Source organism: uncultured Phascolarctobacterium sp., from assembly GCF_937920985.1.
Lineage (GTDB): Bacteria > Bacillota > Negativicutes > Acidaminococcales > Acidaminococcaceae > Phascolarctobacterium_A.
The window spans coordinates 1-54,381 of record NZ_CALDXR010000015.1 but is presented as its reverse complement, the minus strand read 5'-3'; the positions used below and the strand labels follow the sequence as shown (position 1 = coordinate 54,381).

Here is a 54,381-nt window from a genome sequence, read left to right as displayed (position 1 = left end):
ATTATTTCAAGACGGATGCAGAAAATCATCTTACGGACGAAAAGCTTTATAAGGAGAAGCAGGATGTATCTACCAGCGTAGAAGGAAAGGCTGATGATAAGGCAGCAGCAGGCAAGGACAACCAAACAGGTGATAAAATGATGGATATTTCCAGTCTGCATATCAACAGCAAAATCTTTAAGCTGACGGAAGATGCAAAGGCGAAGTATCTTATTGAAACGAACAAGAAATTTGCTGATTATCATGAGTTCCTTTCCAGTGACTACCTCCTGGAGCGTGTAAAGGCAGATCCGGAGAAGGTTGGTAAACGACTTGGTGATGGTTATTTTGAGCAGCAGTTTGTGCTGCAGCAGATTGGTACGCTGACAGGAAAGAAATATCTTGGTGATTACGGCAGCGATATGGAGCAGTTTGCTGCCCTGATGAACGCAGGTGCAGTAGTTGCGGAAGCAATGGATTTGAAGGTTGGCGTAGCACTGACAGCAGAGCAGATGGCAAGCCTGACCACAGATATTGTCTGGCTGGTGGAAGAAGTAGTCAACGGCGAAAAGGTTCTTGTACCGGAGGTGTTCCTGGCACAGGTGCGCAGCGAAGATTTGCGTCCTGATGGTGCGCTCATCGTAGGCGGTGAGGTAGAGCTGTACTCCAAGCAGGATATCAAGAACATGGGTAACATCAGAAGCGATGGTACTATAGCTTTGCGCGCAGAAAATGTTAGCAATAAAGGTGATATCGCAGGTGAAAACCTGAAGATAAAAGCAGAAAAGAATATTACTAACAGTGGTACAATGCGTGCAAAAGCGGATGTATTGCTACAAGCGGAGAACATTACCAACGAAGTAACTGTTAGCGAAAAACAATATAAGGAGCTGAACCAGAAAAAGATTGAAGCAACTGGTTCTATTAGTGCTGGGCAGAATTTGACGCTGGAGGCAGGCAAGAACATTACGAATAAAGGTGTAAATCTGACTGCAGGCAAGGATTTGACTCTTAATGCTAATGATGTTGATATCGTAACGGTTGCCAATGAAAAGCATGTTGCCGTAGCTTATGGCAGTTCTTCAGCAGAAATCCATGACGTGCAGCACCAGCAAAGTGCGCTGAGCGGCGAGAACATCCGCCTGAATGCGAAAAAGAACATCAGCATTGCTGGTGGTATTTTGAGTGCGAAAAAAGACGTGGAGTTGAATGCTAAAGGCGATGTAAGCCTGACTGCTGTGAAAGATTTGTACAGCGAGGAAAGCGAAGTGGGCAAGCGTGGCAGCAGCTATTACAACCATAACAAGCAGGTAGATGAAGCTGTGAAGGGCAGTACTATTGCGGCGAAGAACGATATCAGCATTGCTAGCGGCAAAGATATCAATATTAAAGGCAGCAACGTAGCCAGTGAAGCAGGAAAAGCAGACCTGACTGCAGAAAATAATATAAATATTGCTAATGAAACAGAATACCATGAGCGCCTGCACGAAGAGCACAACAAGGTCAGTGGGGTGCTTTCGTCCAAAACAACAGATATTTATGATTACAGTAAGCAGAATACTGTTGTTGGCAGCAATGTTTCTGCCGGAGAGCTTGCGATTAGCAGTAAAAAAGATATGAATATTACAGGCAGCAACGTAGTTGCAGATAATGACGTAAGCGTAAAAACCGGCGGCAATATGAATATCGGCAGTGCGGAGCAGACAAGCGAAAGCGAATACAGAAAAGCTGTAAAGAAAAGCGGTGTGTTTGCTGGCGGCGGCTTAGGCTTTACCATTGGCAAGGAAAAGCAGAAGGATCAGTACGCCAACCAGAACGCTGAGCAGGTGGGAAGCACAGTTGGCAGTGTTAAAGGCAATGTGAACCTGAATGCTGATAAGGCTGCTGACGTTAAAGGCAGCAGTGTTGTCGCAGGAAAGGATATAAATATCACTGGCGAAAATGTTAAAATTGAAAACAGCGACAGCATTTACAACGCACAGGAGAAGCATGAGTTTAAAAGAACAGGACTGAGTGTTTTTGTTGGCGGAGGTTATGTAGATGTTGTAAATAATGCAGCGAACAGCGTAAAACATGCAGCAGATGTTGAAGATAAACGCCTTGGTGCTTTAGTTGCTGTCAAAGGATACAAGGATGCTGATAAAGCTATCAAAAATATTAAAAGCAATGGCGGTGGCAAGGTAACCGAAAACTTGTCTATTAATGTCAGCCTTGGCACAACGAAGAGCAAGAGTGAAAGTAATAGCACAACAACAGTAGCTAACGCCAGCGAAGTAAAGGCGGGAGGAGATGTTAATGTTACTTCTACGAAGAAAGATATTAATATCACTGGCAGCAATGTTGAAGGCAAGGACGTTACCTTAAACGCTAAAGAAAACCTTAATATAACTGCGTCTAAAAATACTAATAAAACGGAGCAAAACAGTAAATCCAGCAGTGCAAGTGTTGGCGCAAGGCTAGAACTTGGCAAAGGCCCAAGCTACAGCATTTCTGGCAGTATGTCCAAGGGAGAAGTGTCTGCAAATGGCACAACCTATAACGAAAGCAATGTGACTGCCAATAAAGATTTGAGTTTTGCAAGCGGTAACGACACCAATATTAAAGGTGGCAAGCTGAGCGGTGAAAAGGTTACCGGTAACGTAGGCGGAGGCCTTAACATCGAAAGCAAGCAGGACAGCAACAGCGATAAGGAAAACAATAAATCTGTTGGCGCGAGCGTTGGGCTTGGCAGCAATAAAGCCATTAGCGGCAGCGCAAGCGTAGGCAAAATTGACAGCAAATATGAAAGTGTAACAGGCCAGAGCGGTATCTACGCAGGCGAAGATGGCTTTGATATTCGTGTAGAAGCTAATACTGACCTTAAGGGTGGTATTATTTCAAGTACTGCTGATGCTGACAAGAATAAGCTTTCGACAGGTACGTTGACGTTTGAAGATATTCAAAATAAGGCGGATTACAAAGCAGGTGGAGCTGGCATCAAAGTAAACAAAAACAATGATGCAGAATACAATGAAAAAGGTATAACACCTGATATTGGCATGCCTGCAAGCGGAGAAGCTGAAAGCACAACGAAAGCTACTATTAGCAAAGGAACTATTGAAATCCGTGATAAAGAGAATCAGAAGCAGGATATCAATAAGCTGAATCGTGATAATGCAAACAGCCTTAATAAGCTTGGCGAGATTTTTGATAAGACAAAAATTGAAGAACGCCAGGAATTAGCAAATTTGTTTGGCGAATTGGCGTATAATGAGATTCACTACATGGATGGCAGCAACGAACAGAAAGCTCTTTATCATGCAGTTGTTGGTGGAATTATGAGTAAGCTTACTGGGGGAGATTTTCTTGCTGGTGCAACTGCTGCTGGAATAAACAAGCTGGTTATTGAAGAAATAGTTAAAGTTGCAGATGGTGATCCTGATAAGGCGCAGTGGGTTAGTGCTGTCTTAGGAGCAGTGATTAGTGACTTAGTGTCTGGTAATACGCAAGCTGGGGCGAGTGTTGCTGCTAGTGCTACAAAGAACAATTTTTATCATTTATTTTTTAAAAAATATATAGATATGATTAATCCTAATACATTAAAGGAAAATGAGGCATATGCAATTATGGTTGATGGATCTTATAAATATGTTGATGGAACAGTAGGCTGTTTTATAACGTTAAATCCAGATGATAGCAATGATTTATTAATTTTCGATAATACAGGAGTTAATATTGCTTTGTCTGGTAGCAATAATCCTGTTGGAATGTCTGTAACAAAGATTATCTTTGCAAATAATGTAAAAGCAAGTGATATTATATCAGGTGCATCAATATCTTCTGGAGCCGATATAAATGGACTTCATATAGGTGGTAGTATGCCTATTAGTGATTTGCTAGAAGGAAATTTAAATAATTTTTCAGGAGAATATGGCATATCATTAGAAATGAAAGCTTCTATTCAGGCTGGCATGTCATATGCATATTTTGTTGGTAGCAGGAGTAGTTATAGTACTTGGCATCCTTTCAAAGAACTGTATCATAAATCATACGATGAGGCTGTAGCTAGGTTTATTTCCAATCCTTTGAAAGGGAAATTTGATATTTTTGAAAATAAAGAAACTCATCAGAAAATAGTATTAAAAATAGAGAATAATAATTGTAAGATGTTATCTGGATACGATGAAAAGAATAATACATATGTATGGGTTGATATCAATAGAACTAAGTTATCTTATGATGATAGCTTTAACAAAATTACACTTTGCAAAGATTAGTATTGGGAGATGATATAATGACTAGATATGGGAGAAAAGTTAAAACAGGTATTTTTATAGGTTGCTTTTTTAGTATACTAATATTTTGTATAATAGTATGGAAAATAGTTTTCGGATATAATGTCACAAATAAAGATGATTTAAGCATATATAAGAGCTTTTTGTGCATACGGGATCCAGAGAATAGCGTTTGGATAGATTTTTACAAAAAAGATGAGGTTTTTGGAAAGTGTACTTTAGTACTCAAGAGAAATATAAGAATTGAAGAGATGAGTAATGACGAAAAAATTAATTATTATCAAAGAAAAGTTGAGAAGGTCCTGACAGCTCAAAATAGTAATATTGTTAGTTATAAAGATGGAATAAATGATTGTATAATAAGAAATGATGATAAAAGCTTAGAGGTAACTGTAGTAAGAAGATAGGGGAAAATAATGATTAGGTATTTTATTACTAAGGAAACGATAACTATAACATTGATAATGATAATGATAACTATAATTTCCATTGGTGTGTTTTTGGCTCCCCTGCTTCGATATAGATGTTTGGGAGATAATAAAAGATATACTAAAGATTTATATTATACATGGCATAATATTTATGTCAATGATCCATGTGAAATGGTTATGTTTTCGGAACCTAGTTTAGATAATTGGGCAGTTACAGCTGTTTATAAATATAATAGCGACAATTTATATGTAAAGCAAAAATATATTGAGCTTTTAAAAAATAAAGGTTGGGAATTAGAGAGAATAGAAGGTGGTAAAGAAATATTTCAAAAAAAGAATTTATTGTATTGCTTAGAATGCAAGGAAAGAGGAGTAATAAAAATAAGTGTAAAAATACAAGGATATGAGGATACTAGTTTATTACACAAATTGATGTATGGTGTAAATTAGAATAATCATGAGCCTTCATCAACAAAAGTGGGTGAACAACACCAATCAAAAACTTTAGTATCAAGGCGAAGAATCTTGTTAACAAGAAGGAGATTTTTGAAACAAGCTTTAAAGAAAGCCATGAGGATATTTCCTACAAGATACCGCATTTGAATGCACCTAATTATTATGATGCAGTGCGCAAGTTTGACAGGCAGATTTTGACTGCGCAGATTGATAAAGAGACTGCGGATGCGAATATCATTTCCAGCGGTAACATCAACATTGATCTGGACAAAGACCTGACCAACCATTACAGCAAAATAAAAGCAGGCAAAGATTTAACTGTCAATGCTGGCGGTACAGTGGAGAATGTAGGCTATCAGGGGACTGTCCACTATTATGACCGTGGTAATGATTACCATTACTGGAAGTACAAGAAACACAGAAGAATGCATATTCGTTGTTGCTGGGGTTATGCTACTACAGTGATTCCTTATTATGACCGTACATTGCTTTTGAATAATATACAGAATAAAAATGGCTGTTGTACTACATTTTTTATGCAGCACGACAGCCAGTATGTCTTAGAATGTGAGTATTATTTTTTTACTTGCTCGATACAGCAAGTATGTTCCTTGCTTTTTTTGTCATAATTGATGCCTACAAGAAGCATGTTACCAGTGTATTGCTCCAATGTTTGCGTATAGTTACGTTCTTTAATTTGCTCGAGTGCTGTTTTAGCACTTTGGTTCCATTTCAGCTCTACGATAAGCGCAGGATAGTTTTCTTTATAGCGTGGCTTAGGGAGATACACGAAGTCAGCAAAACCTCGGCCGGTGGGAAATTCTCTGATTGGCTTGAAGTAATATTGCATAGTGCTTAAAAAAGCAATAGTCAGCACGCTGCTTAATGAATTTTCATCATTGTAACGTATGGAAGAAGCATATTCGTCATGAAGCTTAGCAATGCTATTAGCGACAACTGCTGTCTCACCGTCTAAAACAGCGTTTAAAAGCTGCGTTGATTCAATTTCAAAAGAATGAAGTTCAGACCAGTTGTTAGAACTGATTGCACCTGCAAATTCCTGTCTGATTTCTTCATTAGGTATAGAAGCTACGTGTTCATTGATGTCATAACTTAAGTAACCTAAGTGAATCAGAGCTGTGAGAATATCGTCTTTGCTAGCGAAGCTAATCATATCGTTTTGGAAGAAATTGGTATTGACAGCGACTGAGTTGCCAGCGAGCATATCTATTATTGCTGTACGCAGACCTGCGAAATTCATATCAATGAGAGTTTTGATAGTTTGATAAGTACCAGTTTGCGACCAGTAGCTTTGCAATCTTCCTCGTAGCATAGCGTTAACGACTGCTTTGGGGTTATAAATGTGGTAGTCATCTAAAAGATAGCCATCATACCAACGTTTGACAGCAGTAAAATCGGCATGGTAACGTGAGCATAATGTTTTAACTTCATTCTCTGTAAAACCCGTGTATGGAGCAAAAAAGCTGGCATCTAGCATAGTATACTCATCAAAATTGTTGAGCGCAGATTGTGTTTTCACTTTTTTGATGGGCAAAATACCTGTCAGATAGGCAAGGGCTACATACTTTGCCGGTTCACTGCCTTTGAAAAGATTACGCAGAAAGTCAATATATTGCTCTTGTACTTTGGTGTTGTGGGATTCGTCTCTGATGAAAACGTCCCATTCGTCAATGACGATAACAAATTTATTGCCTGTTGCAGCATTGATAGCTGATAATGCTCCAGAAATTTTTTGTACATCATCAGGAACAATTTTTCCGTAAAGTTGGCGCAGTTCGTTCAATACTATTTTAGTTATGTATGGAACAGTAGCTTCAGCTTTGCCACATTCTTTAAAACACCATTGTATGTCGAAGTGGAGCACATCGTATTTATTAAGATGTCTTGTGAAGCCAGGGATTTGGCTGATAGCAAGACCTTGAAAAAGTTCAGAAGCATCAGCACCTTTGCTGTAATATGCAGTGAGCATATCAGCGGTAACTGACTTGCCGAAGCGACGAGGGCGGCTGTTACAAACAAAAGCTTGTAAGGTGCCGAGCATTTGATTTGTGTGCTTAATTAGAGAGGTTTTGTCAATATAAATTTCAGAAGCTACTGCTGCTTTAAATGCTGAACAGTCAGGATTTACAAATAAGCCCATAGCGCTATCCTCCTTTGCCGATGTGTTTATTTTTAGTATAAAGCAAGGTTGTCCTTATTGCAAGCAACGTAAAATGGAATGGTTAATGTATACATGCTTTTTTGTTGAAATAATCTGCAAGTTAGAGTAAAATATGACTATAAACCATGAGGAGGTATCACTATGTCTGAAATCTTAGCGGAAGCAACTTTTCCGAGTGTAATCCATAATAATGAAGTTTGCGAAGAAATCGTTAAATGGGGCAATAAAAATGGTTTCCCTCTGCAAAAAGCAAAATTATATAATAAAATGGACGGTTATGTAGGCTTTTCTCCTGATAATTATTTCATTAAAGCAACCCGTCTGCCGCCTGTTCCCGGTGGTTGGAAGGTTGTTGTAGAAAAATATGAGGCTGAAAGCCGCATTATTCCTTTGAATGTTAAGCCCGGTACCAATGAAGTTAACCGTTTCATCCTGAAAATGATGGATGAATATGTTAAAGAAGGCCTGAAAATGGAGCTGAGTGACGAGGTTTATGAATCTTATGGCACATACCTGCGCGATTTGAAGGTTACCGGTCACACTGTATTGATTAACACCTTTGAAGACTTTATCGAAAACATGCGTTAAGCTATGGCCAGTGTTTTAGAAAAACAGCTGGCGCGGGCGCTGGATATGCGCCTGGCGGTTTTTGCATCTAAGGCAGCAAGCGGCAGCCTGCTGCAGGATGAAATGTCCTTGCGTGCGGCTGCCTATATGGTCAGCGAAATCATTATGCCCTGCTGCTGTATGATGTGCAATAAAACCAAGCTGGAAGCATTGCTGTCGCAGACGAAGCTGTGCGCGGAAAACAAAGAGCTGACGCAGCGTCTGGCGGCGCTTGTCTATGATGATCTGGCACGTTGTAATGGGTTAGGATAGGACCAAGAAAAAAGTTGAAAAAAATCTCAACTTTTTCAAAAAAAGGTGTTGACAAAAGTCACCTGATGCCTTATACTTATATTCGTTGCTGATGCACATGACGCGGAAATAGCTCAGTGGTAGAGCACCTCCTTGCCAAGGAGGGGGTCGCGAGTTCGAATCTCGTTTTCCGCTCCACTTAAAAATTTGCCCGACAGATTGAGTCTGTCGGGTTTTTTGGTATTGTCAAGAAGCGAGCATTGTGATATGATATTATGAGCGATTTGTGTCAGCACATTTTCGCTAAGGAAGGCTGACAGTTTAATCCGATTATATTATTTATACCCACATAAATTTAAGGGAGGATTTTATTAATGAACGTTACTGTTGAAAGAGTAGAAAACGAGGCAACTTTAAAAATTACCGCTCCGGCTGCTGAGGTAAATGCAGGCTATAAAAAGGCTGTACAAAAAATTGCTGACCAGGTAAACATTCCTGGCTTCCGTAAAGGCAAAGCTCCGCGCGCTATCATCGAAATGCACTATGGCAAAGAAGCTGTAAAACAAGAAGCTTTTGAAATCGTTGCTAACAAAGCATACAGCGAAGCTCTGGACCAGGAAAAACTGATTCCTGTATCCGATCCTAAAGTTGAAGAATCTACCTTCGAAGAAGGCAAGGATATGGAACTGACCATTAAAGTAACCCTGAAACCGGAACCGGAACTGGGCGAATACAAAGGTCTGCATGTAGACAAAAAAGAAGTTGAAGTAACCGACGAGCAGGTTGACGCTCAGATTAAAGACATGATGGGCCGCGATGCTAAAATGGTAGTTGCTGAAGATGGCGCTGTAATTGAAAAAGGCGACTTCGCTATCATCGACTTTGCTGGTACTGTTGACGGCGAACCGTTCAGCGGCGGCGAAGGCAAAGGCTATCCTCTGGAAGTTGGCTCCAACTCCTTCATCCCCGGCTTCGAAGATCAGCTGGTTGGCCTGTCCAAAGGCGATTCCACTGACGTAGAAGTAACCTTCCCGGAAGATTACTTTGTTAAAGACCTGGCTGGCAAAGAAGCTGTCTTCAAAGTAAACATCCAGGACGTAAAACGCAAAGAGCTGCCGGAACTGAACGACGAATATGTTGCTTCCAAGACCGACTTCAAAACTGTAGAAGAGCTGCGTGCTAACTACAAAGAGCGTATGCAAAAAGCTGCTGAAGCTAACGCTAAAGCTGAATACGAGCATGAACTGATTGACCTAGCTGTAGCTAACGCTAAATTCAGCGTTCCGGAAATCATGATTGAAGACAAAATCAGCCAAATGGTTGACGAAATGAAAATGAGCCTGGAAAGCCGTAAAATGAGCCTGGATATGTACATGCAATACACCGGTCTGGACATGGCTAAAATCCGCGAAAACCAACGTCCGGTTGCTGAAGAAAACGTTAAGACCGACCTGGTTCTGGATGCTATCGCTAAGGCTGAAGACATTCAGGTTGACATGGCTGACGTTGATGCAGAAATCGCTGCTATTTCCGCACAACACGGCGCTGCTCCTGAAGAAGTTAAGAAAATCATCAAAGGCAACGGCACCATGGGCCTGCTGCTGGCTAACATCCTGCGCCGCAAGGCTGCACACGTTGTTATCGACAGCGCAAAATAATTTGGGGTTATACTTACAGTAAAGGAGTGTGACAAAATGAATTATGTGCCTATCGTTGTTGAACAATCTAGTCGTGGAGAACGTTCCTATGATATTTATTCACGTCTTTTGAAGGATAGGATTGTTTTCGTTACCGGTCCGATTGATGACAATATGGCAAATGTTGTCATTGCTCAGTTATTGTTCCTGGAGTCCGAGGATCCGGACAAAGACATCCATCTGTATATTAACAGTCCTGGCGGCAGCGTAAGCGCCGGCATGGCTATTTATGATACGATGCAGTATATTAAGCCTGACGTTTCTACTATCTGCATGGGCATGGCTGCCAGCATGGCATCTGTGCTCCTGGCAGCAGGCGCGCCGGGCAAGCGTTTTGCATTGCCATATTCCCGCGTTATGATTCACCAGCCCTTGGGTGGTGCACAGGGCCAGGCAACGGAGATTGAAATCCATGCCCGTGAAATTCTGCGTATCCGTGAAGAAATGAACCAGGTACTGGCAAAGCATACCGGTCAGACAGTGGAAAAAATTGCTGCTGATACTGAGCGCGATCATTATCTGACAAGTAAAGAAGCTAAGGAATATGGCCTGATTGACGAGGTTGTTTCCCGTAGTAAATCTGCAGAGTAAGATATACTATAAGGAGATTTAAAAATATGAGTTTTAATGAAGGACATGATGGAAATCCATGCTGCTCCTTTTGCGGCAAGCGTGAAGGTCAGGTTAAAAGACTGATTTCCGGTCGCGGTGTTTACATCTGCGATGAGTGTGTCGATTTCTGCAAATCAATGCTTGAAGAGGAAAAAGAAAGCGATGCTGCTGAACAGTTGGTTAATGCTGATCTGCCGAAGCCTCAGGAAATCAAGGCAATCTTAGATGAGTATGTTATTGGCCAGGATGAGGCTAAAAAGACCTTGTCTGTGGCTGTATATAATCATTACAAAAGAATCAATTACGAAATCCAGAATCCGGAGTCTAAACGTGACCTGGAGCTGCAGAAGTCCAATATTCTGATGCTCGGTCCTACCGGTAGCGGTAAAACACTGCTTGCTCAGACTTTGGCAAAGATTTTGCAGGTTCCCTTTGCTATTGCTGATGCTACTACCTTAACGGAAGCAGGCTATGTAGGCGAGGATGTTGAAAACATTCTGCTCAAGCTCATCAGCAATGCAGATTATGATATTGAAGCTGCTCAGCGTGGTATTATCTATATCGACGAAATCGATAAGATTGCCCGCAAATCTGAAAACGTTTCTATTACCCGTGACGTTTCCGGTGAAGGTGTACAGCAGGCTCTGCTGAAAATCCTTGAGGGTACTGTTGCCAGCGTTCCGCCTAAGGGAGGACGTAAGCATCCGCATCAGGAGTTTATCAATATTGATACAACTAATATCCTGTTTATCTGCGGTGGTGCCTTTGCAGGACTGGAGCATATCATCAATGCCCGTGTCGGCAAGAAAAATCTGGGCTTTGGTGCTGATATCCGCCGTAAGGAAGAGGTTGATAACGAGGCTGTATTTGCTAAGGTATTGCCTGAGGATATCATGAAGTTCGGTATTATTCCGGAATTTGCAGGACGTATGCCGGTAGTAGTAACGCTCAATCCTTTGGATGAGCCTGCACTGGTACAAATACTGACTGAGCCGCGTAATGCTTTAGTTAAGCAGTACCAGCGTTTTCTGGAAATGGATGGCGTAGATCTGGAGTTCGAGCCTGGTGCTTTGACTGCTATTGCTGAGGAAGCATTGAAACGTAATGCCGGAGCGCGTGGTCTGAGATCGATTATCGAATCTACCATGCGTAACGTAATGTATGATGTTCCTTCCCGTGATGATGTAACAAAGTGCATTGTTACTGAAGCTACTATACGCCAGCATTGCGAACCGCAAATGATTACAAAATAACAAAATATCTAAGGGGGAAGGATTGTTATACCTTCTCCCTTATTTTATCGCTATGACAGGTATACGCTTAATGGTGTACTGTCAATAAATTTCTCTCTTGTTTTGGGAGCTTAAGGAGGGATTATATGGCTAATTTGATAATTACAAAGCCCCTGTTGGCTTTGAGGGGCATCTTGATTTTTCCTGGCATGATTGCCAATATTGATGTCGGCCGAGAAAAATCTATGGCTGCTATTGACGCGGCTGAACTGACAGATAAACAGATTATCCTGGTCGGACAAAAACAGGCTGAGCAGGAAGATGTTACTGCTGCTGATTTATATGAATGGGGCGTTTTGGCAACCATCAAGCAAAAGCTGCAGCTGCCGAACGGCGCTGTTCGTTTGCTGGTAGAAGGTCTGGAGCGCGTACATGTGCTGCATGCGGCAGAGGTTCATGAGAATGAGCAGGATTTCTTTGTCGGTGAGGTAGAAGTAGTTCCTGCTGTCGATGCAGTGGATGCTGAAGCGGAAGGACTGCGTCGCTTGCTGTTGGACGCCTTTGAGCAATGGACTCTGCTTACGAAAAAGGTTAATCCTGATACAGTGCAGTCCTTAAAGTCGCGTGCTGATGTAAGCAAGGTTCCTGATATTATTGTCGGTTATCTGCCGCTGTCTTTGACCGAAAAGGAAGAGCTGTTGGAAATGGCGCCGCTGAAGCTGCGTTTACGCAAATTATACGAAATTCTTGTGCGCGAGCAGGAAATTGCCGATGTAGCTAAAAATATTTCTGACCAGGTACACCAGCAGGTGGAACAGAATCAGAAGGAATATTACCTGCGCGAGCAGATTAAGGCTATCAGCAAGGAGCTTGGCGAAAACGAAGACGTACAGGCAGAAATTGCCGACTACAAGGAACAGATGTCCAAGCTGAAAATGCCGCAAAATGTGGCGGAAAAAATCAACAAGGAGCTGGGACGTCTGGCGAAGATGCCGCCGATGACGCCGGAGGGAGCGGTAATCCGCACCTATATTGATTCTTTGCTTGCGTTGCCTTGGGGCAAATTCACCAAGGATAATTTTGATATAGATAAGGCGCAGGATGTTCTTGATAAAGATCACTACGGCCTGAAGAAGGTTAAGGAGCGTATTCTGGAATATCTGGCGGTACGTGCGTTGTCCAAGAGTACACGTGGACCGATTCTGTGTCTGGTAGGACCTCCGGGTGTTGGTAAAACAAGCTTGGCGAGCAGCATTGCCAAGGCTATTAAGCGTAAATTTACCCGTATTTCTTTGGGTGGTGTGCGTGATGAAGCTGAAATCCGCGGTCATCGTCGTACCTATATCGGTTCTATGCCGGGACGTATTATTCATGGTATGCAGACCTGTGGCTGCATGAATCCGGTTTTCCTGTTGGACGAGATTGATAAAATGGCTTCTGATTTTCGTGGCGATCCGGCTTCTGCTCTCTTAGAGGTGCTTGATCCGGAGCAGAACAACAGCTTTAGTGACCACTTTATTGAATTCCCGTTTGATTTATCACATGTATTCTGGATTGTAACAGCAAATGCTGTTGATACTATTCCTCCGGCTCTTTTGGACCGTTTGGAAATTATCCAGCTGAGCAGCTATACTGACGAAGAAAAGGTTAAGATTGCTCAACTGCATCTTTTGCCGAAAGAGTTGAAGCTCAACGGCCTGGAAAAATACAAGGTGAGCGTTAGCGAAAAGGCTATCCGCCGTGTAATTCACGACTATACAAGGGAAGCAGGCGTGCGTAATCTGGAACGCAAGCTGGCAGGTATCTGCCGCAAGGTTGCCTTCAAGATTGTCAAGGGCAAGGGTAAGGGTGCTCAGGTAACAGAAAAGAATCTGGAAAAATATTTGGGACCGGTTATTTACCTTGATGATGATATCAGTCTGAAATCCAGTGTTGGCGTTGCTAATGGTCTGGCGTGGACCAGCGTCGGCGGCGAGCTGCTGAAGGTAGAGGTGCTGGCGTTTAAGGGCAAAGGCAACCTGACGCTTACCGGTCAGCTGGGCGACGTAATGAAGGAGTCGGCTCAGGCTGGCTACACCTACATCCGCAGTCGCGCGGAAGCCTTGGGGATTCCTGCCAACTTTGGAGAAACGATGGATATTCATATCCACCTGCCGGAGGGCGCTGTACCAAAGGACGGTCCGTCTGCCGGCGTAACAATGGTTACTGCCATGGTATCGGCGCTGACAGGTAAAAAGGTTAAAGGCAAGCTGGCGATGACCGGCGAAATTTCCCTGTCCGGCAAGGTATGGCCTGTTGGCGGCATCAAGGAAAAAATGCTGGCAGCTTACCGCTATGGCGTAAAGACTGTACTGCTGCCGAAGCGCAATATGCAGGATCTGGATGAGCTGCCGGAAAATATTCGTAAGGAAATGCAGTTTATACCTGTTGAGCATCTTGATGATGTTTTGAAGCTGGCATTGGAGGATAAAAATGAGTAAAGATAATTGGGATATTATCCGTGCTAAATATGTGGCCTCCGCAGTACGCGCAGACCAATATCCGCAGCCTTCTCTGATTGAAGCTGCCTTTATCGGCCGCAGTAATGTCGGTAAATCGTCGCTTATCAATTCACTCTGCCGCCGCAACGGCCTGGCACGTGTAAGCTCTACTCCGGGCAAAACGCAGACCATCAATTTTTACGAGCTGGAGGCTAAGCGCATAGTTGAGGGTGAGGATGAAAGAGCATCCTTTTATCTGGTAGATTTACCCGGTTATGGCTTTGCTAAAACAAACCATAATAATAAGGACCAATGGTCCGGGTTTATAAGCAAATATTTATCTGGCAGCGAAAACCTGGGTGTTGTCTGCCAGCTGATTGATATCCGCCATAAGCCTATGGATAGTGATATGGAATGCTTTAATTGGCTGCGCAGCTGCGGCCTGAAGGTACAGGTTGTGCTGACCAAGTCTGACAAGCTTTCGAAAAACGCTGCTATGTCCCAAAAGGCACTCTTTAAGCGTGAAATGGGTCTGAAGGAGCATGAGATTATCACTTATTCCTCCTCACAGCATACCATGCGTGGCGAGCTGATTGCGCGTATTATGGAGGCTTTATCTGCTAACGGCGTAGAGCAGGAGTAAAAGCTATGTTTTTAAACCGCTTGTTGCTTTTTATCATGGCGCTTTGCCTGGGCAGCCTGCTGGTGCGCATGCATTTGCCGATACCGTTTTTGCTGGGCGGCCTGCTGACTGCTTTGCTTTGCAAAACTCTGACACATCGCAGCGATGTGAGCTGGCCTAAGCAATGGCGTGAATATGCTTTAATGGTTGCCGGTTATGGTATTGGCTCTACCTTTACATCTGACACCTGGAATAACTTTCTGGCTGAGCTGGTTGGTGTAGCGGAAGCAACGATAGTTATTTTGGCTGCAAGTATGGTATTGGCTGTTATTACGGCAAAGCTGGCGCGGGAAAACCTCAAAAGCTGCGTCATGGGTATGCTTCCCGGCGGTATGACGCTGACGATGCTCCTCTGCGAAGAGGACAAAGAGGTCAACCCCAACGTTGTCATGGTGATGCAAGTGCTGCGATTGCTGGGCGTAGTTATTACTGTGCCGTTTCTTGTAATCTTGCTGCTGAATGCGCAGGTGATAGGCAGCAGCGTAGTATTGCCTAACCATGGCGGTATGCATTGGCTTGTTGTTGTGCCTCTGTCTGTTTTGGGCAGCTTCATAGCAACGAAAATACATATGCCGACACCCAGGCTTTTGGGACCTATCTTGGCGACGGCTGCATTTTCCGTCTTCGCTGGCGGTGTGCAGCCTGTGCCTTTTTGGCTCATGGCGGCGGCGCAGGCCAGCATTGGTCTGTTTATGGGTATGCAGCTTGATGCGGACCGCATCGTAAAAACCGAAAAAATGGTGCCCTATATTCTTATCGGTACGGCGATACTCATTGTTGTGAGCATCGGTATGGCTAATGTGCTTTCCGCACGCTACGGCTTTTCGCTGGTAACGGCGTTTCTGGCGATGGCGCCGGGAGGTATAGCTGAAATGTCTTTGGCCGGTATGAGTATGGGTGAGAATGTGTCGATTATCCTGACCTATCAGCTGGTGCGTGTGCTGGTGATAAATATCTTTATCCCGCCGCTGCTGGCGTGGTGGTTTAAGGCTAAGCAGGCATAATTTTAGAGGATTGCAGAAAAATTTTTCTTGCAGTCCTCTTTGCTTTTGTATGTAAAATCCTTGTAAAAGCGCATGGTGCAAGGCTTTGAAGCATTATAAACATCTATCGGGACATAAAAAGTCCATAGTGGACAAAAACGTCATAAGGTGTTATACTTAATGCATGTAAAGGCAAGACCTTAAAATAAAGCAGAAGGGATGATGTAAAAATGACTTTTGAAAAATTTGTTGAAACTCTGTGTAACTTTAAATGGTATATGATTCACTGATTTCGGGAGGTGAGAATAATGCTGGAAAAATTTGTCAAAGCTTTATATGAAATGAATTTCTACTATATCCATTAACAGGTGTATAAAAATGAAGATTGCTAAATCGTAAAGACGCTTGCAGCTGAGCTGTAGGCGTTTTTTATTGCCTTAAAGCCGGTTGCTGCTGATATAATAGATTTTTTATTGTATTATATGTAAATTAAATACAAAGAACAGTTAATCAGAAATGGACACAAATATACATAAGACTGCTACATACATGGAATACAAATACAAAAATAAAAATCCACGAAAAAGGTTGACAAGGTAAATAGTAACTGCTATAATTAAGACAACAAGTTGATATTGATATTACAGGTGCGAAAGCTCAATAGAGAAGCCGGTGAAAGTCCGGCACGGTCCCGCCGCTGTGACGTGGAGCGTGTTTTGTTTATACCACTGGAGGGGTCCTCTGGGAAGGTGAAACACGTGAAGAAGCGAAGCCAGAAGAACTGCCTGTAAGATGCATCGTCGTTTGACCTGCGAGAGACGGGGAGAGATGTCGTAGAGCTGTAGTATAGGCTTGTGCGCCTAGTAGCTTTTGATATTTCGCCGTTTTTCAAAAGTCCCGCCCGTATTGGGTGAAGGATTCTTTTTGAGAAACGGTTTTCTGTTTCTTATGCCATTGAAGGTCACGTGATGGCTGTGACCTTTTGGAGAGTGGCCGGGCCATCGATGCTATTTGTCATACTTGTCCGCGATACTGGACATATCGTGTTTTTCAAATCCCATTCTCAAATTTTTCTTTTAGCTGAGAACATTTCCTTTCTCCTCTCAAGTACGGCAGCGTAGGGGTGCGCTGTCGTGCTGACAATCCAGCCATCACAAATGTGGTGGCTTTATTTTTTGCTGTTTAAAGGGAGGTTATTGATATGAAAGAATTATATTTGGCAGGCAAAATTGCTGAACTGCTAGCAGCCTTTGAAGGTATGAAAGGCGTTGAAGAAGTTGTTGCCGGACGTGCTAAAGCCAGCGGTGAGCTGGAAGTAAAGTGCGTACGTGTGCAATATAACCCCAAAAAGACAGATATCTGCGAGCTTTTGAAAAAATACTTCAATGAAGGGGTGAATCCCTATATCATCGCAGAAGATCCATTGGAACAGGCTGCTGTTATTTACAAGGCTGCCGAAGATGTTCCGCAGATTGAATACTATGCCCGTTTTATGCAGAACCGCGGCGCAGAGCCGGGTGCTGCTTTAGGCAACATGATTCTTAATGATACCATGCCTGAAGAAAACGAGCTGCGCAGAGTCCAGATTAATTACGGACGTCTGCAGGAATTCCTGGCAGATTAAACTGCCTGTTATTTTGTTATATACGGCCTGGACAACCGTGACCGTGTATATAAATGCTGTTTGCTTCTTAAAATCTATCCAAGCAAGGATGCGGCACATGTCCCCTGATGACCGGGTGAGAGCGGTCGGATAGCAGCTGCATCAGCAGACGAGATTGGCTGGAGGTGATATGCGTTTCAGCTTGGTGCTGTGAGCTTTTTCACAGTAATGATTAAATTATTAAAGGAGGATTATTTGAATGGCTGATGAACAACAAAAAACTGCAGCAGTCGTTGATGGCGAAAGACCGTTGACAGACAAAGAACTGGAAGCCATGTTGCGTAAGTCAGAGAAAGTAACCGAATTCCCGGAGGTAACTTTTGATGAATTTACCGAACCCACCTGGGATGAATGGGTGGAGGCATGTAATGCACTGTTGAAGGGCAAACCCTTTGACAAGATCATGTATACCAAAAACTACGAGGGCATTACCTTTGACCCGATTTATACTCGTAAAGGCACTGATGCAATTCTGCCGACCAACGATTATCCCGGTATGGGCGATTTCCTGCGTGGCGCAACTGTTAACGGTTATGTACACGAGCCCTGGGGCATTGCACAAGCCTGCGATGAAACCCTGCCGGCTGAAAACAACGAGCTGCTGAAGGAAGAAATTTCTAAAGGCTCCACTGTTTACAATATCAAACTGGATACTGCAACCAAAAACGGCGTAGACGTTAAAGATGCAGAAAAACCCGGCGATATTGGCGTGAACGTTACTACCGTTGAAGATATGAGCGTTCTGCTGGATGGTCTGAAACTTGACAAATATCCTATTATGATGTACACCGGTGCCGGCGCTAAAAACCTGCTGGCTCTGACTGTTGCTGCTCTGAAGGGTGCCGGTCATGATGTTAAAACCCTGCGCGGTGTTATCGGCGGCGACCCGATCGGCGAGTTGGTAAAAACCGGTAAAACCGAAACCTCTCTGGATGCTTTGTATGATGAAATGGCTGAAACCATTAAATTTGCTAAAGCTAATACTCCGGAGCTGCGCACTGTTTTCATCAACAGTGATGCTTACACCGATGGCGGTGCGGAAGCAGTACAAGAGGTTGCTTACACCTTCGCTACTGCTGTTGAATATGTACGTCAAATGCAAAAACGCGGTGTTGAGCTGCACGATATTGCTAACTCCCTGTACTTCTGCTTCAACCAAGGTGCAAACTTCTTCATGGAAATCGCAAAACTGCGTTCCCTGCGTATGATCTGGGCAGCTATTATGGAAGCATTCGGTGCTGAAGAAGCAGACCGTGCTATTAAGGTTCATGGCCGTTGCGCTCGCTTCACCAAAACCGTTGTTGACCCGTATGTTAACATGCTGCGTAACTGCACCCAAACCTTCTCCAGCGTTGTAGGCGGCGTTTGCACTTATGACAATCCGCCGTTTGACGAGCTGATTCGTAAAGGCGACGTATTCTCCCGTCGTATCGCTCGTAACCTGCATGTAATGCTGCAAGAAGAATTTGGTATGCTGAGCCCGATCGATGCTGCTGGCGGTTCCTGGGGCGTTGAAACCCTGACCAAGCAGATTACCGAAAAAATCTGGGCTGAATTCCAAAAGGTTGAGGAAATGGGCGGCATCATTAAAGCTCTGGAAGCTGGCTATCCGCAAGCACAAGTTGCTGAAGTTCTGGCTAAGCGCTTCAAAGCTTTGGAAATGCGCAGCGATCGCGCTGTTGGCGTAAACATGTACCCGAACATGACCGAAGAACCGCTGGAGCGCCGCGAAGAGGACACTCCGAAACTGAAGAAAGAACGCGAAGCTGCTGTTGCTGCTTACGTTGCTGATATCGACACCAACTACCTGGCTGGCAAGCTGGCTACTGTTGAAACTGTTGAAGGCGCAATCGAAGCATTCAGCAATGGTGCTACTATCGGCCAGGTTGCTGCTGCATCCTGCAAGGCTGAAGCTCCGGAAACCGTTGAAGCAATCGCTGCTCATCACTGGACCGAGCGCTATGAAGCACTGCGTTTCGAAACTGAAGACTATGTTAAGAAAACCGGCAAAAACGTTGAAGTATTCCTGTGCAACATGGGACCGATTCCTCAACATAAAGCTCGTGCCGATTTCTCCACCTCTTTCCTGCAGGTTGGTGAATTCAACGTTCATCTGAACGATGGTTTCCAAGACGGCGAAGATGGCGATCAATACGAAAAATGCCTCAAAGCTTTCAAAGAAGGCGACTACGATGTTGCAGTTATCTGCTCCACCGATGCTACCTATCCGGAAATCGTTCCGAAACTGGCTCCGATGATTAAAGCAGCTATGAAACCGTCCGCTACTCTGTTCCTGGCCGGCGCTGCTCCGAAAGACCTGGAACAAGTTTACAAAGATGCTGGCGTTGACGATTTCATCAGCGTAAAAGCTAACTGCTTCCAAACTCTGAAGATGCTGCAAAAGAAGAAAGGGATGATTGAATAATGAGCATTAATCCGGATTTCACTAAAGTAGCCCTTCCTGATCATCCTTCTTGTTCTTATGACGAATGGAAGAAAAATCTGGAAGAAAAAATGGGCGAAAATTATGATGCCCTTTATGATACTACCTTGGAACGTATTCCTAAAGCTCCGCTGTACACCAAGGATATCTATGATAAATGTAACCATTTGGACTTCATGAGCGGTATTCCTCCGTTCCTGCGTGGTCCTTACTCCACAATGTATGTATTCCGTCCGTGGACTGTACGTCAATATGCAGGTTTCTCCACTGCGGAAGAATCCAACGCATTCTATCGTCGTAACTTGGCTGCAGGCCAAAAAGGTCTGTCCATCGCGTTCGACTTGCCGACTCACCGCGGCTATGACGCTGATAACCCGCGTGTAGTTGGTGACGTTGGTAAAGCAGGCGTATCTGTTTGCTCCATGCTCGATATGAACATCCTGTTCTCCGGTATTCCTCTGGATCAGATGTCCGTATCCATGACCATGAACGGCGCAGTACTGCCTGTACTGGCATTCTTCATCGTATCCGGTGAAGAACAAGGCGTTGATAAATCTATCATGGCCGGTACCATTCAGAACGATATTCTGAAAGAGTTCATGGTACGTAACACCTACATTTATCCGCCTGCTATGTCCATGCGTATCATCGGTGATATTTTCGAATATACCACTAAATATATGCCTAAATTCAACAGTATTTCCATTTCCGGTTACCATATTCAAGAGTGCGGCGCAACCTGCGACCTTGAATTAGGCTACACTCTGGCCGATGGTATGGAATATATCCGTACCGGTGAAGCTGCAGGCCTGCCTGTAGACGCATTCGCAAAACGTCTGTCCTTCTTCTGGGATATGGGCAAAAACTACTTCATGGAAGTTGCAAAAATGCGTGCTGCTCGTGTTCTGTGGGCTAAGATTCTTAAGAGCTTCGGCGCTAAGAACCCGAAATCCATGGCACTGCGTACTCACAGCCAGACTTCCGGCTGGTCTCTGACCGAACAGGATCCGTTCAACAACATCTCCCGTACTTGTATGGAAGCTATGTCTGCTGCTCTGGGCCATACTCAATCCCTGCATACAAACGCACTGGACGAAGCTATCGCACTGCCGACCGACTTCTCCGCTCGTCTTGCTCGTAACACCCAGCTGTACATCCAGGATGAAACCAAAGTCTGCAAGATTATCGATCCGTGGGGCGGTTCCTACTATGTTGAATACCTCACCAACGAAATCATTCGCCGTGCTTGGGCTCATATCCAGGAAGTTGAAGCACTCGGTGGTATGGCAAAAGCTATTGCAACCGGCCTGCCGAAGATGCGTATTGAAGAGTGCGCAGCTCGTCGCCAAGCTAACATCGATAGCGGTAAGGAAACCATCGTTGGCCTGAACAAATATCGTCTGGCTAAGGAAGATCCGCTGAACGTACTGTCCATCGATAACACCGCTGTACGTAACGCTCAGATTAAACGTCTGGAAAAACTGAGAGCAGAACGCAACAACGACGCTGTTGCACGCGATCTGGAAGCTATTACCCGCGCAGCTGAAACCCGTGACAACGGCAACCTGCTGGAAATGGCTGTACAAGCTGCTCGCGACCGCGCTTCCCTCGGTGAAATTTCTGACGCAGTTGAAAAAGTATCCGGTCGTTTCAATGCTGTAATCCACACTGTATCCGGTGTATACTCCAGTGAATTCAGCGGCAACGATGACATGGAAAAAGCTACCAAACTGGCTGATGAGTTTGAACAACTTGAAGGCCGTCGTCCTCGTATCTTCTTGGCAAAAATGGGCCAAGATGGTCATGACCGCGGACAAAAAGTTCTGGCAACCTCCTTCGCAGATATGGGCTGGACCGTCGACGTTGGTCCTCTGTTCCAGACTCCGGAAGAATCTGCACAAGACGCTGTAGATAACGACGTTGATATGGTTGGCTTCTCCTCCCTGGCTGCTGGTCATAAGACCTTGCTGCCGGCAATCGTAGAAGAGCTGAAGAAACGTGGCCGTGAAGATATCATGGTATGTATTGGCGGCGTAATTCCTGCACAGGATTATGACTACCTGTATGAACATGGTGCAGCAGGCATCTTTGGACCTGGTACCAACATTCCTAAGTGCTGCATCCAATTACTGCAAATGTTGGTTGACCGTGCAAAAGCTGAACACGCTGAAGACTGAGGTGATATAAATGCCTGAAACTGGTGAAAAAGATATTAGGCCGAGTTGGGTACCCCTGAAAAAAGACCCTAACTTTGCCTGCTCTGTAATGGGCGGGATTGACAGTGCCGTAAACGCTGTCAGCGAGGAGAAGTATAACCCTGTGGATAAAATTAGGAAATTCCCCTTGAGGAAAAAGCCTAGTCCGGAAGAGTTAATAAAAGGAGTCAGTGAAGGCGATCGTAAAACCTTATCTCAAGCTATTACTCTTATAGAAAGCAATGCGCCGAGGGATTTTGATAAAGCACAGCGTGTCCTGCAGGCTCTTCTGCCGCGTACAGGCAAAGCTTTGCGCATTGGCATTTCCGGTGTACCGGGTGCCGGCAAAAGTACCTTTATCGAGTCCTTTGGTCAGATGCTGTGTCATCAGGGCTATAAGGTCGCAGTTCTTGCTGTCGATCCTACCAGCTCTATTACCGGTGGCTCTATTTTGGGTGATAAAACGCGTATGCAGATGTTGTCGCGTGAACCTAATTGCTTTATTCGTCCGTCCCCTGCAAAGGGCACCTTGGGCGGCGTTGCCCGTAAAAGCCGTGAAACCATGCTGCTTTGCGAGGCTGCAGGCTGTGACGTTATCTTAGTAGAAACCGTAGGTGTAGGCCAGTCCGAAATCACCGTCCGTTCGATGGTCGACTTCTTTATGCTGGTTGTACTGACCGGTGCCGGTGATGATCTGCAAGGCATTAAGAAAGGCATCATGGAGGTTGCCGACGCTATCGTTGTCAACAAAGCCGATGGTGACAATCTGCCTAAGGCTATCGTTACCCAGGGTGAGTATGAGCGTATGATTGAATTCATTCGTCCTGCTACCGAAGGCTGGAAAACTCATGCCTACAGATGCTCCGCTTTGACCAAGGAAGGCCTGCTCGAGCTTTGGGCAGTAATGCGCAAATTCGAAAAGGTTACCAAAGAATGCGGTTCCTTCGACAAACGTCGTAAATCGCAGACTATTTCCTGGGTTAACAGCATGATTGACGAGCATTTACATAACCTGTTCTTTGAAGATCCGATGATTAAAGGACGTTTACCGGCAGTAATGGAAGCAGCTGTTAATGGCGTGGTATCCCCAAGTCAGGCTGTTACCGAGCTGATTAATGCCTTTGATATTGATCGTGCTTCAATGAGGCATCGCAATCAAAACAAATAAAGTCCGGCAAGAAAGCACCCAGTGGTGATTTTTGACCGGCAAAAACAAAAGGCTGTCACTGATGAAGCTTCATCGGTGACAGCCTTTTCGATTTATAACAGTTTGTAAATCATTTAAGAAATCACTGTAAAAATCTAAAAAGATAACATAAAATAAAATAGAGCGTGAAAAATTTTAACTTTGAAAGAGTAAGAGATGCTAATTCTTTTGTCGTCAACAAATGAGCGCATATTTAGTGAGATGTATTCTTACAATATTTTTTTCGAGAACTTTTTCGCTAAAGTCTTGACATTCTTAATCGGACTGAGTATAATTAAAAGCAACAAATCAATATTTCGTATGAAGCACTAATTGGTGAAAATCCACACGGTCCCGCCGCTGTAACAGGCTTGCCTGAAGTCAGCAAAGTACTTTATACAAGCATATGCTTGACCTGCGAGCGACAGGAGAAGATGTTAACAGACAAGATACTGTTTATGTGAGAGTGGCAGCTATCTTAATTGTGCGCATTAACCGTCTTTGCTTGCAAAGGCGGTTTTTTTCAACTATCAAATGTGGGTCGAAATATTGATTTCCCAAACATTAGAACAAACTAAGCAAATCGGACAATTTGCTGTTCTGTTACGTAAAGATCTTTTCAAATTCTCCTTCTCCTCCAAATTTATCGTGTGTAGCTTGTTACAGGGGTGTGGCAATGCAACAATAAAAAAACCGCCAGGTAAGGCGGCTTTTTTATTGTCCTCAGTAAGGTAGAAACAATAAAAGCTTTGCAATCAAAAAAACCGCCGTAAGGCGGTTTTTGTCTTTTATAAAGAAGAGTTTTTCAAAACTTCATCCAGGTTGCATACCTGCTGTGAATTACGTGTCTTGGAATAGAATTTGAGGAAATGCTGGGCAACGACGGAAAGCGGTCTGTCCTTAACCTTTACTACAGTCTTGTAAACGTCTGCCTTGATATCAGATATAGGACGGGTAATAAACTCTTCGCCAAGGTCCTCTCCGGGCTCTACAGGCACGATAGAAACGGCTGCCTTGACGCGTGTCCATTCCAAAGTTGTGCTGCGGGTGGTGCTGGTACAGGTTATACGCGGTACAATAGATGCCTGAGCGCAGGCTTTGAGGAAGATTTCAGAGCAGCCGGAGCTGATGCTTAGGGGTACATCTTCCAATTCCTTGAGGGTAACAACTTTTTTACTGTCATCCAGGAAAACGGAATTCTTATGAAAAACAGCAGTAAGCTCTTCATCGCGACGGAAGAGAACCTCAAAGTTATCCTGATGCTCTACCGGAACGCTTAAAATGCCAAGCTCGGTAATACCGTTAAGCATTTGCTGTGTCTGTTCGTTTATGCTTGCTTCAAACAGCTCACATTTGATATTAGGATAAAGAGCACAGAAATCCTTGAGGGAGGATTTGATGAATAAAGCACTGCGGGAGTTGGCAATGCTGAAACGCAGCGTACCTACAACACCGCCCATGATGTTTTCAATTTCGCTTTTGGCAAGATCCTCTAAAGCACACATATACTTTGCTTTTTGGTAGAGGACGCGTCCTGCTTCTGTCAGGAGAATCTGACGGCTGCCGCGGGTGGTAATTATAAGCTTGGTGCCGAAATAGTTTTCCAGGGCACGCAGCTGCTTGCTGAGGGCCGGCTGAGCAATATGCACGTAATCAGCCGCACCGGTAAAGCTACCGGCTTCAATAATTGCCAAAAAGTTTCTGTAATTGTCTAATTCCATGTTTTGCAGACCTCCAACTAATACTAAACTTATGTAAAATAGAAACAGTAATAGATTCTAAATATGGGTATAATACAATTAGTTTATCATATTGCTAGTATATTTTCAAGAAATTCAACGATTAAGGCTATTATAGAACAGAAGAATGCCAAAAAGCAATAATAAAATGTCATATCTATAATTCCTATTAGCTATTTTTCTTATTAAGCAATATCTGTTATACTAAATGCGTATAAAGCAAGGGCCTTATACAGAGCAAATTGACAAATTGACTTATTCAAAGCAAAGGAGAGAACAAAATCATGGCTGAAACAAAAAAGGCAGTCGTAAACGAAACCGGTTTATTCGCACATCTGTGCCGTCAACGCAACGGCGCAGCAAAAGTATTCCCGCATTGTGGTGAACATGGCTTTGCCTTCACCAGAAGAGTACAGGGCTTCAAACTGAGTGAAGCATCCCTGAAAGCATTAAAAAGAGGTTAAGAAGAAAGATGAGCTTTGTACTGAACTATCTCAAAGAATTGGACAGAGAATACTATAGTAAATGGTTTAAGAATATTTTGCTTTAAGCTTTAAACAGCAGCATTATAATATGCCAGTCCGCGAGCGATGACGTTATAGCCTACCTCCTTGTACGTCGTTGGCAGACTGGCTTTTTGTTTGCCTAAAATATTCCTGGCGGATATATGAATAATGCTACATAGGTATTTTTATTCTGGCGATAATTGTCGTATAATATAAAACTGCCTGCTATAAAAAACAAGTAGAAATTAGTTCCGAAATATATTTAATTACTTTCTGAAATATACTTAATTCATATAACTTCTATTCCAACTAGGTATTTTTATTATTTTGGAATATGTTGTATAATCTCTAACAGTGAAAGGCACTCTCCAAAAGGAACAAGAAAGGAGCTGATAAGTTTTGGACATTGCACTTATCATGAATGATGAAAAAGAAGATTCTAAGATTCGGGAGTACCTGAAACAGGTAGACAAGAAATTTTACTATCGAGCTATCGAGAACAGGAAAAAGGAAGGTAAAGTCTTCCCGCATCGAGGCGAAGATGGTAAGCTCTTTGTAAACACTTTTCAATATGTAAACCTATTTAAGAAGAAATAAGTGGAGGGAAATTTTTATGACACCAGCAATTAAATGCTTAATTCTGTTAGCAGTAGTTGCACTGTTATTCGTTACCGAAATGATTCCGCTGGCAATGACCGCGGTTCTGGCTGCTATAGCCTGCAGTGCATTGGGCCTGGTTCCTGAGAACCAAATCTTCCTTGGCCTGGCAGATTCTACTGTAGTTCTTTTTGGCGGTATGTTCGTCGTTGGCGCTGCTATGTTTTACACCGGACTTGCTCAAAAGGTTGGCGGCGCTGTAGTAAAGCTGTTTGGTACCAATGAAAACAGCCTGATGTTTGGTCTTATGGTTATTGCAGCTGTTATGTCTGCATTCTTGTCTAACACCGGTACCACTGCTTGCCTGATTCCTGTAGTTATGGGCATCTGCGCACAAGCAAAGCTTTCCGCTTCCCGTCAGCTGATGCCGTTGGCTTTCGCTGCCGGCCTTGGCGGTACCTGCACCCTGATTGGTACCCCGCCTAACATTCTGGCAAACGTTGCTCTGAAAGCAGCAGGCATGCCGGAGCTGCAATTTGGCTTCTTTGAATATGCCTACATCGGCATTCCTATTACTGTTGCCGGCATCGTTTACATGATGTTCCTTGGCAAATACATCCTGCCGGAAGCTAAAACCGAAGAGGTTGCAGATGTAGAGCAGGAGATTGATGCTACTAACACTACTCCTAAAAAACAGATGATCTGCGGTATCATCATGGTTGGCGTTATCGGTTCTATGGCAACCAGCATCGTTCCTTTGGAACTGGCTGCTGTTGTCGGAGCGGTACTGTGCGTACTGACAGGCTGCATCACTGAAAAACAAGCCTATAACTCCATCGACTGGATTACCATCTTCCTGTTTGCAGGCATGATTCCTGTTGCAACAGCTATGAACACCAGCGGCGCTGGCAAGCTGATTGCTGAATTCACCGTAAGCCTGATGGGCGGCAACCCGTCTCCGTACCTGGTAACTGCAGTACTCTTCGGTCTGGCAGTTGTACTGACTCAGTTCATGAGCAACACCGCTTCTAAAGCTCTGCTGTGCCCGGTTGGCATCGCACTGTCCGCACAAATGGGTGCATCTCCGAAAGCTGTACTGATGGCAATCCTGATTGCTTCCAGCTGCGCATTCGCTTCTCCGGTAGGTACTCCTCCGAACACCCTGGTACTTGGCCCTGGCAAGTACAAATTCATCGATTATGTAAAATGCGGCGGCGGTCTGGTAGCAGTCAGCATGATTGTTGCAATCATCGTTATTCCTATCGTATGGCCGTTCTTCCCGACTGCAGCATAATTAACTAAAGACTCAGGTCTTACCACCTTTCTTAAAATGTCTGCAACGCTCCCTGGTGGGAGCGGTCAGCAGACGCAAATTGGATAGAGAACAATTATTATAGACGGGGCGGAAGCTGCCCTGACGCACAAAGCTTCAAAGATGCTTACACTTACAAATTCCTTCTTTCTGTATATATTTGCTTAGGGGACATTGGCAGTATATATAGGATATAAATGAAAAGACTACCCTTCGTCATGTTGGACAGAGCATGGTGGAGGGTAGTTTTATTTTTGTACAGCAGATAAAATATACCACTACTATATATAATAGTAGAAAATTGCTGATAATATCATAAATGAAGAACAGCAATAAGCAGAGTTTTTTATTCTGATGTAAGTGATTCGGATAGAACTGAATAAAAGTTGACGAGGAGGCGAAGCTATGATATATTTTATTCGAAAGGAATCGAATCGGAAGGAGCTGAATAAAATGAATTTTTGGGGCAGAGTTAAGGAACAGAAAAAACTTCAGAAAATGTTGAGTAGAAAACAGCAGCAGCTAGCCTTAGTATATGGTCGCAGAAGAGTGGGTAAGAGTGAACTGATTAAGCAATGTCTGCGTGATAGTAGCCTAAAATCTATCTATTATGAATGTAAGCAAACAACAGAGATGAATAATGTAGAAAGTCTTGCAGAACTTTTGGCTGAAGCCTTTAATTTTCCTCCGTTGGCCTTTAAAAATATTGAAGCAGTGTTAAACTTTTTCTTTAAGCAGGCGCAGCATATGCCGCTGATTCTCGTTTTAGATGAATATCCCTATCTACGTGAAGCAGTCAAGGGCATGGATAGTATTTTACAAGGCTTGGTTGATAAATATCAGGAAAGCTCGCAGTTAAAGCTGATAATTTGCGGCTCTTATGTAGATATAATGAAATCCTTGCTTCTAGTGCAGAATCCGCTTTATGGTCGTGTAAGTCTGACTATAGATTTAAAGCCGATGAATTATCGTGATTCAGCACTCTTTTATAGTAGCTTTAATGATGAAGACAAGGTACGTTTATATAGTGTTTTTGGCGGCATACCTTATTATAATCGCCTGATTGATGCAGAAAAAACAGTAAAAGAAAATATTATTGATTTAATTGCTTCACCTGGAGCACGCCTGGAAACAGAGATTGGTCTGTATCTGCGTTCAGAGCTGGCAAAGATTACTAACGCTAATGAGGTCTTTGAAACGCTGGCGAAGGGTTTTTTCCGTTATAGTGATATTTTGGCGCAGTCGCATATTTCGAGTGGACCAACGTTAATAGATGTGCTGGAGCGATTAATGAAAATGGAACTTGTAAGCAAAATAGCACCTATTAATGATGAAAAAAATAAGAAAAAAACAGGCTATTATATTAGTGATAACCTGTCCCTGTTCTACTATAAATATATTTTTCGTTATATGTCACAGATGAATGTAATGGAGCCAGAAGTTTTTTTTGAGCGTTATATTGAACAGGATTTTGAGACGGATTATGTACCGCATATATTTGAGGATGTATGTAGGCAATATTTGGTAGGAAAAAATCAGCAGGGTCTTTTGGCGGAGCCATTTGAGAAAATCGGACGATATTATTATGATGATTCAGTTAATAAGACGAATGGAGAATTTGATATTGTAACGTATGATGCTAAGGGCTATGCTTTTTATGAAGCGAAGTTCAGAAAGAAACCTGTGACGCAGCAAATGATTCAAGAAGAAATTGAACAGGTGCAGCGCAGTAATATGCTATGCTATAAGTATGGATTTTTTTCCAGAAGCGGGTTTGAGAACATAAAGCTTAAAGGTGTAGAGCTGATAGGCTTGGAAGAATTGTATAGGTAAAATCTAAAACAGCGGTGAAAACAACATTGAGATGCTGTTTTTACCGCTGTTTTAAACGCTATAATATTTTCACACAAACACATATTGCACCAGGAGCATGTAACCAATTGTGCTTGCTGCTATCGTCAGCAGCAGATTGCGCAGTGTTGCCTGCAGGATAACTGTCACTGCTACGGCGATGGCTTCAGGCAGGCCGTGGCTGCCGGTCATAATTTGCGTATCCTTGAGGGAGTAGACAACAAGCATACCCATAACGGCCGCAGGCAGCATTTTGCCTAAAAACGCTACCAGAGGTGGCGTTTTTTTATTGGCCGGAAACAGGATGAAGGGCAGAAAGCGCGTCAGCATCGTACCTGCTACAACAGCGGCAATAGTTATGATTTGTTCGGTGAAGTTCATGATTTAATGCCTCCTTTGTAATAGGCAGTGATGAATACCAGCAGCATAAGCAACATAGCTGGCGGTATAAAGCTTTGCGGTCCGATGAGCACCAGGCAGACTAGCGGAATGATAATACCTAGGATAGCAGGAGTGTGGTTTTCTGTCGCTTGCCATTGGCTGACAAAAATTGCTGTAAAAAGAGCGACGAGGGCAAAATCCAGACCTTTGGTGTTGATTTGCAGGCTGTTGCCCAAGAGACCGCCGATAGTTGCACCTGCTACCCAATAAATTTGGTTCAGCAGATTTACGCAGACCATGAAGCAGCCTTTGTCTATGCCTTCAGGAATAACAGTATTACAGTTGATGGCAAAGGATTCATCACACATACCGAAAATCAGATAAAATTTCTTCAGACCTGTATTTTTATACTTTTCGAGCATGCTAAGACCATAGAAAAGATGACGCGAGTTAATCATCAAGGCCATAAAAAAGCAGTACAAAGGATTGAATGGACTAAGCAGCATTGTTACCAGGACAAATTCCATGCTGCCGGCAAAGACGAGAGCGCTGGTAAAAAATGGGTACCAGGGCGAAAAGCCCTTGCTGCAGATGTAAAAGCCATAGGAAATGCCTAAAAAAAGAAACGCTGCGCAAATTGGCAGCGTTAGTGGAAAAGCAGCTTTAAGTGCTTTTGTATATTTGTTGTTCATGATTATAACCTGCACAATTCTTTGAATTCATAGAAACTATGTAGGCTTTATTCTACAGTATCCTGCAGAAATTGTCAACGCTTGGGAGCAGGTCCGCTGCTGGCGCGGTCAACAAGGCGGCATTTGTATTCTACATGGGTTATAGGTTCAAATTTGCCGTGGTGCTCATAGCTGGCAATTTCCTCCTGCAGCAGCTTAAAGGCGCTTTTACCGCATTCTGTGAGAGAATTATCGATAGTTGTCAGGCTGACTCCGCGTAGATGCGAGGGGAAAATATTATCGAAGCCGCAAAGGCTGATATCTTCCGGAATACGCAAGCCCCTGTCGATGATAGCATTGTAGGCGCCGTAGGCAACCATATCGTTGATAGCGACCATGGCCGTTGTTTCCGGAACTGTATCAAGGCAGCGGTTGGCAAGCTCATAGCCTGTGCTGTACTCTACGTCAACGTGCGAAAGCTCGTAGTCAGGGGTGATTTCCTTAGTGAAGAGGGCAAGCTTGGCACCTGCTTCCTGGCAGGCAGCCTCCAGGCCCTGGCAGCGACGCACACGCGAGGTGTGTTGGTCGTTGAGCGTTGTCGAAAGATAGGCAACCTGCTTGTGGCCCAAATCCATAAGATGCTTACCGATTAGCTGGCCTGCAGTGAAGTTGTTCATATCGACAGTGGCAAGCTCCAGGTCACTGCGTCTGTCACCAATAGCAACAACAGGCAGATACTTACTTAGGTTGTACGCTAACTGTGGCTGTTGGGGAATCATGGCAAAGATAACGCCGGCGACATTGAATTTGCGTGCCTGCTCCATAATAAACTTTTCAGTATCCGTATCCCAATAGGTAGTGCGGACAGAAGTGACAAAGCCTTGCTTACGGGCAACGATTTCAATACCCTGGATAATAGTTGTATAGAAAGGATTGAATACAGAAGGACAGATAATGATGATTAATGTGTCCGATGGTCTAACGAGGGCATATGCTTTTTCCTTACTGCTTTTGTAGCCAAGCTCAGCAGCGATGGCGAAAACCTGCTCCACAGTTTCGGCATTGAAGCGGTCAATGCTGCGTCTGTTGAGAATCATCGATACGCTGGCAGGCGAAAGACCTGCCTTGGCAGCAATATCCTTCAGGGTAACCTTCTTAGGCATAAACACAATCCTTTCTAATTTAATTATGTATCAGGTGGCTGATATAAATTATCTGCCTAAAACCTTTGCGGCAATGTCAGGATAATTGGTAATCAGAACGTCAACACCGGCATCAACCAGCTCCTGCATCAGCTCAGCGTCATTAGGAGTCCAGGCCTGCAGGCCTACGTTGTGCGCGTGCAGATCAGCAGCAACGCCTTCCTTGCAGCAGAAGAAGCTGCAGGCGTTTACGGTTGCAGCGCCTTGGGAGGCGGCGTAAGCGCCGACGTTCATCAGCCAGGTGTCCATCAACAGACCGCATTTTGCTTCCGGCATCAGCTTTTTGATTTTAGCTATGGTGTAATGGTTAAAGGAGGAATACCAGATCTGTTCTTCGAGACCGAATTCCTTAACCATGGCGATGAGCTTTTCTTCGATACCTTCATATTCAAAAACACTGGTTTTGAGTTCAATGTTGGTAATCAGCTTGGTAGTTTTCAGCCAGGTAAAATATTCGCGTAAAGTAGGAATGGTTTGGCGGTGGAAGAAGCCTTTGACGTTAACGCCAACGGAAAGAGTTTTCAGCTCATCCAGGGTGTAATCCTTCAGCCAGCCGCTGCCGTTAGTAGTGCGGTCGAGCTTTTCATCATGCATGATGACGATTTCGCCGTCCTTAGTAAGCTGGATATCTAATTCAATACCGTCAGCAACAGTTTCTTCTGCTACCTTTTGAAAAGCAAGCATTGTATTTTCAGGATAATAGCCGCTGAAGCCGCGGTGCGCAAAAATTTGAACCATTTCTATTCCTCCTTAGACTTTTTCAACAATATTCAACAATATATTAGCACAAGAAAAGGTAAAAAACAAGTGGGACAAAATAAGACCAATAGGGATAAAAAACGGCCAAAAGTAAGATTACATGAGGCTTTAGTAAAAATGCGTAAAATTATTGACAATTTTGTGTCACTCTGTTAATATGGTATCAGATTCAAAACGGGAATCTCTATAATAACAAATTTCAACAAAATTCAACAAGGGATTTAGGAGGATGAACATGAAAAAGATCGTAGCTCTTCTGTTAATGTCTGTAATGATGTTGGCTCTTACCGGTTGCGGCGGTTCTGACAAAAAAGATGAAAAGGCTGCAGGTTCTGACAAAAAGGTTGTTTTGAAGCTGAGCCATGTATTTTCTCCCGATGAGCAGCTGTACAAATCCATGGAATTGGTTGCTGAACGTATTAACAAGAAAACCAATGGCCGTGTAGAAATTCAATGCTTTGGTCAAAACCAGCTGGCTTGCTACAAGGATGGCCTGGAGCAGGTTGCTAACGGTGCTAACTTTATTTCTGTAGAAGATCCGTCTTACCTGGGCGACTATGTACCTGACTTCAAACCGCTGGTTGGTCCGATGCTGTATCAATCCTATGACGAATATGAGAAGATGATTGAAACTCCGTTGGTTAAGGATATGGAAAAGAAGGCTGAAGAAAAAGGCATTAAGGTTCTGGCTCTGGACTACATCTTTGGCTTCCGTAATGTTATGACCAACAAAGTTATTACCAAACCTGAAGATATGAAAGGCTTGAAACTGCGTACTCCCGGCAGCAAGCTGTTCATTGACACCATCAATGCTATGGGCGCTACCGCTACTAGCCTGCCGTTCTCCGAAACTCTGTCCGGCGTTTCCCAAGGCGTTGTAGACGGTTTGGAAGGCTCCGAATTCACCAATATCGGTACCAAATGCTATGAGCACGTTAAAAACGTAGCTACCACCAAGCATTTCCTGGGTACCTGCGGCGTATACATTTCCACCAAAGTATTCAACAGCCTGTCTCCGGAAGATCAGAAGATCGTTGCTGAAGAATTTGCTTATGGCGGTAAAGAAATGACCAAGATTTCCACCGAATCCTATAACAAGGTTTATAAGGAACTGGAAAGCAAGGGCGTTAAATTCAACGATGTTGACCATGCTGCTTTCGAAAAAGCTACCGAGCCTGTATTCAAACAGATGGAAGAAAAAGAAGGCGCAACTCCTGGCATCTATGAAAAGCTGAAAGCTGAGCTGGCAAAAATCCGCGCTGCAAAATAAGCTGTAGATATTCTTTAACAGTCATAATGAAACACTAAGGAGCTACCACGCTGCATGCAGCGTGACAGCTCCTTCCTTTGCATAAGTATTACTATAAAAAATGGAGGTAAAATTTTGGGTAAAAACCTGAGCTTCGTGCTAAATAATCTGGAAGATTTAGTTGCTGCATTTTTCATCAGCATCACCACTATTCTTGTTGTTATCAATATTGTTCTGCGTTACGTTTTTAACTCCGGCCTGGTTTGGTCCGAAGAGGTTGCTACCGGCTGCTTTGTCTGGTCGGTATTCATTGGCGCTGTCGCTGTATTCAAGCATCGCGGTCACGTTGGCGTTGATATTATCGTTAAAAAAATGCCCCAGGCTATGCAGAAGGCTGTTGGCCTGATTACCGATATTATTCTTGTAGCGCTCAATGGCTACATGTCTTATCTTTCTATCATCTATATTTCCAAATCCTATACGAAAATGACACCGGTACTGGGTATTTCTTCTGTTTATATCAGTGCATCTGTACTGATTGCTTTTGTACTCATGACCGCGTATTCTATTAAATTTGTCTGGCAGGATCTTGCCGGTTCCGGAAAGGAGGAAAAATAATGGCTTATTTGCCCGTCATCATTGTCTTTGTCCTTTATTTTTCCAGTATTCCTATCGCTTATGCGCTGTTCGGTGCAACGATTTCCTACTTTACCTTCCTGGATGCGACTTCTCCTGCACATTTGGTATTCCAACGCATTATTACCAGCACGCAGTCCTTCCCGCTGCTGGCAATTCCCTTCTTTATTATGGCAGGCTCCATCATGAACTATGCCGGTATCAGCGATAAGCTGATGAAATTTACCGACGTACTCATGGGACACATGACCGGCGGCCTGGCTCAGGTTAACGTACTGCTCAGTCTTTTGATGGGCGGCGTTTCCGGCAGTGCTAATGCTGACGCTGCTATGCAGAGTAAAATGCTTGTTCCGGAAATGGAAAAGCGCGGTTACGGCAGAGCCTTCAGTGCTGCGGTAACAGCTGCGTCCTCCGCAAGTACGCCTGTAATTCCTCCCGGAATTAACCTGATTATTTATGCGCTGATTGCCAGCGTATCCGTAACCAAAATGTTTATGGCAGGCTATGTGCCTGGCATTCTCATGGCAGTCTCCATGATGATTGTTGTAGCGATTGTTTCCAAAAAGCGTGGCTACAAGCCTTCACGTGAAAAGGCTGCTACCTTCGGTGAAATTATGACTCAGCTTAAGGAATCTATCTGGGCGCTGCTGTTCCCCTTCGGTATTATCGCCGGCCTGCGTATGGGTATGTTCACTCCGTCCGAGGCAGGCGCTGTAGCTGTAGTATATTGCATCCTGGTAGGTGCCTTCATTTACAAGGAGCTGAAGTGGGAATACGCATGGCCGATTATGAAAGAAACTATTTACGGTACCAGCTCCGTTGTACTGATTATCGTAGCAGCTTCTTTCTTTGGCTATTATCTGAACTGGGAGCGTATTCCGCAGCATATCACCTCCGCAATGCTTGACTTTACCCGCAATCCGTACATGATGCTGATGCTGGTAAATATCCTGCTGCTGATTCTGGGTATGTTCCTGGAAGGCGGCGCTGCGCTGATTATTCTGGCTCCGCTGCTGGTTCCTGTTGTAACTAAGCTGGGTGTTGACCCGGTACACTTCGGTATTATCTGCATTGTCAACATTATGATCGGCGGTCTGACGCCACCATTCGGTTCGATGATGTTTACGGTATGCGCGATAACGGAAACGCCGCTCGGCGAATTCTTCAAGGAAGTTTGGCCGTTTATCGTAGCGTTGTTAGTAGCATTGTTGATTGTTACTTATGTGCCGGGGTTGGTAATGTTCTTACCTAACTTGTAAGACGTGCGATAAGGCGCCGTATACTTCATCAGGATTCCTAGACGTACTAGAAGTACGCCGTCGTCACCCTTCTTCGTCTCCGTCACCTTCTCCCACGTCTTTGGCGAAAGGCTGCGGACGTGTGATAAGGCACCGTATACTTCATCAGGATTCCCATACGTACATAACATAATTAAATATGCTTTTTCAGGAGCTGCTACGAAAGTGGCGGCTCCTTATGTTTTGTGTTATACTAAAAATATCAAGGAAAGGTCGTGAAAGCATGAATAATAAATATATCATGGCGCTGGATTTGGGAACTACCAGCTGCCGCTGTATTTTGTTTGACCAGCATGGCGAAATCTGCAGCGTAGCACAAAAGGAGTTTACGCAGTATTATCCGCAGGCAGGCTGGGTGGAGCACGATGCCGAGGAAATCTGGGCAACCCAGGTAGGCCTGATGTACGAGGCAATGAGCAAGCTGGATGTTACTCCGGCTGATATTGCCGGTATCGGTATTACGAACCAACGCGAAACTACCGTTGTCTGGGACAAGAACACCGGTCGTCCTATCTGCAAGGCGATTGTCTGGCAGTGCCGTCGTACCGCGGAATACTGTGACCTGCTGAAAATCCGTGGTTATGCCAATATGTTCCGCGAAAAGACAGGCCTGGTTCTGGATGCTTATTTCTCCGGCACCAAGCTGCACTGGATTCTGGAAAACGTGCCTCATGCACGCGAGCGTGCGGAAGCAGGCCAGCTGCTGTTCGGTACTATTGACAGCTGGATTATCTGGAAGCTGACCGGCGGTAAGGTTCATGTTACGGATTATTCCAATGCTTCCCGTACATTGATGTTTAATATTCATACTCTGCAGTGGGATGAAGAAATACTTACTGTTTTGGGAATTCCGCGCCAGATGCTGCCGGAGGTTAAGCCTTCCAGCTGCGTATACGGTTCCACCGATGCCAAGCTGTTTGAGGCTTCTATTCCTATCGCCGGCGCTGCAGGTGATCAGCAATGTGCGCTGTTCGGACAGACCTGTTTTGCACCAGGCGAAGCAAAAAATACCTATGGTACGGGCGGTTTTATGCTGATGAATACCGGCGAAAAGCCTGTAGACAGCAAAAACGGTCTTGTTACGACTATTGCCTGGGGTGTAGACGGCAAGGTAGAATATGCACTTGAAGGCTCTATTTTCGTTGCCGGCGCTGCTATCCAATGGCTGCGTGATGAGCTGGGCCTGATTCGCAATGCCGCCGAATCCGAGGCTATGGCGAAATCTGTGCCTGATTCCAACGGTTGCTACATGGTTCCTGCTTTTGTAGGCTTGGGTGCTCCGCATTGGAACCAATATGCGCGCGGTGCGATTGTAGGCTTGACGCGCGGCGTTAACCGTAATCACATTGTGCGTGCAACGCTCGAAGCCATTGCCTATCAGGTGTACGATGTACTGAAGGCTATGGAGGAGGACAGCGGTATTAAGCTGAGCTCGCTGCAGGTTGACGGCGGTGCCTGCGCCAATAGCTTCCTGATGCAGACGCAGGCAGATATTATCAACGTTAAGGTAGAACGCCCGAGCTGTATTGAAACAACTGCTATGGGCGCTGCTTATCTTGCAGGCCTGGCAGTAGGCTATTGGGATAACAAGGAAATGATTAAGGGTAATCACGTTATTGAGCAGACCTTTATGCCCGATATGGATGAAGAAAAGCGCAATCATCTGCTGCGCGGCTGGCACAGGGCGGTGCGTGCGTCCTGCATTAAGCTGCATCCGGAGGATTAAACTAAATATAAAAATACAGCAAAAAAGCCTTGCAGCTTGGACTTACTGCAAGGCTTTTCTGCTTTTGATGAGTTGAGTGTTTGTTCGCCGGCGTTAGGGGATGCCGGCTGATAAGGAGTATTATAGGAGTATTATAAAAAGAGTATTGTAAGGGGTGTGATATATATAAGCTGTTAGCTTTTAGCTGAGTTAGGGGTGTTTTAGGATTGTTTTTCGATATCGCCGAAGTAGAAGTTGATGAGTCGTTTGTATTCGCCGCTCTTTTTATAGTCGCTCAAAGCAACGTTGAATTTTTTAATCAGCTCTTCATTACCTTTTTCGGCATAGACAACAAGGTCATCCTGGCGTTCGGAATGGCCTACAACCTGCAGGCAATTGTCGTCATCTGTGTGAGTCATATAGAAAGCAGTAGTGAGGTTACCGCAGATAGCGTAGTCTGCTTCGCCTGTTTCTACTGCATGTAAAGCACTGGCGTTTTCCGGATATTCAACAATGATGCTGCCGGGGAAGGATTTTGCTACACGCACAGCAGAAGCACCTTTTTTGATGGCAACCTTACGGCCGTTCATGCTGTCGATATCTGCTGTGAGGTTGCTGCCTTTTTTGGCAACGATAGAGAAAGCAGCCTTGGCATAGGAATCACTTGCAGCATAGTCAATGGTACGCGCTTTGGTTTTACTGAAGTTGTTCATGGCGATATCATATTTCTTGTGGTTAAGGCCGGGCAGAAGTTCGTCGAACGGGGTGTTGATAAATTCAACTCTGTCATAACCCATTTTTTTAGCTACATCGTTGATTAAATCGATATCAAAGCCGGTAAATTTATTTTGCTCCTTGAGATAAAGCTCAAAGGGCGGAGAAGCAGGTGATGTTGCCACACGCAGTACCTTGTCGGAAGCGGGTGCTTGCGCTGTCTGTTTGTCGCTGCCGCAGCCGGCTGATAAAAGCAGGCACAGCATGCTGACAAGGATAAATAACATCTTTTTCATTAGCAGATACCTCCAATATAATTTATTAAATTAACTACTCATATGAGCAGTTACTCATTAGTTGCCTAAATTATATACCCCCTTTCTAGGGATTGTCAAGAGGGTATATCAAAAAATCTTTAAAAAACTTATTACATGAATTAAGTAATTTTTGTTTAATTATGCAGGTCATGTGGACGTAAATCCGGCGGCAGCATAGTGCAGGCTTCATGGCTGTCTTCACTCAAAGGATTGACATGGACCATGCAATGCTTTACCAGCGGGAAGTTGGCTTCAACAGCAGTGTGGACCATTTCGGCAATGTGATGTGCCTGCAGTAGGGTAAGGTTATCCTTGACGCTGATTTCAATATCAACATAAATACGGCTGCCGAAAAGACGGCTGTGCAGACTGTCGAGATGCTCTACGCCGGGAACGCGGGAAACAAGCTCTTCCATAGCGGTTGCTGTTTCCTCATCACAGCTGCGGTCAACCATCTTATCCATAGAATCCTTGAAAACTTCATAGGCAGCATATAAAATCATCACGCAGATTACTAAGCTGGCGATTGGGTCTAAAATGGGATAGCCCATGCGTGCGCCCAAAATACCGATGAAAGCGCCGACGGAGCTCATTGCGTCACTGCGATGATGCCATGCTTCCGCCATCAGTGCGCCGGAATTGATTTTTTGCGCAGCGTTGCGGGTATACCAGAACATTGCTTCCTTGGCAACGATGGAAATGATTGCTGCCCACAGAGCAAGCTGTCCGGGAATCTCCAGCTCAGCCGGGTCGCCTACGATTTTTTCGTAGCCGCTGTAGCCGATGAGCAAGGCGATAATTGTCAGGATTATTGCCAAAAGAATGGCGGCAATACATTCAATACGTTCGTGGCCGTAGGGATGCTCTTCATCCGAAGCCTTGTTGGAAAATTTTACGCCGGCCATAACAATGAGGGTACCGAAAACATCGGACGCGGAGTGGATACCGTCGGAAACCATGGCAGCGGATTGGGCAACGAAACCGGCAATCAGCTTGCCCAATGATAAAAGCAGATTACCGATAATACTGTTGATGGAAACAATCATAGCGATTCTTTCAGCATCGTTTTCAAATTTCATACTAAAACCTCCTAAAGTGGTCTTTGCATTTGTGCAGGCCTTTGACATACAAAAAACGCCTGCGAGATAGTAGTTAACTGTCCCGCAGACGTTGCGTCAAAGTCTGCTGCCCAGAGGGCCCGGCTGCAAAAACCCGGAAGAAGGTTTACCGCCTGATCAGTTTGTACTGTAGCTAAATTGCAGTGCAAAGAGATTATCTGAATTATAAGCGGTTAGCAAAGGCTTTGTCAAGCGGTTTTTGCAAAATATTTTACAGTTTTCAGAGAAAAATTTCCTGCATAGAGATTAAGTGCTAACTTAAGCAGGAGGGTACCTATGGCTAATCGATAAAGGCCATAGAGCAAATTTTATTCTTCGTCATCAAATTCCTTGATGGTGCCATAGGCTACAAGAATGGTGCCCTTGGGAGATGCCAGTGCCGGGCAGACGTAAAGGATTACGCCTGTCTGCTCTGCGTAATAGGTTGTCAGCGTATTGCCGAAAACGTCGGTGATGCGTCCCAAAACCTGGCCTTCTTCAACAAAATCGCCGCTGTGGATATGGTGCAGCCAGCAGCCTGTTTCCAACGCTTCCAGATAAATAAGGTTTTCTACATCGCGCGGAGAGTGATGGCGTGGCTTTACAGGCAGGGAGAACATTTTCAGCTTGCGCAGGATGTTGCGGATATCATCCTTGTAGGCTTCAATATCCTCGTGCAGGCAGAGGCCGGCACCGCCGCGTTCAATTAAAATAGAAGGAAGTCCGGTGCTGGCGGCGTAGTTATAGGCACCGCCGGTTGCTAAAGAGCGTACCATATATTCCATATCGAGTACGCGTGCTACAGAGCGGGATTTCTTTTCTACCTCAGGGGTAGGCTGACCGGGATAATAAACGTAGGGATGCAGACTTTCGTGGATATCGCCGCTGTGCATGTCTACATAAAAATCGGCAATAGAGAAGAAGTTATTGCTGATTAGATATGCAGTTTTATCGGCAAGCGTTCCCATGGGGTCACCGGGGAAAACACGGTTCAGGTTTTTGCCATCTTCGGGCACAATCATTTCGCGGCGAGCCCAGAAGCCTTGGATATTTACCGGATGCATCATAATCAGGCAGCCTGCTACGTGCTCGGGCTCAATGTCGCGGCCAAGCTCCATTGCCGCAGCAATACCGGGGTATTCGCCGCCGTGGATGCCTGCGGTAATAAGTAGGGTGGGGCCATCTTTTTCACCGTTGATAATAGTCAGAGGGATTTTTACATTGGTGTCCGGAACCGGCAGATACGTGCGCAGTTTAGCACCACGTTCAATCGTCAGTCCACATACTTTTAGTGTGTCAGACATGTGCTCACTCCTTTGATATATTTCTCATACTTTTTATAATAATTTTACCATTAGCATGTGCTAACCGAAAGCTAAAAAAATAAAGCATTGGCATATAATTTATTCTTTATTATTAAGATTGGCAAAAATCAAAGAAAAATTTTTGCCAAATGCTATTTTTGTGCTTGCAATAAATTATAACATATGATAAGCTATTCACACAAGATAATTTTTAAAATAAATTTAAGTTGCAATTAAACAAGGGAGATAGATAAAGTGAGCCTGCTGACTGATAAGGAATACTTGGGGCTGACAGTACCGTTTATGCTGTCTACAATGACGCAGCCTTTAATGGGTGCGGTAAATACAGCCGTTATGGGCCAGCTTCCGGATCCTAAATATATCGCTGCAGTTTCCCTGGGCGCTATCTTGTTCAACAATTTATATTGGTTATTTGGTTTTTTACGTGTGAGTACTACCGGTTATGCGGCACAGGCCTTTGGCGCTGCCGATAAAAGACTTGGTATGCTCGCCTTTTTTAAGCCTTTGGTACTGGCCATGCTGATCAGTGCCTGCTGCATTCTTTTCCAGAAGCCGATTTTGGAGCTGTATCTGGCCATGATTGGCGCTGCACCGGAGGTCAACGAGCTATGCCGTGATTATTATTACATCCTTATCTGGGGCGCACCGCTGGTTTTGGGCAACTATGTGGCCCTTGGCTGGCTTATGGGGCAGACGCGGGTGCGGGCCAGCGTGTTTATGCAGGTTTCCATGAATGTGCTGAACATGGCGCTGAGTATCTGGTTTGTTTTCTGGCTGCACATGGATATTACAGGCGTGGCTTTTGCTACCTTGCTCAGCCAGCTTTACGGCGGCATCCTGAGTGTAGTACTGATGTACTATTACGGCGATTTTGATTACAAGGCGTTGCCTTGGAGCGAGCTGCTTGACTGGCGTGAGTTTATCGGCATGCTGCAGGTGAATGTCAATCTGATGATCAGGACAGCCTGCCTGCTGACTGTAAACAACATTATTGCGGCGGTCGGTGCTTCCTTCGGCACTGTGGTGCTGGCAGCAAACGCTGTACTGCTGCAGCTCAAGGATATTATGAGCTACCTGATTGACGGTATGGCGAACGGCGCGGCGATTTTCAGCGGCCGTGCGGTAGGTGCTAAGAACGGCAAGCTGTTTGCCGCTACCATAAAAATGACCTTTAAATGGCTGGTAGTGCTGGCCGCAATTCTGATGCTCGGCTATCACTTGGGCAATGAATTCTTCATCCGCCTGTTCACCAATATTGAAGAGGTGGTAGCGATGGCTATGACCTACAATGTTTTCGTTTTATTCTATCCTGTCTGCGCCGGCATCGGCATGGTGCTTTACGGAGTTTTCTGCGGCGCTACCCAAACTGCACCGGTACGCAACATGATGCTGATGGCACTCTTAGTGTTTTACTTTATGCAGTGGCAGCTGGTGCCTGTTTGGGGCAACAGCGGACTGTGGCTGGCCTTGCTGGGCTTCATGCTGTCTCAGTCAATAATACTTTTATTCTATTTGTCTTCTTTGAGAAGAGAATTTGCATAAGCAACACCTTTGTAACAAATTTGTTGCAAATAATGAGAATTAGTGTTATTATAAATCTATAAGTGTTAGCTTATTTCTTTTTGCCGATATAAAGACCTTTTTCAAATTTATACTCTTCTGAGGTGCCTGCCTATGCAGGTAATAATCGGAATACGGTGCAAATCCGTAGCGGTCAAGCCACTGTGAGGCCGAAAGGCTAAGTCAGGTTGATTTCCTCAGTTGATATATTCCTGCTAGCGACGGAGATATATGTAATTACAATTGTGCACATTGTAAGTATGTACCCTTTCTGCGCTCATTTTGCAGGAAGGGTAATTTTTTTGATGGAGATGATGTGCTTTGACGAAAAAGCAGCTTCTGTCCCGTTTGGGTCAGATCATCCTTGTTCTGCTGGGTATCAGCTTTATTACTTTTGCTTTGGTAATGCTGGCCCCTGGCGATGTAGCTCGTCAGATGATTGCAGGTAACGAGGATATTATTGTTAGTCAGGCTGAAATTGATGCACTGCGTGCAGAATTAGGTCTTGACAAGCCCTTCTTCTTCCAATATTTGGATTGGTTGGGCCGTGCGCTGCATGGCAACCTCGGTTTCTCCTTCATGGCTAAAAAGCCTGTTGTTGAGGAGCTGTTCGAGCGTCTGCCCGGTACTATCTTATTGTCTCTGGCCTCCGTTGCAATGATGTTGGTGGTATCTATTCCTGCCGGCATTTATTCCGCAGTTAAACGTGGTGGCTGGTTTGACTATGTAGTACGCAGCTTTACTTTCCTTGGCGTATCAATGCCCGGCTTCTGGGTTGGCTTGATGCTGCTGTGGATTTTTGGTCTGCAACTTGACCTGTTGCCTATTGTTGGCGGTACGATTGGTGTTGACACGATTATCCTGCCTGCGGCAACGTTGGCCTTTGCAATGTCTTCCAAGTACACACGTCAGGTGCGTGCTGCTATTCTGGAAGAACTGCATCAGGACTATGTTGTCGGTGCACGTGCGCGTGGTATGAGTGAAAGCCATATTCTGTGGAAAGAGGTTCTTCCGAACGCTCTGCTGCCGCTGATTACGCTTTTAGGTCTGTCTTTAGGTAACCTTCTGGGTGGTGCTGCGGTTATCGAGATTGTTTTCCAATGGCCTGGCCTTGGCCGTCTGGCAATTGAAGCAATTACCTACCGTGACTTCCAGCTGGTACAAGGTGTTGTTGTGTGGATTGCGTTGATGTATATGGTTATCAACCTCATTGTTGATATCTCTTACAACTATCTTGATCCGCGTCTGAGAAAGGTAAGGTAAGAGCAGATGGAAACAATTATTAATGGTTTTAAAACCAACCGTGCTTTTGCCGTAACCTCAGTTCTGGTATTGGTGTTGATTGCTATTGCTTTTGCGGCACCTGTCCTTGCTCCGTATGATCCGACTCATGCAACAATGCAGGATGCTTTCATGGCACCTGGCGGAGGCCATCTGTTCGGCACAGATAAGCTGGGCCGTGACTGCTTCAGCCGTGTGCTTTATGGTGCGCGTGCTTCCCTGAGCGGTGTATTGTTCCTGGTAGCCAGCGTATTTATCGTTGGTACTTCTATGGGTGTTATTTCCGGTTATTTCGGCGGTAAAGTTGATATGGTTATCATGCGTATCTCCGATATGATGATTTCTTTCCCTGGCATGATTCTGGCTATCGCTGTTGCCGGTATTATGGGTGGCAGCCTTGTCAACGCTGTAATCGCGCTGACGATTGTAAGCTGGACAAAATATGCGCGTTTATCCCGCAGCCTGGTACTGCAGATTAAACGTCGTGACTATGTAGAAGCAGCAATCGTTAACGGCGGTACCTCGCCGCACATTCTGTGGGTACATATCCTGCCTAATATTCTGCCGATGATGGTTATTACCGCAGCTGCAGATATCGGTGCTCTGATGATGGAGCTTGCAGGTTTGTCCTTCCTTGGCTTCGGCAGCCAGCCGCCTGCTCCTGAATGGGGCCTGATGCTGAATGAAGGCCGTCAGCAGCTGCAGACTGCACCGTGGCTGATGTTCTTCCCCGGTCTGGCAATCTTTGTTACCGTTATGATTTTCAACCTTTGGGGCGATAATCTGCGTGATGTGCTTGACCCGCGTAATGACGTACAGGATTAATTATTTTTGCCTTAGTTTTTGATATCCGGCAGAAGTCTGCCGGTTTAAATGAGTATATGAAATGGAGAGATGACTAATGAAAAAAATGTTTAAAGCTACCGCAGCAGCGGCTATGATCGGTTTACTGGCATTTGCAGCAGCAGGCTGTGGCGGCGACAAAAAAGCTGAGCACAAGGAAGTTGTAAAATTTGGTGTTACCAACTTCGCTGACTCCCTGGAAACTACCGATAACTACTTTGGTTGGGTTGTAATGCGTTACGGCCTGGGCGAATGCCTGGTTAAATTCGATAAAAAAATGAATGCTGTTCCTTGGCTGGCTGATAAATGGTCTATTTCCGATGATAAACTGACCTGGACCTTCCACATCAACGATAAGGCTTGCTTCTCCAACGGCACTAAACTGACCGGCGAGCTGGCAGCAGCTTCTATCCAACGTACCTTTGAAAAAGCAGCTCGTGCAAAATCCATGTTCGAATATGAATCCATCAAAGGTGAAGGCCAAAACGTAATTATCAAAACCAAGACTCCGGTACCGACTCTGCCCGGTATGCTTGGTGACCCTCTGTTCATCATCGTTGATACTCAAACTATTAAAGACCGTGATACTGCAAAACAAGGCGCTATCTGCACCGGTCCTTATGCAGTAAAATCCTACAGCAAAGCTAAAGCTGAAATGGTTAGAAACGAAAAATACTGGGATGGCGCTGTTCCGTTCAAAGAGGTTGATATCCTGACCATCGACGATCCTAACACCCGTGCTATGGCTCTGCAAAAAGGTGAAATCGACTTCGCTATCAACATTGCAGCAGGCGACCTGCAGCTGTTCAAAGACAAAAATAAATACAACATCTCCAACATCGCTTCTCTGCGTGACGTACTCGCTCGTCTGAATGTACGTCCGGATAAACCGCTTGGCGATATCAAAGTCCGCGAAGCTCTGCTGCGTTCCCTGGACCGTGTAACCTACAACAAGGTTTTGCTGAAAGACACCTTCGTTCCCGGTGGTCCGTATCTGCCGCCTTCTGTTGACTACGGTTATGATGAACTGTACAAATACGACAAAAACCAATACAATGTTGAAAGTGCTAAAAAGCTGCTTGCTGAAGCCGGCTGGAAAGATACCAACGGCGACGGCTTTGTTGATAAAGACGGCAAGAACCTGGAACTGAACTTCGTATTCTACAGCGGCCGTGCTGAGTTGCCTCTGTATGCAGAAGCTACCCAGGCTGACGCTAAGAAAGTCGGCATTAAAGTTAACCTGAAGAACGTTGACTACAACGTACTGGATGGTATCGGCCGTAAAGGTGATTATGACCTGCTGATTTCCAACGTACTGACTCTGCAAGCCGGCGATCCTGAAGTATTCATGAACATGTACCTGAAGACCGGTCAAGAGCAGAACGGTTCCGGTTACAGCAATCCGAAATTCGACGCACTGTCCGATAAACTGGGCGTAGAATTTGACCCGGCTAAACGTCGTGAGCTGGTTATCGAAATGCAAAAAGTTATCCTCGACGATGCAGCTTCTCTGGTATTCGGTCATCCGCAAACCAACATGGTTTCCAACAAATCCATTGCTAACGCAGAAATCCTGCCTTGCGATTACTACTGGCTGACCAAAGATATCAAATCTGCTAACTAATAATTTACAAAGAAGGTAACGCTTAATGCTACTTGAAGTAAAAGATTTAGACATCAGCTACGGTGACAAGCTCACCGTAACCGGTGCCAGCTTAGAATTGGATAAGGGCGAGATTATGTCCATAGTTGGCGAGTCCGGCAGTGGCAAAACCACCGTTATCCGCGCTATTATGGGTTGCCTGCCCGGTGCTGGCCGCGTTAGCCGCGGCAGCATCATCTTTGACGGCAAGGATGTATTGCAAAATACTCCCGATGAATGGCGCAAAATGTATGGCAGTGAGATGTCCATGATTTTCCAGGACAGTGGCAACATGATTAATCCTATCCGCCGCATCGGTCAGCAGTTCATTGACTATGTTCAGGCTCACCAGCCGGACAAGTCCAAGGACCAGGCTTACAAGATGTGCTGTGATATGCTGACTAACGTGCGCCTGCCGAATCCGGAAAATATCATGAACAGCTATCCGTTTGAGCTGTCCGGTGGTATGCGTCAGCGTGTAGGTATTGCTATGGCTATGATTTTCAGCCCGAAAATCCTTCTGGCCGACGAACCTACCAGTGCGCTGGACGTAACTACTCAGGCTCAGATTATCCGCCAGATTGTTGATATCCGCGACGAATATGGTGTAGCTGTTATCATGGTTACCCATAACCTGGGCGTTGCTTCCTATGTATCCAACAAGCTGATGGTTATGAAGGGCGGTCATGTTGTGGAATATGGCAAGCGTGAGGACGTTATCGCTAATCCGCAGGATGAATATACAAAACAGCTGCTGAAGGCAGTTCCTATCATAGGAGGTAATACATATTATGAGCAATAATGAAAAACCGGCCTATGAGCGTACTAAACTGGTACTGGAAATTAACCACCTTACCAAAAAATTCCCGGTTGATGGCGGCAAGTTCCTGACTGCCTGCAACGATATCAACTTGCGTGCATATGAAGGCCGTACCTTGGGCATTATCGGTGAATCCGGCTGCGGCAAGAGTACCCTGGTGCGTACTCTGCTGCGTATTCACCCTGCTACCAGCGGTGAAGCTATTTTCGAAGGCCATGATTTGATGCAGTCCAAGGGTGAACAGCTGCGTCAGGACAGAAAGCACATTCAGATGGTCTTCCAGGATCCTACTGCTGCCTTCAACCCGAAGATGCTCGTTAAGGATATCCTCACCGAGCCTTTAAAAAACTACGGCCTGATTAAAAACAGCGAGGTAGATGCCAAAGCAGCAGAGCTGCTAGAAATGGTTGAGCTGCCTGCTGAATTCAAGGATCGCTATCCGCACAGCATGTCCGGTGGTCAGCGTCAACGTCTGGGCATTGCCCGCGCTTTGGCACTGGAACCGAAGATTATTGTTTGCGACGAAGCAACCAGTGCGCTGGACGTTTCCGTACAGGAAAAAATCTGCGAGCTGTTGTGCCGCATTCAAAAAGAAAAGAATATTACTTACCTGTTCATTGCCCATGACCTTGGCTTGGTAGATTTGATGTGCCACCAGGTTGCGGTAATGTACCTTGGTAACGTAGTAGAATGGCTGGAGCACGGACGTATTGCTGAAAGCTGCAAGCATCCGTACACCAAGGCACTTATGGGTGCTGTATTTAAGGTAGACTTCAAGCCGGGCGAAAAGATTCAGCCTTTGGAAGGCGAAATCCCGAGTCCGCTGGACCTGCCGCCAGGATGCCCCTTTGCCAGCCGCTGCGAGCACTGCACCGAGCATTGCGTGCAGGTTAAGCCTGAGCTGAAAGAGGTTGAGCACGGTCATTGGGTTGCCTGCCACCTGTTTGACTAATGTAGGCTTGAAGCGATATGCGTAAGCATAGAGCTTCTTTGAAAGTAATTTTCTCCATCAATTTTTATAGTGGGTACGGCGAATGCTGTACCCATTTTTTTCTTAGGAATTTTTATCACTAATTTCACAGGTGAGTATTGACTCATACGTTATTTGTGTTATAATATAGGTATCAAAGAATTTACTGAAAGGTGCTGTCACCTTTCCTATTATTTTTTACACAATATATGAATGAATACTCATATGAGTAGTGAGACAACCTGAAAAGAAAGGTGGTAGATATAATGAAGCAAGATTTAGAGGATATCCGTAACGGTGCCGGCGATGTACGAGCTTTCAGACACATCGACGGCCATATCAATAGCGTAGAAGACTACAGCAAGCATCCGGAAGGCTGCACCTGCGGTCACTGCGGCAAGGACCATGATCACAAAACTATGGGACATGTGCCCAAGCATACTCATGGTGATGCCTGCGGTTGCGGACACGAGCATGAACATGAACATGAACATGAACATGAAGAGCATTCCCATGAGCATGGTGATGACTGCTGCTGTGGTAATGAGCATGAGCACGAAGAACATGCTCACGCGCACGGTGACGAGTGTTGTTGCGGACACGATCACGACTACGAGCATGAACACGCTCACGCACATGGCGATGAGTGTGGCTGCGGTCACGACCACGGACATGAGCATGAACATTCTCATGCACATGGTGACGAGTGCGGTTGCGGACACGAACACGGCCACGAGCACGAACACGCTCACACACACGGTGACGAATGCGGTTGCGGACACGATCATGAACATGAACATGAACATTCTCATGCACACGGCGACGAATGCGGTTGCGGACATGACCACGGACATGAACATGAACACGCTCATGCACATGGTGATGAATGCGGTTGCGGACATGACCACGGCCATGAGCACGCACACGCACACGGACATCACGTTCCCGGTCATCCTGCTGACTGTAATTGCGAAATTTGCCATCCGCATGAGGAATACTGCGATGTATGCGGCGAAAGCCTGGCTAATTGCACCTGCCGGATGCCGGATGCCGATAAGGTAAAACGTGTATATATTCTGCAAAACCTTGGCTGTGCTAACTGCGCTGCCAAGATGGAATACAAAATCAAAGAGCTGCCGGGCGTAACCTATGCCAACGTAAGCTTTGCTACCAAGCAGCTGCGCCTCAGCGCTGCTGACCACGAGGCTTTGCTGCCGGAAATTCAGAAAATCTGTACCTCCATTGAATCCGACGTTGTGGTAGTACCGCGTGACCGTCGTCCTAATTTGGGCGGCAAGAGCAGAGTATATCTGGTGCAGAATCTGGACTGCGCTAACTGCGGTGCCAAGATTGAACGTGCGCTGAACGCTATGCCTGAGATTGATGAAGCTACCCTGACCTTTACTACGAAAAAGCTGCGCGTAAGTGCTAAGAATTACAACGGTCTGCTGGAGAAAATGCAGGCTGTAACAGATAAGGTAGAAGAGGGCGTTGTGCTGCTGGAGGCTGAAAGCAAGCCTTCTCTGGCACCTGAGCTGGAGGAACGCAAAAAATCTGGCGGTATCCTCTCCGAGCTGAGCGAAAAGCAGACGATTATCGAAATCGTACTGGGCGGTGCTGTGTTCATCATCACCGAATGGCTGGGACTGGTACCGGAAGCGTACCATATGTACTTCCTTATTTTTGCCTATGTTCTGCTGGGAGGACGCATTGTGCTGACTGCCTTGAAGAATATTGCTAAAGGTAATGTGTTTGACGAAAACTTCCTTATGACCGTTGCAACCCTGGGTGCGTTTGCTATTCAGGCTTGGGAAGAGGCTGTTGGCGTTATGTTCTTCTATCGCGTGGGCGAATACTTTGAGCAGCGTGCGGTAGAAAAGAGCCGTGGCCAGATTATGGACGCTGTTGACCTGCGTCCGGAGGTTGTCAACCTGCTGGTAGGCGAAGAGGTGAAGGTTATTCCTGCTGCTGACGCACATGTAGGCGACATTCTGCTGGTACGCGTAGGCGACCGTATTCCTCTGGACGGCGTTGTTATCGACGGTGAAAGCCTGGTAGATACCTCTCCGGTAACCGGCGAGCCTGTGCCTGTAAAACGCAAATATGGCGATGAGGTTGTTTCCGGCTGCGTGAATACCTCAGGCATGCTGAAAATCCGTGTAGAAAAGGTTTTGGAAGAGTCTATGGTAACCCGCATTCTGGACAGCGTGGAGAACGCTGCTGCCAGCAAGCCGACCATCGACCGCTTCATTACCCGTTTCGCACGTGTCTATACTCCGTTTGTTGTTGTTGCCGCAGTACTGACTGCTGTGATTCCGTCCCTGATTACCGGCGACTGGAATAAATGGATTTACACCGCGCTGACCTTCCTCGTTATCAGCTGCCCTTGCGCACTGGTACTGAGCGTGCCGCTGGCCTTCTTCTCCGGCATTGGCGCGGGCTCCAAGTACGGCATTCTCTTTAAGGGCGGCGTTGCTATGGAGGCTTTGAAAAATATTGCTGCCGTAGTTATGGATAAAACCGGTACCGTTACCAAGGGTAACTTTGTACTGCAGAAGGTTAATGCTGCTGAAGGCATGAATGCTGACGAGCTGCTGCGCCTGTGTGCAAGTGCAGAGCTTGTTTCTACCCACCCGATTGCCGTAAGCATCGTAGAGGCTGCCAAGGCTGAAAAGCTTGAGCTTGTACGTCCGGATAAGTTTGAAGAAATTGCCGGCGAAGGCCTGGTTGCGTACTTTGGTGCGCGCAAGGTTCTGTGCGGTAATACCAAGCTGCTGCAACGCTTTAACGTTGAATATGGCGGCTATACTCCTACCGAAAGCGGCAGTGAGGTGCTTGTGGCCGACAATGGCTTATACATGGGCCAGCTGCTGATTAACGATACCTTGAAGGAAGATGCCAAGGAAGCAATTGCTTCCCTGAAGGCACAAGGCCTGGTAACTGCTATGCTCACCGGCGATGCGCAGAAGGAGGCGCAGGCTGTGGCGAAGGAAGCAGGCATTGATGAGGTACGCGCTCAGCTGCTGCCGCAGGATAAGCTCAGCGAGCTGAATATGTTGCGCAACAAGTACGGTCCGGTTATGTTCGTTGGTGACGGTATCAACGATGCGCCTGTACTGGCTGGTGCAGATGCCGGCGCTGCTATGGGCAGCGGCGCAGATGCAGCAATTGAAGCTGCCGACGTTGTCTTCATGAATTCCGAAGTGAAGGCTATTCCGCAGGCGATTGCTATTGCGCGTGCAACCGGTGCGATTGCCTGGCAGAACGTAATTTTCGCTCTGGCAGTGAAGGTTATCATTATGATTGCAGGCCTTATGGGCTATGCTTCCATGTGGGCGGCAGTCTTTGCGGATACCGGTGTATCGCTGCTGTGCGTGCTGAATTCTATCCGCATTCTCTACAAAAAGATATAATAAAAAAGCTATAGCTAATATGCTGATTTGGTTTACATCGGCTGACTATAAAGTCAGCCGATAATTTTTTGTAAACATGACAGCATAAGCTAACTATTTTTGTAAATTAGCGTAGGATTTAACAAAAAATGCTTGACAAAATTTTATAGCTGACGTAAACTTTCAATAGTAGTTAGGAATGCCTAACTACTAAAAAAATCGTATCAAGTTAGTATCTGCTAACAAATTCTTTGGAGGGAATTATGATGCCTTTATTAATGGCCCGTCGCGGCGAGACTAACAAAATCAGCGCTGTTCGCGGCAAGGATGAAATCAAACGCTTTCTGGCTAACCTGGGCTTTGTAGAAGGCTCAGCTGTTACTGTTATTTCTGAAATTGACGGTAATCTTATCGTCAATGTGAAGGATGCCCGCATTGCCCTGAGCAAGCAGATGGCAGCCAAAATATTTATCTGATGCAAGTGGAGGATGTTATGAAAACATTAAAAGAAGTTCCTGTTGGTGAAACAGTTACCGTTGCCAAGCTCGTTGGCGAGGGTGCGGTAAAAAGACGTATTATGGATATGGGCGTGACTAAGGGTGTGAGCGTATTCGTACGCAAGGTTGCACCGCTGGGAGATCCGGTGGAGGTAACAGTACGTGGCTATGAGCTGTCACTGCGTAACGGCGAGGCTGAACACATCGTTGTAGAATAATTTGGAGGGAAAAGATGAAACAGATCAAGATTGCCCTGATTGGTAACCCTAACTGCGGCAAAACAACAATGTTTAATGATTTGACCGGTTCCAACCAATATGTTGGTAACTGGCCCGGCGTAACTGTAGAGAAAAAAGAAGGCGGCCTTAAAGGTCATGATGATGTAATTATTACCGACCTGCCCGGTATTTATTCCTTGTCTCCGTACACTTTGGAGGAGGTTGTTTCCCGTAACTATCTGCTGCAAAATGATGTTGACGGCGTACTGAATCTGGTTGACGGCTCTAACATCGAACGTAACCTGTACCTGACTACTCAGGTTATGGAGATGGGTTATCCTGTAACTATTGCTTTGAACATGATTGATATCGTCCGCAAGAACGGCGATAAGATTGATACCGCTAAGCTGGCTGCCGAGTTGGGCTGCGAGATTGTGGAAACCTCCGCACTGCAGGGTGAAGGCACCGGTGAGGCTGCCGAAAAAGCAATTAAAGCTGTCGGCGGTGCTGCACCGAAATATATGCGCTTCTGCAGCGAGGTTGAGGATGCTCTGACTGCGATTGCCCGCGAAGCAGGCAATAAGGTTCATGGTATTAGCGAGCGCTGGCTTCTGGTAAAACTGTTTGAACGTGATAAGAAAATTGCTGATGCTTTGGGCCTGAGCGAGGGTGAGCAGGCTAAAATTGAAGAAATCGTTGCAGCCTGCGAGGAAGCACTGGATGATGATTCCGAAAGCATTATTACCAACGAGCGTTATAACTACATTGGCGAGCTGATGAGCAATGCAGTTGTCAAAGGCCACACCGGTCTGACAATTTCCGATAAAATCGACAGCATTGTAACGAACCGTTTCCTGGCTCTGCCGATTTTCGCGATTATCATGTTCCTCGTTTACTACATTGCTGTAGAAACTATCGGTACTGTTGTAACTGACTTTACCAATGATACATTGTTCGGCGAATGGATTCAGCCTTGGGTGCAGGAGCACATGGAGGCTGCCGAATGTGAGGATTGGCTGGTATCTCTTGTTGTTGACGGTATTATCGGCGGCATTGGCGCACCAATCGGTTTTGCTCCGCAGATGGCTATTGTCTTCCTGCTGCTGAGCTTTTTGGAGGACTGCGGTTATATGGCACGTGTAGCCTTCATTATGGACCGTTTCTTCCGTCAGTTCGGTATGAGCGGCAAGAGCTTCATCCCCCTGCTGATTTCTGCAGGCTGTGGCGTACCGGGCATTATGGCTTCCCGTACTATTGAAAATGAAACCGACCGCCGTCTGACTATCATGACTACCACATTTATCCCCTGTGGTGCTAAGCTGCCTGTTATTGCGTTGCTCTCCGGCGCTATTATGGGCGGTGACTGGTACATGGCGCCGATTATGTACTTTGTCGGCTTCTTCGCTGTTATTACTGCCTGCATCATTCTGAAAAAGACTGAGCTGTTTGCCGGCGATCCTGCTCCGTTCGTTATGGAGCTGCCGCCGTACCATCTGCCTGCTGCCAAGAATGTGCTGCTGCATACCTGGGAGCGTGTTGCAGGCTTCCTGAAAAAAGCCGGTACTATTATCTTCCTGTGCTGCGTTGTTATGTGGTTCCTGGCAAGCTTTGGTATTGATGAAGGCTCTGTTGCTATGGTTGATACCGAAAAGAGCTTTGTTGCTTACATCGGTAATGGTCTTGCTCCTATCTTTGCTCCTCTGGGCTTTGACAGCTGGCAGGCTGTGGCTGCTGCCTTCTCCGGCTTTGTGGCTAAGGAGTCTATCGTCAGCACGATGGCTATTCTCTCCGGTTTGGCTGATGCAGCTGAGGATGAGCCTGATTTGTGGACTGCTGTTATGGCGTTCTTCCCGAGTGCTGTTGCAGCGTTCTCCTTCCTGGTGTTCAACCTGCTGGATTCTCCCTGCCTGGCAGCGATTTCCACTATGAGCCAGGAGATGAACAGCAAGAAATGGACCTGGGCAACTATCCTCTTCCAAAACCTGTATGCTTACAGCATCTGCCTGATGGTTTACCAGTTCGGCAGAGTATTTGTCGGCGGTGAAGCGTTCAGCTTCGGTACCGGCGTGGCTGTTGTTTTCCTGATTGCGTTCCTGTATCTGCTCTTCCGTCCTGCTAAAAAGTATGATAAAGAGACTGTTATGAGCATTGATGCAAAATAAAAAGAGGTGTTTCGTATGGCAACCTGGATTATTGGTCTGATTATTGTTGGTTGTGTGTATTTGGCATCCAAGCAGGTCATCAAGGCACATAAAACCGGTGGCTGCATTGGCTGTGATGCCGGCGGCGGTAAGGCTTGCTGCCCGCATTGCAAGCATACGACAACTGTAAATCTTCGTAAGAAATAATTTTAGTTCGATGAGTATTGAAGGGCCGCGCGTTTGCGCGGCTCTTTTTGTGGTGCGCCCAGCATGGGCGATAACTAGGTGGTGAAAGTCCACTACGC

General features: G+C 45.3%; 45 protein-coding genes, 1 tRNA gene and 4 riboswitches. Of the genes, 36 read left to right on the top strand and 10 right to left on the bottom strand.

What is annotated here, in order from left to right:
- From Q0612_RS02550 to Q0612_RS02535, 4 genes are all read left to right on the top strand, one after another.
- On the top strand, positions 1 to 4,235 hold a 4,235-nt coding region (locus Q0612_RS02550; RefSeq protein ID WP_298880376.1), incomplete at its 5' end, for a hemagglutinin repeat-containing protein.
- 17 nt (positions 4,236 to 4,252) lie between these two features.
- Positions 4,253 to 4,660: a hypothetical protein gene (locus Q0612_RS02545; RefSeq protein ID WP_298880373.1), complete on the top strand. Its 408-nt coding sequence runs from the start codon at positions 4,253 to 4,255 to the stop codon at positions 4,658 to 4,660.
- Positions 4,661 to 4,669: 9 nt separating this feature from the next.
- The gene (locus Q0612_RS02540) at positions 4,670 to 5,134 is read left to right on the top strand and encodes a hypothetical protein (protein ID WP_298880369.1); all 465 of its coding nucleotides are present in this window, start codon (positions 4,670 to 4,672) and stop codon (positions 5,132 to 5,134) included.
- A gap of 149 nt (positions 5,135 to 5,283) precedes the next feature.
- Positions 5,284 to 5,769 (top strand): hypothetical protein, encoded by a 486-nt coding sequence (locus Q0612_RS02535; protein WP_298880366.1) that lies wholly within the window; start codon positions 5,284 to 5,286, stop codon positions 5,767 to 5,769.
- Here Q0612_RS02535 and Q0612_RS02530 read toward each other — a convergent pair.
- A complete protein-coding gene (locus Q0612_RS02530; RefSeq protein WP_298880363.1) occupies positions 5,715 to 7,301 on the bottom strand; it encodes an AAA family ATPase in 1,587 nt (528 codons plus the stop codon). The genes Q0612_RS02535 and Q0612_RS02530 overlap by 55 nt on opposite strands.
- 162 nt (positions 7,302 to 7,463) lie before the next feature.
- Between Q0612_RS02530 and Q0612_RS02525 the strand changes: the two genes are divergently transcribed.
- The 13 genes from Q0612_RS02525 to meaB all read left to right on the top strand — a co-directional run bounded on the left by Q0612_RS02525 (position 7,464) and on the right by meaB (position 23,335).
- Positions 7,464 to 7,910 carry a hypothetical protein gene (locus Q0612_RS02525; RefSeq protein WP_021719541.1) on the top strand — a complete coding sequence of 149 codons (447 nt, stop codon included), beginning with the start codon at positions 7,464 to 7,466 and terminating at the stop codon, positions 7,908 to 7,910.
- Positions 7,911 to 7,913: 3 nt separating this feature from the next.
- Positions 7,914 to 8,201, top strand: coding sequence for a hypothetical protein (locus Q0612_RS02520; protein WP_298880359.1), 288 nt, complete (start codon positions 7,914 to 7,916; stop codon positions 8,199 to 8,201).
- Positions 8,202 to 8,303: 102 nt separating this feature from the next.
- Positions 8,304 to 8,378, top strand: a tRNA-Gly gene (locus tag Q0612_RS02515).
- 176 nt (positions 8,379 to 8,554) lie between these two features.
- On the top strand, positions 8,555 to 9,838 hold the full coding sequence (gene tig / locus Q0612_RS02510) for a trigger factor (RefSeq protein WP_298880357.1): 1,284 nt from the start codon (positions 8,555 to 8,557) through the stop codon (positions 9,836 to 9,838).
- A gap of 36 nt (positions 9,839 to 9,874) precedes the next feature.
- The gene (gene clpP, locus Q0612_RS02505; RefSeq protein ID WP_009144839.1) at positions 9,875 to 10,468 is read left to right on the top strand and encodes an ATP-dependent Clp endopeptidase proteolytic subunit ClpP; all 594 of its coding nucleotides are present in this window, start codon (positions 9,875 to 9,877) and stop codon (positions 10,466 to 10,468) included.
- 26 nt (positions 10,469 to 10,494) lie between these two features.
- Positions 10,495 to 11,742, top strand: a complete 1,248-nt coding sequence (clpX, locus tag Q0612_RS02500; RefSeq protein WP_298880355.1) for an ATP-dependent Clp protease ATP-binding subunit ClpX — start codon at positions 10,495 to 10,497, stop codon at positions 11,740 to 11,742.
- Between the two features lie 125 nt (positions 11,743 to 11,867).
- Positions 11,868 to 14,201: an endopeptidase La gene (gene lon, locus Q0612_RS02495; RefSeq protein ID WP_298880353.1), complete on the top strand. Its 2,334-nt coding sequence runs from the start codon at positions 11,868 to 11,870 to the stop codon at positions 14,199 to 14,201.
- On the top strand, positions 14,194 to 14,844 hold the full coding sequence (yihA, locus tag Q0612_RS02490; protein WP_298880350.1) for a ribosome biogenesis GTP-binding protein YihA/YsxC: 651 nt from the start codon (positions 14,194 to 14,196) through the stop codon (positions 14,842 to 14,844). Before lon ends, yihA begins: the two co-directional genes overlap by 8 nt.
- Before the next feature lie 5 nt (positions 14,845 to 14,849).
- A complete protein-coding gene (locus Q0612_RS02485) occupies positions 14,850 to 15,887 on the top strand; it encodes an AbrB family transcriptional regulator (protein ID WP_298880347.1) in 1,038 nt (345 codons plus the stop codon).
- Between the two features lie 607 nt (positions 15,888 to 16,494).
- Positions 16,495 to 16,670: riboswitch (cobalamin riboswitch) on the top strand.
- A 397-nt stretch (positions 16,671 to 17,067) separates the two neighbouring features.
- The gene (locus tag Q0612_RS02480; RefSeq protein ID WP_009144834.1) at positions 17,068 to 17,490 is read left to right on the top strand and encodes a conserved domain protein; all 423 of its coding nucleotides are present in this window, start codon (positions 17,068 to 17,070) and stop codon (positions 17,488 to 17,490) included.
- Positions 17,491 to 17,728: 238 nt separating this feature from the next.
- Positions 17,729 to 19,954: an acyl-CoA mutase large subunit family protein gene (locus Q0612_RS02475; RefSeq protein ID WP_298880342.1), complete on the top strand. Its 2,226-nt coding sequence runs from the start codon at positions 17,729 to 17,731 to the stop codon at positions 19,952 to 19,954.
- On the top strand, positions 19,954 to 22,149 hold the full coding sequence (gene scpA, locus Q0612_RS02470) for a methylmalonyl-CoA mutase (protein WP_293829791.1): 2,196 nt from the start codon (positions 19,954 to 19,956) through the stop codon (positions 22,147 to 22,149). The genes Q0612_RS02475 and scpA overlap by 1 nt, the downstream gene beginning before the upstream one ends.
- Before the next feature lie 10 nt (positions 22,150 to 22,159).
- Positions 22,160 to 23,335 (top strand): methylmalonyl Co-A mutase-associated GTPase MeaB, encoded by a 1,176-nt coding sequence (gene meaB, locus Q0612_RS02465; protein ID WP_210684981.1) that lies wholly within the window; start codon positions 22,160 to 22,162, stop codon positions 23,333 to 23,335.
- 324 nt (positions 23,336 to 23,659) lie between these two features.
- A riboswitch (adenosylcobalamin (AdoCbl) riboswitch) is annotated at positions 23,660 to 23,792 on the top strand.
- Between the two features lie 349 nt (positions 23,793 to 24,141).
- Here meaB and Q0612_RS02460 read toward each other — a convergent pair.
- A complete protein-coding gene (locus tag Q0612_RS02460; protein WP_210684980.1) occupies positions 24,142 to 25,074 on the bottom strand; it encodes a LysR family transcriptional regulator in 933 nt (310 codons plus the stop codon).
- A 302-nt stretch (positions 25,075 to 25,376) separates the two neighbouring features.
- Here Q0612_RS02460 and Q0612_RS02455 point away from each other — a divergent pair, with 302 nt between their 5' ends.
- The 4 genes from Q0612_RS02455 (at position 25,377) to Q0612_RS02440 (ending at position 29,340) form a co-directional block, all read left to right on the top strand.
- Positions 25,377 to 25,556: a hypothetical protein gene (locus Q0612_RS02455; RefSeq protein WP_293821792.1), complete on the top strand. Its 180-nt coding sequence runs from the start codon at positions 25,377 to 25,379 to the stop codon at positions 25,554 to 25,556.
- Positions 25,557 to 25,997: 441 nt separating this feature from the next.
- Positions 25,998 to 26,195, top strand: coding sequence for a hypothetical protein (locus Q0612_RS02450; protein WP_021720459.1), 198 nt, complete (start codon positions 25,998 to 26,000; stop codon positions 26,193 to 26,195).
- A 16-nt stretch (positions 26,196 to 26,211) separates the two neighbouring features.
- Positions 26,212 to 27,489 (top strand): SLC13 family permease, encoded by a 1,278-nt coding sequence (locus tag Q0612_RS02445; RefSeq protein WP_298880333.1) that lies wholly within the window; start codon positions 26,212 to 26,214, stop codon positions 27,487 to 27,489.
- A gap of 471 nt (positions 27,490 to 27,960) precedes the next feature.
- Positions 27,961 to 29,340 (top strand): ATP-binding protein, encoded by a 1,380-nt coding sequence (locus Q0612_RS02440; RefSeq protein ID WP_298880327.1) that lies wholly within the window; start codon positions 27,961 to 27,963, stop codon positions 29,338 to 29,340.
- A 69-nt stretch (positions 29,341 to 29,409) separates the two neighbouring features.
- Here the strand turns inward: Q0612_RS02440 and Q0612_RS02435 are convergent, their stop codons facing one another.
- The 4 genes from Q0612_RS02435 to Q0612_RS02420 form a co-directional block, all read right to left on the bottom strand.
- Positions 29,410 to 29,739, bottom strand: a complete 330-nt coding sequence (locus Q0612_RS02435; RefSeq protein ID WP_298880324.1) for a branched-chain amino acid transporter permease — start codon at positions 29,737 to 29,739, stop codon at positions 29,410 to 29,412.
- Positions 29,736 to 30,431: an AzlC family ABC transporter permease gene (locus tag Q0612_RS02430; RefSeq protein WP_298880322.1), complete on the bottom strand. Its 696-nt coding sequence runs from the start codon at positions 30,429 to 30,431 to the stop codon at positions 29,736 to 29,738. Before Q0612_RS02430 ends, Q0612_RS02435 begins: the two co-directional genes overlap by 4 nt.
- Before the next feature lie 74 nt (positions 30,432 to 30,505).
- The gene (locus Q0612_RS02425; protein WP_298880319.1) at positions 30,506 to 31,573 is read right to left on the bottom strand and encodes a LacI family DNA-binding transcriptional regulator; all 1,068 of its coding nucleotides are present in this window, start codon (positions 31,571 to 31,573) and stop codon (positions 30,506 to 30,508) included.
- Positions 31,574 to 31,621: 48 nt separating this feature from the next.
- A complete protein-coding gene (locus Q0612_RS02420) occupies positions 31,622 to 32,350 on the bottom strand; it encodes a glycerophosphodiester phosphodiesterase (protein WP_298880315.1) in 729 nt (242 codons plus the stop codon).
- A 256-nt stretch (positions 32,351 to 32,606) separates the two neighbouring features.
- Here Q0612_RS02420 and dctP point away from each other — a divergent pair, with 256 nt between their 5' ends.
- The 3 genes from dctP (at position 32,607) to Q0612_RS02405 (ending at position 35,515) form a co-directional block, all read left to right on the top strand.
- Positions 32,607 to 33,641 carry a C4-dicarboxylate TRAP transporter substrate-binding protein gene (gene dctP / locus Q0612_RS02415; RefSeq protein WP_021720451.1) on the top strand — a complete coding sequence of 345 codons (1,035 nt, stop codon included), beginning with the start codon at positions 32,607 to 32,609 and terminating at the stop codon, positions 33,639 to 33,641.
- 114 nt (positions 33,642 to 33,755) lie between these two features.
- A complete protein-coding gene (locus Q0612_RS02410; RefSeq protein WP_298880311.1) occupies positions 33,756 to 34,238 on the top strand; it encodes a TRAP transporter small permease in 483 nt (160 codons plus the stop codon).
- Positions 34,238 to 35,515 carry a TRAP transporter large permease gene (locus Q0612_RS02405; protein ID WP_210684972.1) on the top strand — a complete coding sequence of 426 codons (1,278 nt, stop codon included), beginning with the start codon at positions 34,238 to 34,240 and terminating at the stop codon, positions 35,513 to 35,515. Before Q0612_RS02410 ends, Q0612_RS02405 begins: the two co-directional genes overlap by 1 nt.
- Here Q0612_RS02405 and Q0612_RS02400 read toward each other — a convergent pair.
- Entirely contained in the window at positions 35,476 to 35,685 is a 210-nt protein-coding gene (locus Q0612_RS02400; protein ID WP_298880307.1) for a hypothetical protein, read from the bottom strand. The genes Q0612_RS02405 and Q0612_RS02400 overlap by 40 nt on opposite strands.
- A 92-nt stretch (positions 35,686 to 35,777) precedes the next feature.
- On the opposite strand from Q0612_RS02400, the gene glpK reads away from it, so the two are divergent.
- Positions 35,778 to 37,280: a glycerol kinase GlpK gene (glpK, locus tag Q0612_RS02395; protein ID WP_298880304.1), complete on the top strand. Its 1,503-nt coding sequence runs from the start codon at positions 35,778 to 35,780 to the stop codon at positions 37,278 to 37,280.
- A gap of 200 nt (positions 37,281 to 37,480) precedes the next feature.
- Here the strand turns inward: glpK and Q0612_RS02390 are convergent, their stop codons facing one another.
- The 3 genes from Q0612_RS02390 to Q0612_RS02380 form a co-directional block, all read right to left on the bottom strand.
- Positions 37,481 to 38,269: an ABC transporter substrate-binding protein gene (locus tag Q0612_RS02390; RefSeq protein WP_298880302.1), complete on the bottom strand. Its 789-nt coding sequence runs from the start codon at positions 38,267 to 38,269 to the stop codon at positions 37,481 to 37,483.
- A 155-nt stretch (positions 38,270 to 38,424) separates the two neighbouring features.
- A complete protein-coding gene (locus Q0612_RS02385; protein ID WP_298880300.1) occupies positions 38,425 to 39,369 on the bottom strand; it encodes a cation diffusion facilitator family transporter in 945 nt (314 codons plus the stop codon).
- A gap of 75 nt (positions 39,370 to 39,444) precedes the next feature.
- A riboswitch (NiCo riboswitch) is annotated at positions 39,445 to 39,539 on the bottom strand.
- A gap of 177 nt (positions 39,540 to 39,716) precedes the next feature.
- Positions 39,717 to 40,691, bottom strand: coding sequence for a M14 family metallopeptidase (locus Q0612_RS02380; RefSeq protein WP_298880298.1), 975 nt, complete (start codon positions 40,689 to 40,691; stop codon positions 39,717 to 39,719).
- A gap of 255 nt (positions 40,692 to 40,946) precedes the next feature.
- Between Q0612_RS02380 and Q0612_RS02375 the strand changes: the two genes are divergently transcribed.
- From Q0612_RS02375 to Q0612_RS02325, 11 genes are all read left to right on the top strand, one after another.
- Complete coding sequence (locus tag Q0612_RS02375) at positions 40,947 to 42,254, top strand: MATE family efflux transporter (protein WP_298880294.1); 1,308 nt, start codon at positions 40,947 to 40,949, stop codon at positions 42,252 to 42,254.
- A gap of 103 nt (positions 42,255 to 42,357) precedes the next feature.
- Positions 42,358 to 42,487: riboswitch (cobalamin riboswitch) on the top strand.
- A gap of 106 nt (positions 42,488 to 42,593) precedes the next feature.
- Entirely contained in the window at positions 42,594 to 43,535 is a 942-nt protein-coding gene (nikB, locus tag Q0612_RS02370) for a nickel ABC transporter permease (protein WP_293811475.1), read from the top strand.
- 6 nt (positions 43,536 to 43,541) lie between these two features.
- On the top strand, positions 43,542 to 44,378 hold the full coding sequence (nikC, locus tag Q0612_RS02365; RefSeq protein WP_298880289.1) for a nickel transporter permease: 837 nt from the start codon (positions 43,542 to 43,544) through the stop codon (positions 44,376 to 44,378).
- Between the two features lie 76 nt (positions 44,379 to 44,454).
- Positions 44,455 to 46,020, top strand: a complete 1,566-nt coding sequence (locus Q0612_RS02360) for an ABC transporter substrate-binding protein (RefSeq protein WP_298880286.1) — start codon at positions 44,455 to 44,457, stop codon at positions 46,018 to 46,020.
- 25 nt (positions 46,021 to 46,045) lie between these two features.
- Positions 46,046 to 46,840, top strand: coding sequence for an ABC transporter ATP-binding protein (locus Q0612_RS02355; protein ID WP_298880284.1), 795 nt, complete (start codon positions 46,046 to 46,048; stop codon positions 46,838 to 46,840).
- Complete coding sequence (locus tag Q0612_RS02350) at positions 46,830 to 47,810, top strand: ABC transporter ATP-binding protein (RefSeq protein ID WP_298880281.1); 981 nt, start codon at positions 46,830 to 46,832, stop codon at positions 47,808 to 47,810. Before Q0612_RS02355 ends, Q0612_RS02350 begins: the two co-directional genes overlap by 11 nt.
- 1,058 nt (positions 47,811 to 48,868) lie before the next feature.
- Positions 48,869 to 51,241 (top strand): heavy metal translocating P-type ATPase, encoded by a 2,373-nt coding sequence (locus Q0612_RS02345; protein ID WP_367181681.1) that lies wholly within the window; start codon positions 48,869 to 48,871, stop codon positions 51,239 to 51,241.
- A 245-nt stretch (positions 51,242 to 51,486) separates the two neighbouring features.
- Positions 51,487 to 51,696: a FeoA family protein gene (locus tag Q0612_RS02340; protein ID WP_363186546.1), complete on the top strand. Its 210-nt coding sequence runs from the start codon at positions 51,487 to 51,489 to the stop codon at positions 51,694 to 51,696.
- A gap of 17 nt (positions 51,697 to 51,713) precedes the next feature.
- Positions 51,714 to 51,935 carry a FeoA family protein gene (locus Q0612_RS02335; protein WP_298880274.1) on the top strand — a complete coding sequence of 74 codons (222 nt, stop codon included), beginning with the start codon at positions 51,714 to 51,716 and terminating at the stop codon, positions 51,933 to 51,935.
- A gap of 14 nt (positions 51,936 to 51,949) precedes the next feature.
- Positions 51,950 to 54,097: a ferrous iron transport protein B gene (feoB, locus tag Q0612_RS02330; RefSeq protein ID WP_298880271.1), complete on the top strand. Its 2,148-nt coding sequence runs from the start codon at positions 51,950 to 51,952 to the stop codon at positions 54,095 to 54,097.
- Between the two features lie 15 nt (positions 54,098 to 54,112).
- A complete protein-coding gene (locus Q0612_RS02325) occupies positions 54,113 to 54,283 on the top strand; it encodes a hypothetical protein (protein WP_009144802.1) in 171 nt (56 codons plus the stop codon).
- Positions 54,284 to 54,381: the final 98 nt, after the last annotated feature.

What these genes read in the sequence shown, in the direction of transcription:
- Q0612_RS02545 (WP_298880373.1), top strand. Translation starts at nt 4,253, where the DNA reads ATGACTAGATATGGGAGAAAAGTTAAAACAGGTATTTTTATAGGTTGC.
- Q0612_RS02540 (WP_298880369.1), top strand. Translation starts at nt 4,670, where the DNA reads ATGATTAGGTATTTTATTACTAAGGAAACGATAACTATAACATTGATA.
- Q0612_RS02530 (WP_298880363.1), bottom strand. Translation starts at nt 7,301, where the DNA reads ATGGGCTTATTTGTAAATCCTGACTGTTCAGCATTTAAAGCAGCAGTA.
- Q0612_RS02525 (WP_021719541.1), top strand. Translation starts at nt 7,464, where the DNA reads ATGTCTGAAATCTTAGCGGAAGCAACTTTTCCGAGTGTAATCCATAAT.
- Q0612_RS02520 (WP_298880359.1), top strand. Translation starts at nt 7,914, where the DNA reads ATGGCCAGTGTTTTAGAAAAACAGCTGGCGCGGGCGCTGGATATGCGC.
- tig (WP_298880357.1), top strand. Translation starts at nt 8,555, where the DNA reads ATGAACGTTACTGTTGAAAGAGTAGAAAACGAGGCAACTTTAAAAATT.
- clpP (WP_009144839.1), top strand. Translation starts at nt 9,875, where the DNA reads ATGAATTATGTGCCTATCGTTGTTGAACAATCTAGTCGTGGAGAACGT.
- clpX (WP_298880355.1), top strand. Translation starts at nt 10,495, where the DNA reads ATGAGTTTTAATGAAGGACATGATGGAAATCCATGCTGCTCCTTTTGC.
- lon (WP_298880353.1), top strand. Translation starts at nt 11,868, where the DNA reads ATGGCTAATTTGATAATTACAAAGCCCCTGTTGGCTTTGAGGGGCATC.
- yihA (WP_298880350.1), top strand. Translation starts at nt 14,194, where the DNA reads ATGAGTAAAGATAATTGGGATATTATCCGTGCTAAATATGTGGCCTCC.
- Q0612_RS02485 (WP_298880347.1), top strand. Translation starts at nt 14,850, where the DNA reads ATGTTTTTAAACCGCTTGTTGCTTTTTATCATGGCGCTTTGCCTGGGC.
- Q0612_RS02480 (WP_009144834.1), top strand. Translation starts at nt 17,068, where the DNA reads ATGAAAGAATTATATTTGGCAGGCAAAATTGCTGAACTGCTAGCAGCC.
- Q0612_RS02475 (WP_298880342.1), top strand. Translation starts at nt 17,729, where the DNA reads ATGGCTGATGAACAACAAAAAACTGCAGCAGTCGTTGATGGCGAAAGA.
- scpA (WP_293829791.1), top strand. Translation starts at nt 19,954, where the DNA reads ATGAGCATTAATCCGGATTTCACTAAAGTAGCCCTTCCTGATCATCCT.
- meaB (WP_210684981.1), top strand. Translation starts at nt 22,160, where the DNA reads ATGCCTGAAACTGGTGAAAAAGATATTAGGCCGAGTTGGGTACCCCTG.
- Q0612_RS02460 (WP_210684980.1), bottom strand. Translation starts at nt 25,074, where the DNA reads ATGGAATTAGACAATTACAGAAACTTTTTGGCAATTATTGAAGCCGGT.
- Q0612_RS02455 (WP_293821792.1), top strand. Translation starts at nt 25,377, where the DNA reads ATGGCTGAAACAAAAAAGGCAGTCGTAAACGAAACCGGTTTATTCGCA.
- Q0612_RS02445 (WP_298880333.1), top strand. Translation starts at nt 26,212, where the DNA reads ATGACACCAGCAATTAAATGCTTAATTCTGTTAGCAGTAGTTGCACTG.
- Q0612_RS02440 (WP_298880327.1), top strand. Translation starts at nt 27,961, where the DNA reads ATGAATTTTTGGGGCAGAGTTAAGGAACAGAAAAAACTTCAGAAAATG.
- Q0612_RS02435 (WP_298880324.1), bottom strand. Translation starts at nt 29,739, where the DNA reads ATGAACTTCACCGAACAAATCATAACTATTGCCGCTGTTGTAGCAGGT.
- Q0612_RS02430 (WP_298880322.1), bottom strand. Translation starts at nt 30,431, where the DNA reads ATGAACAACAAATATACAAAAGCACTTAAAGCTGCTTTTCCACTAACG.
- Q0612_RS02425 (WP_298880319.1), bottom strand. Translation starts at nt 31,573, where the DNA reads ATGCCTAAGAAGGTTACCCTGAAGGATATTGCTGCCAAGGCAGGTCTT.
- Q0612_RS02420 (WP_298880315.1), bottom strand. Translation starts at nt 32,350, where the DNA reads ATGGTTCAAATTTTTGCGCACCGCGGCTTCAGCGGCTATTATCCTGAA.
- dctP (WP_021720451.1), top strand. Translation starts at nt 32,607, where the DNA reads ATGAAAAAGATCGTAGCTCTTCTGTTAATGTCTGTAATGATGTTGGCT.
- Q0612_RS02405 (WP_210684972.1), top strand. Translation starts at nt 34,238, where the DNA reads ATGGCTTATTTGCCCGTCATCATTGTCTTTGTCCTTTATTTTTCCAGT.
- Q0612_RS02400 (WP_298880307.1), bottom strand. Translation starts at nt 35,685, where the DNA reads ATGTTATGTACGTATGGGAATCCTGATGAAGTATACGGTGCCTTATCA.
- glpK (WP_298880304.1), top strand. Translation starts at nt 35,778, where the DNA reads ATGAATAATAAATATATCATGGCGCTGGATTTGGGAACTACCAGCTGC.
- Q0612_RS02390 (WP_298880302.1), bottom strand. Translation starts at nt 38,269, where the DNA reads ATGAAAAAGATGTTATTTATCCTTGTCAGCATGCTGTGCCTGCTTTTA.
- Q0612_RS02385 (WP_298880300.1), bottom strand. Translation starts at nt 39,369, where the DNA reads ATGAAATTTGAAAACGATGCTGAAAGAATCGCTATGATTGTTTCCATC.
- Q0612_RS02380 (WP_298880298.1), bottom strand. Translation starts at nt 40,691, where the DNA reads ATGTCTGACACACTAAAAGTATGTGGACTGACGATTGAACGTGGTGCT.
- nikC (WP_298880289.1), top strand. Translation starts at nt 43,542, where the DNA reads ATGGAAACAATTATTAATGGTTTTAAAACCAACCGTGCTTTTGCCGTA.
- Q0612_RS02360 (WP_298880286.1), top strand. Translation starts at nt 44,455, where the DNA reads ATGAAAAAAATGTTTAAAGCTACCGCAGCAGCGGCTATGATCGGTTTA.
- Q0612_RS02355 (WP_298880284.1), top strand. Translation starts at nt 46,046, where the DNA reads ATGCTACTTGAAGTAAAAGATTTAGACATCAGCTACGGTGACAAGCTC.
- Q0612_RS02350 (WP_298880281.1), top strand. Translation starts at nt 46,830, where the DNA reads ATGAGCAATAATGAAAAACCGGCCTATGAGCGTACTAAACTGGTACTG.
- Q0612_RS02345 (WP_367181681.1), top strand. Translation starts at nt 48,869, where the DNA reads ATGCCGGATGCCGATAAGGTAAAACGTGTATATATTCTGCAAAACCTT.
- Q0612_RS02340 (WP_363186546.1), top strand. Translation starts at nt 51,487, where the DNA reads ATGCCTTTATTAATGGCCCGTCGCGGCGAGACTAACAAAATCAGCGCT.
- Q0612_RS02335 (WP_298880274.1), top strand. Translation starts at nt 51,714, where the DNA reads ATGAAAACATTAAAAGAAGTTCCTGTTGGTGAAACAGTTACCGTTGCC.
- feoB (WP_298880271.1), top strand. Translation starts at nt 51,950, where the DNA reads ATGAAACAGATCAAGATTGCCCTGATTGGTAACCCTAACTGCGGCAAA.
- Q0612_RS02325 (WP_009144802.1), top strand. Translation starts at nt 54,113, where the DNA reads ATGGCAACCTGGATTATTGGTCTGATTATTGTTGGTTGTGTGTATTTG.